The organism is Mizugakiibacter sp., from assembly GCF_039680435.1.
GTDB lineage: Bacteria > Pseudomonadota > Gammaproteobacteria > Xanthomonadales > Rhodanobacteraceae > Mizugakiibacter.
In genome coordinates, this window is the sequence record NZ_JBDKSX010000140.1 from 1 (window position 1) to 55,593 (window position 55,593).

Sequence of the window (55,593 nt, forward strand, 5' to 3'; positions counted from 1 at the left end):
GACCTATTGCGTCGGCGCCGAGGCGGCCTATCACCTGACCGGGCTGTATCCGCCCGACTGGAACGGCAGGAAGTGGGATCGCCCGGTCGTGGTGTGGGCGTCGTCTGAAACTGGCGAGAGCACGCGCGACAACCCGCAGCGCGCCCTGCTTGGGCTGCCAGGCGAGGAAGGCACGGGAGCCGTACCGAAGCGCTGCCTTGGGATGTCTACCGGCCTGTATGGTATGGCGTCTGGTACGGCTGACCTGTACGACTTCATCAGGGTGCGGCACTACACCAACGGCCGCTTCGATGGCTGGTCGCTGCTGCGCTTCAAGTATTACGCGCAGGGCCGCAAGAAGTGGCAGGGCCCGCCCGTCGACTTCGTATGGTTCGACGAAGAGCCGCCGTCCGACATTTACGACGAGGGCTTGGCGCGCACGATCGCCACTGGCGGTATGGCGGCACTGTCATTCACGCCGCTGCTCGGCATGTCAGAGGTGGTCCGGCGCTACCTTGTAGACCCGACGCCTGACCGCGGCGACGTCAACATGACGATCGAGGATGCCGAGCATATCTCGCCAGAGCAGCGGGCACGCGTCATTGCGGCATTCCCGGCGCATGAGCGCGAGGCGCGGGCGAAAGGCATTCCGACGCTGGGTAGCGGGCGCATCTTCCCGGTCGGTGAAGCGCTGATCGAAGAGCCGGCGATTGAGATTCCGAAGCACTGGCCACGATTGGCCGCCCTGGACTTCGGCTGGGATCACCCGACCGCAGCCGTTTGGGGAGCGTGGGACCGCGACACTGATACGGTGCATATCTACGATGCCTATCGGGTGCGCGAGCAGCCCATCGCCGTGCATGCGGCCGCGTTCAAGCTGAAAGGCGAGTGGATCCCGATGGCATGGCCGCATGACGGCCTTCAGCATGAAAAGGGCTCCGGCATCCAGATGGCCGAGCAGTACCGCACCCATGGCGTGAAGATGACCGCGGAGATGGCGCAGTTCCCGCCATCGTCGGACGAGGACACGACCACATCCGTCGTGTCCGTCGAGGCCGGCGTGAGCCTGATGCTGGACATGATGCTGACCGGACGGCTGAAGGTGGCCAAGCACCTCAAGGACTGGTTCGACGAGTTCAGGCTGTACCACCGCAAGGACGGCAAGATCGTCAAGGAATACGACGACCTGCTGAGTGCGACGCGCTACCTGATCATGATGCTGCGTTACGCGGAAACCGAGCCGCAGCCGGTCAACGTAAGAGCAAGGCGGTTTAACTGGAGGGTTGGCTGATGGCCGATACGAACAACACTGGTGTCCAGGAGCTCGCGCTCGCAGAGTGGCAGCAGTACCTCGGCGAGATCCGGGAGCAGCCGCCGTGGCGCCGCGAGGCCGACGTCATCGCCGACTACTACGACGGCAACCAGCTGGACTCCGAGACACTGCGGGCGATGGAAGAGCTCGGGATGGCGCCGATCATTGAGAACCTGATGGCGCCGGCGATCGACTCGGTGCTCGGTATGGAGGCGAAGAACCGGCGCGACTGGCGTGTGACCGGGCAGGGCAACGGCCAGCCGCCCGATGTCGCCGAGGGCATGAACCAGAAGATCAACGAGGCAGAGCGCGAGGCCAAGGCTGACCGCGCATGCTCGGATGCGTTCGCATCGCAGGCCAAGGTCGGCCTCGGCTGCGTCGGCGTCGGACTCAACCACGACCCATTCAAGTACCCGCATCAGGTCGAGGCGGTGCATCGCAACGAGGTGTTTTGGGACTGGAAGGCGAAGCCAGACCTGTCGGACGCGCGCTACTTCATTCGCCAGCGCTGGCACGACCTCGATGTGCTGCAACTGGCGTTCCCGGACAAGGCTGACCTGATCCAGCATTCAGGAACCGGCTGGGCGACGACAGACCTGGAACTGCTGATGGATGGCGGCCAGAGCACGGGGCTGGCGCGCGAGTACTCGACCGAGCAGCAATTTGGCAGCGGGCTCACCGGCAACGGCTACACCATGCTCGAAATGGAGTGGCGCGAGCTTTACCGCAAGCGCCTGTGCCTGTCCGAGGTGTGGTATCGGCGCTGGGTGCGCGGCAAGGTGCTGAAGTCGCCGGACGGCCGGGTGGTCGAGTACGACCCGAAGAACCCGCTGCACGTAGCGGCGGTGCAGTCTGGCATGCTGCGTCCGCAGGACGCCCTGTATTCGAAGGTGCGTCTGTCGTGGTGGATCGGCCCGCACAAGCTGGCCGACATCCCGAACCCGTACAAGCACGGCAAGATCCCGTATGTGCTGTTCTTCGGCAAGCGCGAAGACCTGACCGGCATTCCGTATGGACTCGGCCGGCCGATGAAGCCGCTGCAGGACGAGATCAACGCCCGCAACACCAAGATGCAATGGCTGCTGGTGGCCAAGCGCATCACCATGACCAAGGGCGTGACGGACCCCGACCAGGCGCGCAACGAGGCCAGCCGCCCGGATGCCGTGCATGTGCTCGACCCCGAGAAGCTGCGCAACGGCGGCATGTTCAAGGTCGAATCGGACTTCTCGCTCGAGCAGCAGCAGTACAACGCCCTGGTCGACAAGCGCGAGGCGCTGAAGAACGTCGCCGGCATCTACAAGGCGTTCGAGGGCAACAACAGCAATGCCACGTCGGGGCTGGCGATCAATTCGCTGGTCGAGCAGTCGACGCAGACGCTGGCCGAGATCATGGACAACTTCACCTTCGGCCGCGCCGAGGTGGGCGACATGCTGCTGTCCAACCTGATCCAGGAGATCGGCGAGCAGGAAGTCGAGGTCGAGGTCAAGCGCGACTTCGCGCAGGCCAAGACGGTGGTTATCAACCAGCGCGCCGTGGACGAAGCTGGCAATGAGGTGCTGAACAACGACCTGCAGCGCGCCAGGCTCAAGGTGGCGCTGACCGACGTGCCAAGCACGCAGAGCTACCGCCAGCAGCGCCTGATGATGCTGACCGAGATCACCAAGAGCCTTCCCCCCAACCTGCAGGCGCTGGTCATCGACTTCGTTATCGCCTCGACCGACATCCCCGAGCGCGATGCCATCGTCGAACGCCTGCGCAAGGCGCTCAACCTCGGCGGCGACCAACCGCCGAGGACACCGGAAGAGGCCGCCGCACAGCAACAGGCTAAGGAACAGGCCGCCGCCGCGGATGCGCTGCAGCAACGGGTTGCCGACCTCGAAATCCGCGAGCGCGAGGCCAAGGTCGAGAAGATGCTGGCCGAGGTCGAGAAGCTACTACGCGATGCCCGTAACCCGGTCCAGCGCGAGGTGGCGCTCATCAACGCGGACAGCGCCGCCAATGCCGCGGCGGTCAGCCATGCGGCAGCCGAGAGCCAGGCGATCACCGCGGCCGCGCTCCAGCACCTTGCAGAGGAACGTGCGGAGGAAGAGACGGCAGAGCAATCCGGCGCGACCCAGCCGAGCAGCTCGGCGCCCGCTCCGCAGCAGGGTGGCGGCCTGCCGATGCCGTCCGGCCAGGACGAGGAAGCCGCCGAGCAGGTCGACAATGCGCAGGAGGAAGCGGACGAGCAGACGGTAGCGCCCGCCGTGCCCACCGGCGCGATGCCTGCGCAAAATGTCTTGCAACCCGAACGGGGATCGTGATAAATAGGCAACAGCGCCACAGATGCGCCCGCAGTTTTCGTCAGCCCGAACGATAGAGGGCAAAGCGCAGCCACCCAACCGGGTGGCTTTTTTATTTTGCACTCCTGACGCAGCCCAGCGATAAGGGTTTCCAGTACTGGAAAAGGAGAAGAAGAGCATGTCCGAAGCAGCAGCAACCGAAAAGAAAGACCTGTCCTACTACCTCAACCATCCTGACGAACTCGGAGACTTGCCGAACGAACAGATCGACGCGCTCGCTACACAAGGCGAGAGCAGCGGAGAACCGGACGCGGCAACCGAGAACAAGGGCGATACCGAGAGTGCCGCAACGCCCGGCGACACCGCAGGAACTGAGAAAAAGGACGAGCAATCCGCCAAGCCCGATGACCAGACGCCCGAGGGCATCCTTGCACGAGACGGAAAGCACATCATCCCGTACTCGCGCCTGGAGGCAGCCGAGGCAAAGGCGCGTGACCTGTCGAAGCAGATCGAAGGACTGCAGGCCAAGATCGACGGCAAGCAGGAAGCCGAGTCCAAGACGGGTACCGAGCAGGAAGACGGGCTTCTCAGCGACACCGAGCTCGAAGAACTCGAGCATGATCTCCCGGCGCTGGCCAAGGTCATTCGTGCCCAGCAGTCGCAGATCAGGCAGCTGAACGGGCGGGTTGAATCGCTGAATGAGTCGCACAAGAGCCATGAGGAAGTGCAGGCACGCGACGCGCAAACCGCGTGGAACGAAGCGCTGTCGAAGAACCCGAAGGCCGCCTATCTGGACCAGACCCTGAGCCCGGAAGTCGGACAGAAGTTCGTCAACGCCGCTGCGAGCCTGCACGACAACTGGAGCGAAATGAGCGACGACGATCGTGCTGCCGCAATCGTGCGCCAGTACGAAGCCGTCAACGGCGAGATCAAGGTCAAGCAGGTTGCTACGCAGCAGGACAAGCCCACGGCCAAAGAGCCGGAGAAGAAGCCGGATGTGCCGCTTTCGATGTCCGCCATTCCTGGCGGTTCGGCGCCGCCCGTCGACGAAGCCGCAGCGCTCGCGCAGAAGTCTGGCGTCGAGTTGCTGGCGATGTTCGAAAAGATGACGCCGGACCAGATCGAGGCGCAGCTCAACCGGATCTGACCCTCAACCAAACCGAAACCCGAACCGCCGCAAGGCGGTTTTTTTATTCCCGAAAGGATTGAATCATGTCGCAAACCCGCGTCGCTTCCGGCTCCGATCAGGCAGCCGTTCTCTACGGTGCCGCCCTCTTCGCGCAAGCGCAGAAGAAGGCCGGCACTTTCCGCAGCATGGTGGGACCGAAGCCCACCCAGGCCGAGGCCGAAGGCAAGATCGGCAAGCTCCAGACCGCCCCCGGCATGCCCATCGTCGAGATTTACGATCTCACGACCACGGCTGGCGAAACGGTCAAGATGGACTGCATCGACATCGTGACGGCCAAGCCGATCATGGGCTCCAAGAATGCCGAGGGCAAGGGCTCTCCGCTGTCGTTCTCGACCATGGACCTGTCGCTCAACCAATGGACCTTCCCGGTCAGCGGCGGTGACAACCTGAGCCAGCAGCGCACGCCGCACAACCTGCGCTCGCTGGCCCGCGCTACCGCTGTCGGCCTCGCTGCGCGCTACACCGAGCAGCGCTCGCTGGTGCATCTGGCCGGCGCGCGCGGCCAGGCGAACGGCGCCGATTGGGTGATCCCGCTGCAGTTCGCGTCGGGCTCGAACTCTGGCGGTGATGCCGATTTCGCCGACATCCTGATCAACCCGGTGAAGGCGCCGACCTACAACCGCCACTTCATCGTCAACGGTACCGACATCATCCAGGGCGGCGCGGCCGGCTCGCACGCGCTGAAGTCGATCGACTCGACCGACCTGCTGAAGCTGGGCCACCTGGACCAGCTGCGCAACGTCATCGACAACCTCGACCTGACGCTGCAGCCGGTGCAGATCGCCGACGACCCCGCGGCCGGCGACGAGCCGATGTGGGTGATGCTGGTCCCGGCCAACGTCTACTCGAGCCTGCTGACCGAGGGTTCGCTGCGCGCTTTCCAGCAGAACGCGATCAACCGTGCCGCCTACGGATCGAAGCACCCGCTGTTCCGTGGCGAGGTCGGCATGTGGAACGGCATCCTGGTGAAGAAGATCACCCGCGCCATCCGCTTCCTGCCGAGCGACTACGTGAACGTCATCGACAGCGCTGGTGCGGCAGCCGGCACCGAGACGGCGGTTCAGGTCAACACCGCCCTGACCGCTGGCTACGGCGTCGAGCGCTGCATCCTGCTGGGCGCGCAGGCGCTCGGCCGCGCCTACGGCAAGGACTCGAAGAGCGGCACCCACTACTCGTGGGCTGAGAAGTGGCAGAACTTCGGCCGCGACCCCGAGTTCGCCGTGTTCGGCATCGAGGGCGACGAGAAGGTGCGCTTCAACGTCCCGGACGGCACCGGCGCCAAGGTTCCGACCGACCATGGGGTGATCGTTCTCGACGTCGCCTGCAAGCAGTCCGTTGCCTAAGCCACTGGCTGAACCGCCCGGCCTCGCGCCGGGCCCTACCTGAATTTTCCAGAAGGGAACCGAAATGGGAACCAAAACCACCAGCAGCAAGAAGCAAATCCAGTCGTCCGGCGTCGGCAACTCGGTCGTGTTCCATGACCAGGTTGCCGTTGCGGCGGCCGACGTTGGCGCCGCGGATGTCATCCAGCCCGTCATCGTCGCGGCCGGTACCTACGTTCACAAGGTCCGCACCAAGACGACCGACCTGGACAGCAACGTGACGCCGACGCTGACCGCCAAGATCGGCTTCACGCCGGTCGACGGCAGCGCCGCGCCGTCCGGTGCTGATACGGCCGTGTCGGCTGACGCCGCTTGGGGCCAGGCGGCCGAGGTCAAGTCGTTCGACGTGATTCCGCCGTATCTGGTCGAGAAGGACTCGTACCTCAACATCGTCGTCGGTACCGGATCGGCGACGGCTGCTGCAGGAACTGTCTCCGCGGTGGTCGAGGGTGAGGGCGTCGGCGCGGCCTAAGCCGTGCTCAATGCCGTGGATAGCGGGGTGGCTCAGGCCGCCCCGCCTGTTTCGTAAGGGAAACCATGAACAGCATTGTCGGAGTGCGCTATATCGGCAGCAAGGCACGGCAAACTGACAGCGTGCTCAATACGGGCGCTGTCTGGAAGCCCGGGCAGGTCCACAACTTCCATGAATCGATGGCGAAGCAGCTGCTGCGCCACCATGGATCATACGAAGAGGCGCCTGTATCTGCCGAGGGCGATACCTTTCTTGGCGCCAATCACAAGAGCGCGCGCGAGCCCGTCGCCGTCGTCAACATCAACGCCATGGGAAAGGACGCGCTGGCGCTGTTCGCGCGGCACCAGTTCAACCGAACGGTCGACACTGAAGGCCGCAGCGACGACGACGTGCGCACTGAAGTGCATCGCCTGATGATCACCACCAACATGGACGACGCGGCATCCGAAGCGCTTAACGCCCATCCCGATGGTATCCCGTACCCGCTCATGGTCAGCGCAGCAGAGTACGAGGCGCTGACGGCCGGCCTGATCGTCGCCAAGCTGGTGCCTGCCGAGGTCGCCGATGAGATCCCGGAAGCGATTACCGACGAGAAGCATGCGCAGATGGTCCAGCATGAGGCCGCGCGGCATGAATCCGGCGAAGTAATCCCGACGCTCGAGCAGCTGCTGGAAAGCCTCGAAACCAAGGATGACCTGATGGCATTCGCCGTGCAGGAGAAGATTGACGGCCTGAGCTTCCGCAACTCCGTCGAAACCATGCGCGATCGCATCCGCGAAGCGATCACCTCGCGGGCGTCTGAATGAACCTTACTGAGGTTCGGCCCTACGTGCAGCCGCACGTCCAGGGCTGCCCGACCATCGTTGTCGATCAGGCAATCACCCGTGCTGCCATTGAGTTCTGCCAGAAGACCGGCGTGTGGCGCTACGACCATGTACCGGTCGCGGCAGTCGAGGCGACTACCGCCTACAGCTTCGCGCCGCCTGACGGCGCCAAGGTCGAGCGCGTGCTGGCGGCCTGGCTCGACGGCGTGCCGCTGACGGTGAAGAACGCCACCGACCTCTTGGGCGTCGATGACTGGAAGACCGCGACCGGAACGCCGACGCACCTTGTCGTGCTCAACGACACGCAGTTCCGCCTGTACCCGCTCGGCGCCGGCAGCGTCGACCTGACTGTGACGCTGAAGCCATCGCGTGCAGCCACCACGATCGACGATGCCATCTTCGAGGCGCATGTCGACGCCATCGCCGATGGTGCGATTGGCAAACTCGCTGCGCTTCCTGGAAAGCCGTGGAGCAGCGCCGATCTCGTCACATATCACACGGGTGAGTTCGATAAGGCCATCGACGACGCCACCATCCGCGAATTCCAGCATGCGCCGATGCGCACTGCGAATCCGCCACTCTGAGCAAAGGGGAAAACCATGTATGCAGCGCTGATTAAGGCCAACGTCGATAGCCGCGGCCTGGATTTGTCTGGTGATGTCGTTCCGATGCTGGCAGGGACGACGCACCTGGTCAGCATGAATGACGTCAATTTCTTCAAGAGTCACCCCGATGTTTTCTCGGTTCTTCAGGAGAATGTCACCCCCGTTCTGCTCGATGCGTCAGGCAATGTCACCGCGAACATCAATCTACGCACCGACACCCTGGCGAACCTGCTCGCGCTCGCAAGCGGCGGCGGAACGTCCGAGGTTGGATACGATCCGGCGACACACACACTCGTCTTTTTCAATGGCGTACCGGGAGAGGCGAAAGCGTCTGGTCGAGAAATCGTTATCGCACGAATGATCTGCCCTACGTCAGCGACCGGCCTTGACGGGACTGGCACGCCAGGGACCGCTCCGACTGTCTGGAAGCCGATCACGATTAACAACGCGTCCTCTCTGATTGACGATGGAATTCTCGATGTTGCCAACCCGACCGAGATGGTGTGGCCGGCGAACGCCAACGCCGTCAGGATCAAGCATAGTGGCCGGTTCGCGGCCAACGCTTCGGGCGTGTACAGGATGCTTCGGCTTGAAGGGTACTCAGCCGGCCTCTGGACTTCACTGTTGGCGTGCCCGAATGCGGGCAACTACATGGGTGGGCTTACGACTGCTCAGGCGCAGCCGATCACGTTTATCGGGACGGTCAAACCGGGCGTGTTGCCGTCGAGGATTCGGCTTGTTGCAACGACCGATGCCGGTGCTGTCGTGTCGTACATGGCATCGCTCTCGCCTCTGGACATCGAGTTTCTGGCCCTTTGATGAATATTTTCGGGTCCAACACCCGCGCCTTCCCGCCGGCGCTCAAGCATTTCTTCCGCTGTACGGAACGCAGCGGGTCGGTCATCTATGATGACGCGGGCGGGGTAGAGTGGGATCCGAGCGTCGGCGGATATTCGCTCGCGTTCGATGCGGAGAAATCGCTCGGCACGGTGGCATGCCTGGGCGCGGTCGACTCAGGAAGCAAGCCCGTTGAACTGAAAACGGGGCAGTTTCATACCTTTGCTGGGAACCTGCCGACGATGTTTATGTACGCGGCACGCAAGATCATCGACCCCTACGCCCAACACGACACGAGCGTTCGGGATCTAGGTACCGCAGCAGCGCGCTTCGCCATAGGCGACATCAACAACCTCGGCACGGTGAACGGCACGAAATATGCGTCTCCAGCAGGGATCGGCCTCGCTGGCGCGCCGTTCCATCACGCCCTTGGAAGCCATTCGGCGAACAACGTCAGGATTGACTGCTCGACCTCGTACACGAACACGACGGGAGACATCGCCGAGCCTGACGCTTACCGCAGCTCGAATCTTCCTTGGCTGTGGCCGAAGTTCCTAAGCTACCTGGACTGGAAATTTTCCTACGACGCGTATTACCCCTACCGGGTAAGCCAAGCTCCGATTCTGTTGCCGCACGGCCCTGATGTCCTTGTCGTAGCCGTCCGCGATCCGAGCGTGAGCCTCTACTCGTACGGCGCGTATGACATCGCAGGCGGCGGGCGTCTCCTGTTCGCTGAAGCCGTGACGAACGGCGACACACTGGCCACGCCATTCCAGCCAAATCCCTGCATGCGCATCCACAACCTCGCCCTGTATGGGTATGCCGCCTTCGAGTTCTCGAGTGGGCTCCCGAGCAACTGGCTCACCGCGGCGCAATGGATGGGTCAGCGTTGGATGGCTGGAGAGAGGGTCATTTATCCAAAGTGGGAAGGGCTGGCCTGATCCAGGCTAACCGTCGCACATGAAGCAACGTCTGCCGCCTGATGGCGGCTTTTTAATGGGTAGAACACAGACATGCCGCTGAAACTCAGCAGCCCGATCAGCATCGCGCGCGGGATCCTCAACGATACCGACGCGGGCGGTTATCGCTACTCGGATGCCGACCTGCTGCAGTACGCCAACGACGCGCTCGATGTCATGGTCGGAATAGTTCCGCAGCTGTTCTACCAAGACATCGAGTACACCTGCACGGCGAATCAGGCCGAGCAGGCGTTGTCGTTCGGCACGTACCGGGCACTGGTCGACGTGCTGCGCATCAAGGGCGGCGGGGCGGTGACGCGCGGCGATCGCACGACGCTTGACGATTTCAAACCGGGTTGGCGCTTGGATGCTTCCGGCCCGGCACAGGACTGGATGAAGGTCGACGATGACCCCATCAGGTTCCTGATTCAGCCACCAGCGCCGAATGGCCAGATCCTGATCTGCAAGGTGGTTCCTGTCCCGGCCGAGTACTTGGCAACCGACGACACCGGCCTGCCGAACGACTGCGCGGACATGATCGCCGACTACATCGTGGCGCGTGCCGAGTCGCGCGATGCCGAGCACGTCATTTCGCAGCGCGCGCAGATGTTCGGCCAATCCTTCATCAGCAAGCTGGCCCCGAACAACCAGGGGGGTTAATCCATGGCCTACAAGGCGATAAACAACGGCTACGCAACGCTGGGAGTTGCGCTCGGGAATAACCCGGCGACGGACACCACGCTGCAGGTCGCAACCGGCAAGGGCGACCTGTTCCCTGCGATCGCGGCGCCGGACCATACCTACCTGACGCTGGAGGCATCCGGCGGCGCGATCGAGATCATCAAGGTTACGGCACGCGCGGCAGGCTCGGACAGCATGACGGTGGTGCGGGCGCAGGACGGGACCACGATCAAGTCGTGGGCGATCGGTGACATCGTGGAATGCCGGCCGTGCTCGGCAGCGATTGCCGACCTGCAGGGCGAGATTGCCGATGCCATCTCGGCGCATGATGGCCTGGCCGACCCGCACCCACAGTATGCGCTCGACACCGATCTGACGACCGGGCTTTCCGGAAAGCAGAACGCCGACACGGAGCTATCCGCACTCGCAACGCTTGCATCGGCGGCCGACAAGCTCCCGTACTTCTCAGGCGCCGGCGTGGCTGCACTGACGACGCTGACCGCATTCATGCGAACGCTGCTCGCTGATACGGATCAACAGGCAGCGCTCGCCACGCTCGGTGTGCTGCTCAACGGCGTATTGTCGAAGTCTGCTGCCTATCCGCTTATCGCGGCTGACATGGGCAAGCTCATCGAATGCACTGGCACAGGTGGGTGGGCACTGACCATCGACCCGACGCTCAATCTTGCCAACGGGGTGCATAACTCCAGCAGCGGGACGATTACGCTAACCCCAGCCACCGGAACGATCGATGGAGCGGCGAGCGTCGCCCTTGCTCCGGGTGACTCTTGCTTCGTGAAGTCCGACGGGACGAACCTGCTGACGGTAGGCCTAAGTCGGCGTCCAGGGAGTGCAATGGTCGACGTGAAAACAGCGCATGGACGCAGCAAGAATATCGAATACACAAATCCGTATGACCGCGATTTGGATGTTGTCATCACCCAGGCCGATGGTTCTGGTGGTATTACGTTCTACGTGGATAGCGTACTCGTTGCTGCGGCGGGTTCTGGCTCATCCGGGGCGAACTTCATCGTATCGGTCAGAATCCCGCCAGGTTCTAAGTACAAACTAGGGAATACCGGTGGGGCTATCGGATATTGGTTCGAGCGGTGAAATAGGAGTAATCAACATGCGATTTTTTAAGGACATTTCGAACAACATTAGCGCCTATCCCGCTGATGGTTCTCAAGACCATTTTATCTCGACAGACCTGGTGGAGATTTCCGAATCCGAAGCCATGTCTATTGCCGCTACGTCCAACGTAGCGGTCCCTTCCGTCGTATCCATGCGCCAAGCCCGCCGCGCGCTTTACGACGCCGGGATGCTTTCCAACGTCGAGGCAGCAATCGCAGGTATGAGCGGCGTAGATGGAGACAAGGCCCGCATCGATTGGGCAACGGCAACGACCGTCGAGCGTGGCAACGCGCTGGTAGCATCGCTGGCGGCTGCCCTCGGCCTCACCGGCGCGCAACTCGACGCGCTGTTCACGCAGGCTGCCGCGCTATGAGTTTCATACTGCTCTACCTCGCGCTCGCCTACGGCACATGGATCTGTTACCTAGCCGTGATGAACCTGATGGCGGCGCGATCACTCGGCACGCTGGGCAAGGCTGCCTATGCATTCGGCCTGCCGCTGCTGGTCGTGGGGCTGGCCGCTGATTTCCTGCTCAACATGGCGTCATCCGTGCTGTTCCTTGAGCTTCCGCATGAATTCCTGCTGACTGCACGCTGCGATCGACATATCCACGAAAAAACGGGATGGCGGAGAGCGCTGGCAGTGTGGATCTGCGCCAACCTGCTCGACCCATTCCAACACGGCGGGCATTGCCACTGATGACAGCGCTTCGCGTCACCACCTTCCAGGGCCTTCGCCCGCGCACAAATCCGCGCCTGCTCGGCGATACGCAGGCGCAGGAGGCATCGAACTGCGATATTGGCTCTGGCGTGCTGACGCCAATCAAGCGTCCGCAACTCACCTACACGCCGAACAAGACGCTTCCGGCGCTGGCGGTCTACAAGGCGATCGAAGGCGCGAGCTCGGCTTGGCTCACCTGGCCGTTCGACGTCGACGTGGTGAAGATCCCGCTGCCGGCCGGCGTGCTGGGACGCTGGGCGTGGGCTGGCGACGGCGAGCCGCGCTGGGGCAAGTTCGCCGACATCGTGAACGGGGCGGGGAACAACTACCCGGCGCAGTTCTATGCGCTCGGTATCCCGATACCGACCGGAGCGCCGGCCGTGTCTTCGTCGGGCGGCGTGAGCGCTACGACCGAGCTGCGCTACTACGTTTACACCTTCTTCTCGCAGGACGGCGAGGAATCGGGACCGTCGCCTATTTCTGCCGGGGTGTCCGGCAAGATCGACGATACCTGGGTCATCAGCGGCATGGATGCCTTCCCGGTGAGTTCGGATTCTGCCGTTGCCTACTTCAGCACCGATACGCTGGTGGTCAGCGTGGGCGCTGCGTCTGGCACGATCACCGGCGCGACGAATGCCGGGCCCATTGTCATCACCGAGACAGCGCACGGCAGGGTAAACGGCAGCCGGGTGAACATTTCCGGCGTGGGCGGCAACACCGCGGCGAACAACACCTACGCCAACCCGTATTGGGTCATCACCTACATCGACGCGAACACGTATTCGCTCAACGGATCGGCAGGCAACGGCGCCTACACGAGCGGCGGCAGCGTCCGTACCGTAACGCCGCACTGGTTGCGCGCTTCCGATGAGGTGGTACTCTCGAGCACGACCATGGCGGTGGCATCTGTACCGACCGCTTACACCTTCAATGTGACCGGCAACTACTCGGCCGCGACGACCTGGGCGCGCAAGGCACCGTGGAACACGACCGGCATGAAGCGCCGCCTGTACCGCACGGCCGGCACGGCGGCTGGCTTCCAGCTGGTCAACGACAACGTGGGCACCAGCTACAACGACACCCTGCTGGCGTCCGCAATCATGGGCGACGAGCTCATTTCAGAGGGATGGGAGCCGGCGCCGGCCGGGCTGCGCGGCCTGATCGTGACCGCATCCGGCGCGCTGGCCGGTTTCGTCGGAAACACGTTGCGCCTGTCCGAGCCGAGCCAGGGACACGCCTGGCCGAGCAGCTACGCCTACCGGACCAGCCCGCCAATCGTCGGCATCGCCACCATGGGGAGCGCAATCGGCGTCGGCACGACCGGCGTGCCGCACGTCGCCATTGGCTCCGATCCGTCCGCGATGGAGCTTGTGCCGACAAATATCCCGTATCCGTGCCTGTCGAAGCGCAGCATCGTGAGCGACGGCACCGGCATGCTGTTCGCGTCGAACGTGGGGCTAGTTCGCCTCGACCAGTCGGGGCAGACGTCCGTGTTCAGCGAGGAATGGTATGACCCGACCACTTGGGGCGCACTCTCGCCGAGCACGATGGTGTGCGCCATCGGCCCCCGCAAGCTGTACGTCATCTACACCGTTTCCGGGCGTGCCGGCATGCTGGCGTGGGACATGGTGCTCGGCGAACTGGTCGAGAACGCCATTGAGGCCGACGACCTCTACATCGACGAGGCGACCGGCGATGCCTATGTCTCCGACGCGAGCGGCATCAGTGCGCTGATCGGAGGCGCCTATGCCTCGCAACTGGTGTGGCGCAGCAAGGAGTTCGTGTTGCCGAAGCCGATCAACTTCGGGGCGGCCAAGGTGCGCTTCTCGGCCACGATCGACGCGGCGACCCTGGCCTCCATCCTGTCCAACATTTCCAGTCTTACCGCTTACAACGCCAACATCGTCTCGACCGGGCTTATCAAGGGCGGCTTCAACTGGTCAGGATTCAATACCCGGCGCTGGAACGGGTCACTGCTCAAGGCCGTTCCTGACGTGCCGCCGTCGAACACCGTCACCTTTACGCTGTTCACCGATGGGGTGCAGCGTTTCTCCAAGACCGTCAGCAGCGAGACGCCTTTCCGCCTGCCATCGGGCTACCTGTCGGCGCGCGTTTCCGTGCAGGTTGCCTCGGCCTGTGAGATCAACGGCATCGAGATCGCAGAAACCATGCAGGAGCTTGAAACCGTATGAGCGTGCAGAAGCCGTCCCTGCCGGACACGCCGAAGGATGGGCAGGCGCGCTACGAGTTCGACAGCCGGGTGCGGGAAACGCTGCTCGTCCTCACCGGGCGCAAGAGCGGCGCAATTAAGCCGCTCTCGGCGACCGCCAGCAATGCCGACATCATCTCGAAAATAAATGAGTTGATCGCGCGCCTGATGTAGTACCATGCAAGGGCGGGCAAGTTGCGCCCATACAAAACAGCGGTTCCCATCCGGGAGCCGCTTTTTTTTCGCCCATGAAAATCCTCATCACCGACCAGAAAGAGGCGTTCGGCGCCTGGGTGGCTGAGAAGGTCGAAATGCGTGCGCCGTGGGGCGGCTTCTACGCGATGGGCGTGGTCGACACCGAGAAGAAGGCAATCGTGGCCGGCGTCGTCATCAACCAGTTCAACGGCTCGAATGCGCTGGCGCACATCGCCATCGAGCGCGGCGCCGGTCGGCAGATCATCAAGATGCTCGAGTCGGTCGCCGACTATGCCTTCAACCAGTGCAACCTGAAACGGCTGACCGGGATGGTGCCGGCAAGCAAGCCGGATGTGCTCGCGTTCGATCTCAACCTCGGATGGCAGCACGAATTCACGATGAAGTGCGGCGCGCCGGACGGCGAAGACATGCACGTTCTGGTGATGTGGCCGGAAAAATGCAAGTGGCTGAAACCGCGTCAAGAAGCGAAAACCAAGGAGCAGGAAGATGAATCTCAGCAGAATCCGTGAGCTGATTCGCGGCGGCTGTGCCGATCCGTATTTCTGGTCCTGCTACCACAAGAAGGACCAGTCCGCGCCGGACTACACCCCGCTCGCCAATGCCTCGGCCGACTCCAACAAGATCATGGCCGAGCTCGGCCAGAAGCAACTCGACTTCGCCAAGCAGCAGTATGAAGACAGCTTGCCGATGTACAAGGATCTGGTTGCCCAGCAACTGCAGATTGGTGATTCGTCGCTTGCCCAGGGCAACGACTACTACGACTACATGGTTTCCCAGCAGCGCCCCGTCGAAGAGGCGCTCAACAAGGAAGCCATGGCGGCCGGCTCGCAGGACCAGCAGGACGCCGCCGCCGCTCAGGCCGTGGCCGACGCGCGCACCGGTTACACAGGCGCGCTCAACACGGCGGCGCGACAGGGCGCGCGCTACGGCTGGGACGCGTCGAAGATCGCCGCCGAAGCCAGCAAGAGCGGGCTCGGCTATGCCTCTGCGACTGCCGGTGCCGCGAATGCGGCGCGCGAGAAGGAGAAGCAGATCGGCTATGCGAAGAAGCTCGACGTGGCCGGCCTGTATCGCGGGCTGCCCGGTGCGTCGCAAGGCGCCTACGGCATGGCGATCAATGCCGGGAATTCTGCTGCTGCCAACAACGCGGCGCCGGGTGCGCAGTATCAGGCGGGCCTGGCGGCCGGGGCAAACACCATCGGGCAGGGCCGCCAGCTGTACCAGAGCGGCCTGCAGGGCGTGCTCAACACCCAGGCCGGGATGGCGAACGCCAACGCCTCGGCAAACGGTCAGGCGATGGCCGGGCTTGGCTCGGCGGCGGGCGCGGGCATCGGCTTGTACGCAGCGGTGGCGATCTGATGCAGGGCGTCTATTCAGATGATGCTGTGGTCGCGCAACTGACCGATGACCTGACCGCGGACGGCGTGCGCCTGTTCAGTTTCTTCCGCATGGACGCCGACGACACCGAGCATGTGCGAGCCCAGCTTGAACAGATGGCGCTGCCGCACAGCGCGCGCGTGCTCGACGTCGGCTGCGGCGTCGGCGAATTCGCCCGCATCGCCGCAACCCTGCGCGACGACCTCGACTTCACCCTTCTGAACGTCAGCCCCGCCCAGCTTGCGCGCTGCCCGGACGGATTCGAGAAGATCACCGCCGACTTCCACAACATCCCGGCACAAGACGGTGCGTTCGACGCCGTTCTGCTCGACTACGCCATCGGCCACGGCGCCTTGCTTTTGCTCATGCAGGAACTGGCGCGCGTCGTGAAGCATGGCGGCATCGTGTTCATGCACGACCTGTTTGCCCGCAACAACGAGGATGCCACCGAGTTCTCCGCCGTGCTCGGCTACGCGGCCTACAGCGTGGCCGAGGTGATGGACGCCGCCGACGCGGCCGGGCTCGTCATGCTCGGTGCCTGGGAGGACCGCTGTTCCGCGCCGCTGCCGGATGACGTGACCCGCCCGGTTCGCCACACGCTCGAGGCCATGCAGCCAATGGCGCTGCGCTTCGTCAAGGCCGGGCGCCCGCTGGCCGCCGCGCTCAACCACCATGAGCGCATCGCGCTGCAGTATTCAGGCGGCAAGGACTCGACCGCCGTGCTGTACCTGCTGCGCCCGTGGTGGGACCGCCTCACCGTCTACTGGACCAATACCGGCGACCCAGTTCCGGAGACGCTGGAGGTGATCGACGAGGTGCGCGCAGAGGTGGCCCACTTCGTCGAGATCACGGGCGACGTCAAGGCATGGCGCGCAGCCAACGGCACGCCGTCCGACATCGTGACCTTCCGCGGGCACGCGATCGGCAACTTTCTCGGCTTCGGCGACCTGCGCCTGTCCAACCGATTCGACTGCTGCTGGGCCAACCTGATGCTGCCGATGGTTCAGCGCATGCAGGCTGACGGCGTGACGCTGATCGTGCGCGGCACCAAGGACGCCGACATGCCGGCGCAGCCGGTGAACAGCGGCGACATCCACGACGGTTTCGAGATCCTTTACCCGGTGCAGGACTGGAGCGACGAAGAGGTGTTCGACTTCCTCGCCCAGGAGGGTGCGCCGGTTGCCGACTACTACGCCTTCGGCGCGCCGACCGCGCCGGAATGTCTGGGATGCACGGCATGGTGGGATGACAGGAAGGCGGCATTCATGGCGGCACGGCATCCCGAGCAGTACGCCCAATACCGCGACACACTCAAGCGCATCAAGAGCGGCGCGCTGGCAAGCCTGGCCTGCCTTGAGCGCGAAATCGGAGAAGGAGAGGACCATGGGGGCGCTTAGGGGGTTCGGCAACTTCGCCGGCGGATTTGCTGGTGGCCTGTCCGGCGGATACGCAATGGGCAAGATGATCCGCGGCGACATGAACGACGAAGAGCTGGGCAAAGCATCGGCCGAGTACGCCAAGAAGATGGACGATTCGACCAGCTACACGGCCAAGGGCGACGACGGCAGCAGCACTACCATGAAGGATCAGGCCGCCGCACAGCGCCTGGCCGATTACAACAACGAGATCGCCAACCAGGACGCGCAGACATTCGGCGGCGGCCTGTCCTCCGCGCCGACCACGACAGTCGACAAGAACCAGACCTACACCAAGGCGGATTACTACGGCGACATGTCGAAGAAGGCGATGGCGCTCGGCATGACCGACAAGGCCGACCGCTTCGAGCAGCGTGCCGAATCGATCCAGGCCAATGACCAGCAGGCCAAGGAACGCGACATTAGCATCCAGAAGGGAACGCTGGAGCTCAATGCGGCCAAGGAGGCCGCAGCGTCCAAGCAGCGCGTCGATGCGTTCCTGACGCAGGTGCAGACGGCCCATGACACCGCGATGCAGAACGGCGGCAATCTGACGTGGGACCAGATCGAGCAGATGGGGCGCGACGCCAAGCTCAAGCCTGCCGAGGTGATGACGGCCGCGAGCGCACTCACTGGCATGGACGACGCCGGCACCAAGTACACGGCCGGCATGCGGGTCGCGCAGTTCGACAAGGCGTATCACACGGGCGGGCTCGATGGACTGAGGACGCTTTACCACAGCAACCCGCTGTTCGATGACGGCAACAATCTCGACTTCGCGCCCGCCAAGGATGGCAAGGTCATTCCGACCGTCAACGGCAAGCCGCTGACCGATGGGCCCATGAGCGAGGCCGAGGCGGCGGTTTACCTGCGCAACCGGATCACCGATCCATACGGTGCGGTGAAGTTCAACATGGAAGTGCTGCAGAACCGGGCCAAACTGGCCGCCGCAGATTCCAAACTGAAGGTCGATGCGGCCAACGTCAACCAGAGCAACGCCGCGGCAGCCAATTCGCTGGCGAGCGCAGCGAAGACCCGAGAGGAAGCGGCCGCGCTGAAAACGGGAGGCGGCGCGCTCAAGCCGTCAGACCTTCGCCAGAACGTCAGCGCCGCGGTCAAGCAGGTGCTGCTGGCGACCGGGCTGGCGAAGCAGGATCCGACCGGCAACCTGTTCCTGCAGACGCCGGACGGCAAGACGTCTCCCACATCCGAGCAGGACATCGCCAACCTCGGCGCCGCGGCCGAGAACTACGTGCGTCAGGGCATGGCGCCGTATGCCGCCGCGCAGCAGGTCATCAAGGACCGCTCCGCTGCCAGGGCAGCGGCCACGCCTGCGGCAAACCGCCCCCCGATCGACTCCTTCGGCAAGTAAGGGTAAAGCATGGCATTTGACATCGACGCCGCCCGCAAGGCTGGGTATTCCGACACCGAGATTGCCGACCACTTGGCGCCGTCAAGAGGCTTCGACATCGCGGGCGCGCGCAAGGCGGGATACACGGACGGCGAGATTGCCGGATACCTGTCCGGCGTGGCGCCGAAGCCAACCGCCATGGAGCGGGTCAAGAGCCTCGCCAGCGATGCGGTCGACAACTTGTCCAACGCGCTCAGCACGGACTACAGCGAGAAGCCCGAGCAGGCGAGCCAGCCGGCGCCTACGCTCACGCCGGCCGAACCGACCGCGCAGGACAGCGCCCTCTATTCCAAGGTCAAGCAGGCCAACCCGGGCGCCAGCGATGCGGACATCGCGGCGAAGATGACGGAAGCGGCGCGCAGCGCGGCGCCGAAAGCGGCGGCCAAGCCTGCGCCCGATACCGTCAAACCCTACGACTTCAGCACGCTTTCCAGCGCACCGAAGCCCGCGACGCCTGACATTCCGCTTCCCACCACAGAGAACGTCGTCGATTCGATCAAGGCGCCGGCGCCGGCCGTGGGCCCGACCGTCGAGGCATGGCGCCAGCAGCGCACCGCGGAACTGCGCCAGCAGATCCCACAGGCCGACGACAAGACGATCAGCAACATCGTCGACGGTGAAATCCTTGACGGCAAGGCAGGCAACGTCGGCACGGTCGGCAATTCGAACTTCGACTTCGAAACCCACCAGAAGTACCAGAACGCCGGAACCATCGAGCGCGGCGCCGCCATGGGCGTCAACCAGCTCGAGCAGAGCGCGGCCGGCCTCCACCAGTTCATCGGTGACGCGCTCGGGATGCCCGGATACTCGGAGGCGCTGAAGGAGAAGGGCGACGAGCTCAACCGCGAGGCCACGGCGATCGGCGACCGCTCGCAGTACCTGACCCGGAATTGGGAGGGCGCCGTCTCGTCGATCGTCAGCCAGACGCCCGGGCTTGCCGTTTCCGTCCTGTCTGGTGGGTCGGTTCCGCTGCTGATGATGGGCCTACAGCAATTCGGCAGCGACTACCACGATGGCCGCGCGGCCGGATTGTCGCAGGACGATGCCACCAAGCGCGCAGCGATCAACGGCGTCGCCGAGATCGTCGGCGAGAAGATCGGCATGCCGTCGTTCAGCAAGGTATTCCGCGACGTCACCAAGGGCGCGCCGACCGAGGAACTGGTGAAAGACCTGGCCAAACACATCCTTGCCGAGGTGCCGGGCGAGGAACTGACCACGGCGATCGAGTTCGCCAACGACAAGTTCCCGGGCTGGGGGCAGAACAAGCAGGCCACCCTGCAGGACTATTTGCAGCAGTCGGCCGACACCCTGACGCAGACCGTGATGCAGGCCGGCGCGATGGGCGCCACCGGCGTTGCAGGAAACGCAGCCCGGGCGCGTCAGGAGCAATCTGCAACCGTAGCCGCCGACGTGTCGCGCGACCGCGCGCTGAATGCATGGGATCAGGCATTCAAGAAGCCTGGCGACCAAGGTGCGCAGCCCGCCGCGCCGGCGCCGAGCCGACTCGACCAGATTCGCCAGCAGGTCGCGGATCGCAAGCAGGCGCTGCGCGCCGATCTCGGCATGCCTGCGCATCCGACACCAGCAGCCCCGCTCGGTACCGGCGATGAGCCGGCCGATTCTCTCGACCAGGATCAACTGCTTGCCGACGTCAACGCAGCAGGCGGCGAGCCGGTTCAGGAAGCCGCGACGGCTGAACCGCAGCCCACCCCGGCTGCAATCGACGAGGCCGCCCATGAGGCGGCCACCAGCCCGAAGAATGACCTGCCCGAGCCCACCGAGGCGCAGAAGGAAGCCGGCAACTACCAGAAGGGCCACGTCACCCTGCACGGCCTCGACATCAGCATCGAGAACCCGGCCGGCAGCACCAGGAGCGGCACCGACGAGGACGGCAAGCCGTGGGAGACCACGCTGGCCAACCACTACGGCTACGTGAAGCGCACCACCGGCGCGGACGGTGATCAGGTCGACGTGTTCATCGGCGACAAGCCGGAGAGCCAGAAGGTCTACGTGGTCGACCAGATCAACCCGAAGACCGGCGCCTTCGACGAGCACAAGGCCATGCTCGGGTTCGACGATCCGACGCATGCCTGGCTCGCCTACCATGCCAACTACGACAAGGGCTGGACGGGCGCCAAGAACATCACCGAAATGTCGGTCGACCAGTTCAAGGGCTGGCTGAAGAACGGCGACACCTCGAAGCCTGTTGCGAAGGAGGAACATGCTGCCCCGACTCAACAAGTGGCTGCACAAGAAAGCCCGACGCAAGGCACGCAAGGCGAGGCGGGTGGCCTGTCCATCGGCACCACCCCGAATAACGCCGAGCCCATCAGCGTCCGAAACGGCATCGTCCACATCGGCAAGTACCCGGCCCAGCACTTTGAAACCGGCGAGGATGTCGCCGTCCCGCCCGGAGCCGACCATGCGGCCGTCGCGCAGGCGCTGCGTGATTCCGGCGCGGTAGGGGGGCGGCAGCGCATCTACGGCCTGCCGAAGCAGGAGGCGCAGCCCAAGCCTAGCCGGGCGCAACAGATCAAGCAGCAGGTCAAGGCCAGGGTCGAGACGTCGGACGAAATGGCCGCCCGCACGCGGCGCCAGTTCATCGCCGCGATCAAGGCCATGGGCGGGATCAACGTCACTGAGGCCAAGGACGTGTCCGGCGAGCCGGCGCACATCGCCAACCGCATGGCGCCCGGGCTGTTCCGCAAGCAAGGCAACGCGCTCGACCTGGTGGCGCGGCGCCTGCATGAACTCGGCTATCTGTCGGATGCGCACTACAATGACGTCGACGGCGGGGTGCAGGCCGTGCGCGACATGGTGGGGCAGGCGCTGTCCGGCGAGCCGGTGATGACGACCGAAGAGGCAGACCGCTACGCCGAACTGAGCGCCAGGGAGCAGCAGCAGGCAGAAGGCATGCCGGCGCCGGATGATGCGCTGGCCGACATGATCGTGGCCGAGGTCGACGATGCCGACCTGCCGGACCTTGACGCACCCGCAGCCATGAGCGAAGCCGACGCCATGCGGGCGATGGGCTTTACCGAGGACGAGATCAATGAAGCAACCGCAACGCAGGGCCAACATCGTGAAGCGCCTGAAGGATCTTCCGCCGGAGCGCCGCAAGAAGGTGCTGCAACTGGCGCTCACGCGCCTGCAGATGCGGGCTTTGCGCTTGAAGGCCAAACACCGGAGCAGCTGACCCGCGCCGAGCAGATCGCCAAGGAGGCTGCCGCCGCCAAGGCCAAGAAGGAAGCTGACGCCGACGCCAAGGCAAAGGCCGATTCCGAGCGCGACAGCTTCAGCCTAACCGGCAGCGACCGCGCGGCCGACGCTAACCCCGGGCAGGGCGACATCTTTAGCCAGCCGGCGAGCAAGACCATCCCCCAATCTGAGAGCACCGCCCCCGAGCACGCCGCTGTCGGCGTCGACGACCGCGAGCTTGGACAGATCGTCAAGGAGTTCAACAGCGCCCAGCGCGCGACGGTCGAGGACGGCGAGAAGATCACGCACGTCTTCGACGCGCCGGCCAAGGGTGAGATCGTTCGCCTGAACGACAAGGTGAAGGTCTACCACAAGGAACACGGCTGGATGACGGTCGACGAGGCCCGCGCCAAGATCGCCGAATGGAAAGATCATGCCGCCAAGCAGGGAGCCGGCCGCAACTCCTACGAAAACGGCAATTCCCAGCGCGTCGTGCTGTCGCTGTTCGACCTGACCGGAAAGTGGTCGAAGCCATGGGAGGAAGCCGGCTATCAGGTCTACCGCTTCGACATCCAGAACAATGAAATGAACGAGGTGGGCGGGGAAACCGTCAACATCGGCGACATCAACAACTTCTCGACCGAGCTTTTCAACGACGTCTACGGCTCGTTCGATGGCATGGACATTTACGCCATCCTGGCCGCCTGCCCATGCACCGACTTTGCCGTGAGCGGCGCCCGCCACTTCGCCGCCAAGGATGCAGACGGCCGCACCGTTGCCAGCGTCAAGCTGGTCCACCAGACCCTCGCCACCATCGAGCACTTCAAGCCCGCCGTGTGGGCGATCGAAAACCCGGTCGGCCGCATCGAGGAATTGGGCGGCCTGCCGCCGTGGCGCCTATCGTTCGACCCCAACCACCTGGGCGACCCGTACACCAAGAAGACCCTGCTGTGGGGCCGCTTCAATGCGGACCTGCCGATTGCCCCGGTCGAGCCGACCGAGGGATCGAAGATGCACAGCCAGTACGGCGGCAAGAGCCTGGCGACCAAGAACGCCCGCAGCGCGACCCCGGAAGGCTTCGCCTATGGCTTCTTCATGGCCAACAACGCCGTCGACCATCCGGCCATGGCGATCGCCAACAAGTACGACCGGCTGGACCGCAGCCTGATCGAGCGCGCCGTGAAGGCCGGCGTCACCGAGCAGCAGATTGATAACGCGGTCGAGGACTTCTATTACCAGGATCTCGACGACGAGGCGGCGAGCGAGGCCATTCGCGCGCTGATCCCCGCAGAATCAAACCGCGGCAAACTCGCGCAGGCCATGAACGACCTGGCCGATACCCGCGCCAAGATCGAGCAGCAAGGCCGGGTAGTGGACGATCGCCTTCTGGAGCGCGAGCGCCGGCAGAAGGCCATCGTCAAGGAACTGGAGGCCGAGCAGAAGCCGGCCGTTTCCGCCAACACCATCGTCACTGAAGACGCCGCCGCAGCCGCGCGCGCCCTGCTGAAGAGGAAGTTAGGCGGCCAGCTGAACAGCGGCATCGATCCAGAAGTCATGCAGGCCGGTATCACGCTGGCCATCTACCATGTCGAGCGCGGCGCGCGCACCTTCTCGGCCTACACCAGGGCCATGCTCGAAGACCTTGGAGACGCGGTGAAGCCGTACCTCAAAAGCTGGTACGTGGCCGTCAAGTTTGACCCGCGTGCGTCCGGATTCTCGGCTGAAATGGACGGCATGGCCGACGTCGAAAAGGCTGACATCGAGAAAGAGAGCGCCGGCGAGCTCGAGGTCAAAAAACCAGACGCCACAGCCACCTTCATCGACGACCGCTGGGCCACTGCCTCGCCGGATGAACGCAAGGCCATGATCGAGCGCGCCGGCCGTGCTGACATCGCCGACATCTACAAGGATGTGGCGTGGAAAGACCTGTCCGACAACATGCGCGCCAGCCTCGCGCATGCCATGAACGAGTCAGCCAGGCCTGCTGAGAAGAAGCCTATCACGCCGCAGGTTGCGCCGGTCGATCTCACGAAAAGCGGGCATTGGCATTCCGGAAACAAGGCATTCAAGGAAGGGCAGCCGCGCGTTTTGCCGTCCTATTTCACCAACGTCACCAGCTCCAACGCAAAAGATTGGTATCGCGGTTGGGACGCAGCGAATGCCGAAGCCCCTGTTGAATCCGTTGCGCCTGCCGCCGAGTACACCCAGGTCGAGAAGGTCGTCGGCGACAAGCTGGAAACCAATCTTCCGGAGGTCGAGCACGTCACCGGAAAGGGCAAGACGCTGGCCGGCGTGGTCTCCAATACGCTGACCAAGGACCAGGCCGCCGCGGTCGACAAGTTCACCTTCAAGAAGGATGGCGGCTACTTCATTCGCATGAAGCATGTGGTGCGCCCTGGCGCTGCGGAGCCAAGCCGGGTGGGCGCCATCGCCAGTGAGGTGAAGTCCGCCAGAACCGAGGTGAAGCCAGGCGACACGCTGCGCTACAACGGCGACCGCGAAACCTGGCTCGGCGGGCGCATCTTGGTCAAGCCTGGCGAGCTTGTGCAGGTCGTCGGCTATGGCGCCGACAAGTACCACTACAACCTGAGCAACGGCTGGCAGATCGAGCACGCAGCCGTCCGTGGTGGGAATTGGGCGCTTGTCGAACCGAGTGCTACACTGAATTCCGAGGTAAACCATGATGCCGAACACGCACGAATTCCTGAACAAGCACGTCCTGAAGCCGGAGACGGTGAAGCAGATCGAGGCGCTGGGCGAGGTGGCGAGCCAGGTGGCCGACCGCTGGGCAGCGGGATGGCCGAAGCAGACACGCGCGCTGGAGAAGTCGGGGGAACTGCTGGACGCGGTGAAGCGGCAGGCGGAACTGGAACGGCGGGCAGTGGAGTACGAGCAGGCGAATCCGTGGGTGGGCGGGATCGAGAGCCGGCAACTGATGGGAACGGACCTGAATCAACCTCCCCCCGCGCCAAGCCGGTAGCGCTTCCTTCCGAACCGAAGGCCGATTTCACGGTCGACGACGAAACCGCCGACGCAATTGAGGAAGGCGGTCAGAAAACCAAGGCACGCAACAACATCGCCGCGATCAAGCTGGTCAAGAAGCTGGCTGCCGAGGACCGCCGCGCGACCATCGACGAGCAGAAGGTGCTCGCCAAGTACGTCGGCTGGGGCGGCATCAAGCAGCTTTTCGACGAGGACAAGGGCGACTGGTCGGCGCTGCGCGACGAGCTCAAGAACCTGCTGACCGCTGACGAGTACGCCGCCGCGCGCCGCTCGATCCTCGACGCGCACTACACCAGCCTCGACGTCACAGCCGGCATGTGGGCGGCAGCGCGCCATCTTGGATTCAACGGCGGGCGGGTGCTGGAACCGTCCGTGGGCGTCGGCAACTTCTTCGGCGCCATGCCGCATGACCTGCGCGCCAATTCCGGCCTCTACGGCGTGGAACTGGACAACATCACCGGCCAGATCGCCAAGTACCTGTACCCGAACGCGACGATTGCCACCCCGGCCGGCTTCCAGGACGTCGAACTGCCGTCCAACAGCTTCGACTTCGCCACCGGAAACCCGCCTTTCGGCGAGCAATCGCTGTTTGACCCGTCGCACCCTGAGTTCAGGAGCTTCTCGATCCACCAGTTTTTCTTTGCCAAGGCGCTCGACAAGGTGCGGCCTGGCGGCATCCTGCAGATGGTGGTGTCGCGCTACCTGATGGACAGCCGCGACGCGGCCGGCTTCGCGGCGCGCGAGTACCTCGCCAAGCACGCCCGCCTGTTGGGCGCGATCCGCCTGCCGTACAACGCTTTCCTCGGAAACGCCAATACCGAGGTCGTGACCGACATCATCGCGCTGCAGAAGCTGGAGGATGGCGAGATCGGCAATCCCGAGGCGTGGACCGACATGGCCGACGTCGAGACGGTCCACCCGAAGACCGGCGAGAAGTTCAGCTTCCCGATCAATCGCTATTTCGTCGACCATCCCGAAATGGTGGCCGGCACGCACGCGCCGACCGGCAAGATGCGCCAGGCCAACCAGTACAACGTCGAGCCCCCTTCTGAGCCCCTTGCCATGGCCCTTGGGAAGGCGGTTACCAACCTGCCGCGCGACGTCTACCAGGCGGCAACCAAGCCGCTTGCCGAACTGGCGACGGCCGATGCCGTGGTGCCGGAGGGAACCAAGGTCTACGGCTACTACCTGGACAATGGGGCGGTCATGCAGCGCCTGCCGGATGCGGTCGGCAACCGCCAGGCGCGCGCGGTCGAGTTCAAGGACAGCATGGCGCCGAAGCGCGCGGCGCGCATGATCGAGATCCGCGACACGCTGCGCAGCCTGATGCGGGCAGAACTGTCTGAGGATTCAACCGACGCCGAGATTGCCGGGCTGCGCGCCGAGCTCAACCGCCAATACGACGCCTTCCAGAAGCAGTACGGCTACATCAACCAGCCGGCCAACCGCCGCGCGCTGGCCGATGATCCCGACCTGCCGCTGCTGGAATCTCTGGAACCCAAGTTCGACCCTGGCCTGGGAACCGAGGCGGCCAAGAAGCGCGGCGAGCCGGCGCGCAAGCCCAGCGCCGAGAAGGCCGACATCTTCAAGAAGCGCGTGCTGCAGCCGATGCACGAGGTCAAATCCGTCACCAGCGGAAAGGACGCCCTGGTGGTATCGCTCAACGAGCGCGGCCGGATCGACCCCGAACACATGGCCGAAATCTACGGCACGCCGTGGGAGGACATCCGGCGCGAGCTCGGCGACCTGATCTACCTGAACCCGAACGGCGATTGGGAGACGGCCGACGCCTACCTGTCCGGCAACGTCAAGGCCAAGTTGAAGCAGGCGCAGGCCGCCGCGGCGAAAGACCCGCAGTTTGCCGCCAACGTGACCGCGCTCGAAGCGGTGCAGCCGCCCGACGTGCCGGCGCTGAAGATTTCCGTGCGGCTGGGCTCGCCGTGGGTGCCGCCCGAGGACATGGCGCGCTTCGCCGGTGAACTGTTCGGCGCGAAGAACCCCAGCATTCGCTACGTCAAGCAGGTTGCCAAGTGGTCCGTGAGCGTTCCCAGCGGCGACGAGACGGCCCGCCGTGCGACCTGGGGAACCAATCGGGTGCCGGCCGAGGACATCCTCGAGCACATCCTCAACAACAAGCCCATCGTGGTGAAGGACAACCGCGGCGATTCGCGCAACCCGGATTGGGTGGTCAACGAGCCCGCGACCGAGGCCGCGCGCGCCAAGGCGCAGGATATGGCGACCAGGTTCCGCGAGTGGATTTGGCAGGATCCCGAGCGGCGCGGCCGGCTGGAGCGCATCTACAACGACAACTACAACACCGACGTGCGCCGCAAGTACGACGGTTCCCACCTGACGCTGCCCGGATCTAACCCCGCCATCAAACTGCGCCCGCACCAGAAGGCAGCAGTATGGCGGGCGATCCAGGACCGCACCATCCTGCTCGATCACGTGGTCGGCGCCGGCAAGACCTTCGAGAAAGCGGCGATCGCCATGGAGTTGCGCCGCCTGGGAATCGCGCGCAAGCCGATGTTCATGGTGCCGAATTCGCTGGTACGCCAGTGGCGTGACGAGTTCTACAAGCTCTACCCCAATGCCAACGTGCTGGCAGCGACCGAGGCGGATTTCACCAAGGCCAACCGCCGCCGCTTCATGGCGAAGATCGCCACCGGCGATTGGGATGCCGTGATCGTGGCGCATTCGTCGTTCAAGAAGATCGGCATGCCGGCCGACACCGAGAAGGCCATCCTCTCCGAGCAACTGAACGACATCGCCGACGCCATTGAGGAAATGAAGCGCGAGCGCGGCGACCGCAACGTGATGCGCGACATGGAGCGCATGAAGGAGAAGATTGCCGAGCGCCTGAAAGGGCTGGCGGCCAAGGGCGGCAAGAAGGACGACACCGTGACTTTCGACGAGCTCGGCACCGACGCCGTGCTGCTGGACGAGGCGCACCTGTTCAAAAACCTGTTCTACACCTCCGGCATGCGCAACGTGGCGGGACTCGGCAACCCGTCCGGGTCGGGCCGCGCCTTCGACCTGTTCGTGAAGCTGCGCTATCTGGACCAGCGCTACGCCGGCAAGGCGCCGGTCGTGTTCGCCACCGGTACGCCGGTTTCCAACAGCCTGGTGGAAATGTTCACCATGCAGCGCTATCTGGCGTGGAACAAGCTGAAGGATGCCGGCCTGCACCTGCTCGACGCCTGGGCCGGGGTGTATGGCGACGTGCAGAACGTCTACGAGGTCCACCCGTCCGGCACCGGCTACCGGCTGTCGACCCGCTTCGCCAAGTTCGTCAACCTACCGAGCCTGATGGACCTGTACCGCAGCTTCGCCGACGTGGTGACGATGGACGACCTCAAGGCGCAGGCCAAGGAAGCCGGCACCGTGTTCCCAGTCCCGAAGATCAAGGGCGGCCGTCCGCAGAACGTCGTCGCCGACCGCTCCGACCTGCAAAGCCGGTTCTTCGGCGTGCCGGAGTTCGTGCGCAGCCACGAGGCGGGCGACATCGTGTTCGAGCTTCCGGGCTACCCGCAGGACTACTCGATCAAGCAGGACGACGCCGGCAAGTTCAAGATTGCCGGGCCATCGTCCAATGGCAAGACCTATGAGACGTGGGACGAAGCCAACGAGGACATGACCCGGCTGCTGCAGACGCCCAAGACGCAGTGGAACCAGGGTTCGATCCTGTGGAAGTTCGAGAACCTCAAGCAGCTGAACAAGGACAGCAAGGGCAAGATCAATGCCCTGTCGATCACCAACGAGGCGCGCAAGGCCGGCCTCGACTTCCGCCTGATCGACCCGAACGCGCCCGACTTCGCCGGCAGCAAGGTGAACCAGGCCGTCACCAACGCGCTGCGCATCCACAAGCAATGGGCGGACGATCGCGGCGCGCAGCTGATTTTCTGCGACCTGTCGGTGCCGCAGTCGGCGCGCGCCGCGGCCGCCAGCAAGGAACGTGAAGCCTTCGTCCGGCGCGAGGATGGCACGCTGGAGAAGGTCAAGGCGACCGTCGCCACCCTGGACGGCGTGGAGCGCGCTTTCCTGGTGGTGAAGCGCGGGGCCAAGGAGAATGCCAGCTTCACGGTCTATGACGGCCAGACCGGCGCCGATCTCGGCATCGAGGAAGGCAGCCGGGCCGAGGCAGTCAAGGCGCTGGCGCATGCCTTCGAAAACGACCTCAACATGGCGGACAAGCTGGAGCAGTTCCAGCCGATCGACGACGCCGAGATCGCCGACTGGAAGGACGCCAACGAGAAGGAGGCGGCCGAGGACGATAGCGAGGCCGACGACTCGATCACCGTCAGCGAACTGGTCGGCCTGTCGGGCGGCGGCAAGTTCTCGGTCTACGACGACATCAAGGCCAAACTGATCGCGGGCGGCGTGCCAGAGAACGAAATCGCCTTCATCCACGACTACGACACCGCGGCCAAGAAGAACGACCTGTTCAAGAAGGTCAACGCTGGCGACATTCGCATCCTGCTGGGATCGACCGAGAAGATGGGCGCCGGCATGAACGTGCAGGAGCGGCTGGTCGGCCTGCATCACCTCGATGCGCCGTGGCGCCCGTCCGACCTTGAGCAGCGCGAGGGCCGCATCGTGCGCCAGGGCAATAGCCTGTACCTGCGCGACCCGGACGGCTTCGAAGTCGAGATCCTGCGCTACGGCACGCGCCAGACCTACGACACCCGCATGTGGCAGATCATCGAGCACAAGGCGGCCGGCGTCGAGCAGCTGCGCAAGGCCAGCGACGACCTGCTGGAGATCGATGACGTCGGCGGCGAGGCCGCCAATGCGGCCGACATGAAGGCGGCAGCGTCCGGCAATCCGCTGATCCTCGAAGAGATCAAGCTGCGCAACGAGGTGAAATCACTGGAAGCGCAGCAGTACGGCCACCTGCAGGCCAAGGTTTCGCTACAGGACCGTGCCGCGCTGTACCGCCGTGCGCCCGAGCGCATGCGCACGCAACTGGCGGAAATCCTGCCGTTCAAGGACGCGGCCGAGGCCAATCCGGTCAAACCGTTTGCCTACACCACGCCGTCCGGCAAGACGGTCGACGACCCGAAGGGCGCAACGACGCCGGTATCCGAGGCGTTTGTCCTGGCGGCCAAGGGCCATTCCGGCGACCGGGTGAAGGCTGGCCAGTACCGCGGCATGGGCATCGAGTTCTACCGCGTGCTCGGTGCCGTGGCGGTCAACCTGACCAAGGACGGGCAATCGCTGTGGGTGGCGAGCTACGAAATGGAGGACAAGTTTTCCCCGTCCGGCCTGTTCACCCGCCTCGACAACGCCGTGTCGCGGCTGGACGAGCGCGAGCGCGACATCCGTGCCGAAGCCGACCGGAGGCTGGCCGAGATTCCAAAACTGGAAGCCGAGGTCGACAAGCCTTTCGCCAAGGAGGCCGAGCTCAAGGCCGCTCGCCAGAAGCACCGCGAAACCGTGCAGAAGCTGGCTAAGGCAGGGGGCGGCGTCGAACTGTCGCCGGAAATGAAGGCCGAGCTCAAGCTGGCGCTGGTGCAGCGCATGATCGAGTGGCGCAACCAGAAAGCCGGAGATGCGCTATTCGGGTTCTCGGAATCCGCTGGGGGCTTTACCCCCATCCTTCAGCGCGAACTCGATCACGTCATCAACCGGGTCGCCTCCCGCTGGGAACGTCCGAAGGGTTTTGAGGGTGGGCGCATCACCGCTGTCGACACCCCGGCCGGGCTCCCGGTGACGATTCTTCGCGCGGCCGCGGCGCAGAACATTCCGCAGGAGGAAATCAAGGGCGTTCTTCACCATGGGCATGTCTACCTCGTCCGCGAGAATTTGAAGGATGCAACCGACGCCGAAATGACGATTTTCCATGAGGCTTACGGCCATCTTGGCGCCCGGCTTTACTTCGGCCCCGATGCCATGGCAGTGGAAAAGGCCATGCTGTCGATCTGGAAAAGGGTAGGCGACCTCGACGGGGTGCGCAAGATGGCCGAGCGCTTCGGCGTGCTGCGCGACGTCGAGCCGTACATTCAGGCGCTGGCCAAGGCGGAAACGCTATCGCAGATCCAGAAGCAGAAGATCATCGTCGACGAACTGCTGGCGCACGTCGCCGGGCAAGGTGACTTCACCTTCGCCGAGCAATTGAAGGCATACGCCGGCGCGCTGCGCGTGGCGCTGCGCAATGCCGCCAAGGCGATTGGGCTTGACCGTGTGGCCGCGGCGCTGGGCAAGTACACGGACGGCGAATTGCTGTGGAACCTGAAGGGCATGCGCGATGCCATCGTGAGCGGCAAGACCGGCAAGGGCGAGGGCACACTGTTTGCGCGTGTGGGGCCGCCCGCGGCTCCGCCGAACCGGCCCACGCAACCCAAACAGACCCCGCCGCCCGGCGGGGTTTCTGCTTCTGTGCCCGACGAAACCCGCTTCCGCAAGGCGCAGCGCATCTACCAGGACCAGTTCAACCGGTTCACGGTTATTCAGGAATGGCTGCGCGACAACGGTGTGAAGCTGGGAAACAAGCATGACGTCTACCGCGCCGAGGAACGCATGTACGGCAAGATCGCCGGCCAGATCGAGGACTTCCGTGCCCAGCGCCTGCAGCCGCTGATCGTGAAAATCCACAAGTCCGGCTTCAACATGGGGCAGGTCGGCGAGTACCTGGTCGCCAACCACGCGGCCGAGCGCAACGCGCAGATCGCCAAAATCAACCCGGATGCGGTAGACGAGCACGGCAACCCGAATGGCTCCGGCATGACCGATGCCGAGGCGCAGGCTGTGCTGAACCGGTACGCCTCGCTGCCCGACGCTGCCGCGTTCGAGAAGCTGGCCGAGGAATTCCGCTCGATCACCGACGACACCAAGCGCATCCTGCTCGACGCCGGCATCATCAGCAAGGAAATGGCCGACGCCTGGGACGCGGCCTACCAGCACTATGTCCCGCTGCGCGGCGGCCCGGCCGAGCCCGGCATGGGGCAGGCGACCGGCAAGGGGCTATCGGTCAACGGGCGCGGCGAGCGGCTCCGGGCGATGGGCCACAAGGCGCGCGACGAGTGGGTGGTCGAGAACATCATCCATGCGCATGAGCGCGCCATCTACCTGGCCGAGAAGAACCGCGTCGGCCAGCACCTCGTCTCGCTGGCCGCCGCGGCTCCGGACCAGCGCCTGTGGACGATCGACAAGCCGGTGAAGCGCAAGGTGCTGCGCCCGGGTCAGGCGACCTACATCGTCAACCACCAGGGCGCAATGGTCGGCGCCTTCGATACCCGCAAGGAGGCGGACCTGTTCATCACCTCGATGGTGACGAGCGCCAACAAGACGCCGAGCGACTTCACCGTGACGAAGACGGTGGGCGACCCGCAGGTGGCCTACATGGCATCCGGCAGCATGGCGGACAACGAGGTGCAGATTTACGTCAAGGGCAACACGGTCAGGATCCAGCTGAATGACCCGCTGCTGGCGCGCGCCTACAAGAAGATGGGGCAGACCCACCTGGTCGGGGTGCTCGAGCTCGGACGCCAGGTCAACGCCTTCCTGTCGAAGGCGTACACCGGCATCAACCCGGAATTCATCGTTTCGAACGTGCAGCGCGACCTGATTTCAGGGCTGATGAACGTGACCGGCGAAGAGGGCGCCAGCATCGCGGCCAAGACCATCAAGAACTGGCTGCCCAGCCTGCGCGACATGCTGCGCTACTCGATGAAGGGCGAGGCAAGCCCGTGGGTGGCAGCTTACCGCGAGGACGGCGGCAACACCGGCGCGGCCTACCTGTCCGACCTCGAGCGCATCAGCAAGGACGTGCAGACCGCGTTTGATGAAGCGGTGGGCGCGCGCCAGCTGTTTGCAGAGAACAAGCCGGGCAAGGCGACGCGCGTGGCGCTGAAGAAGTCGCTGCATCTGGTGACGGCGTGGATCGAGCACATGAATGCCGCGGCCGAGAACGGCATGCGGGTGGCGCTGTACCGCTCGATGGTCGAGGCCGGCAAGGGCCGCGCCGCCGCCGCTGCCGCCGCCAAGAACTCGACTGTGAACTTCAACCGCAAGGGCGAGATCGGCTCCCAGCTTTCTGCGCTGTACCTGTTCGCCAACCCGTCGATTCAGGGCGCCGCGAGCATGGGGCACGCGCTGTTCAAGGGCAAGCACAAGGGACAGGCGTGGGTGATGATGGGCGCGCTGGCCGGGCTCGCCTACATGCTGGCGCTCGGCTACGGCGACGACGACGAGTGGGACGAGGTGCCGCAGTACGAGAAGGACCACAACCTGCTGATTCGCATCGGTGACAAGGTGGTGAAGATCGCCGTGCCCTACGGCCAGGGCGTCGCCTTCGCGCTGGGGAACGCGATCTACGACCTGCAGCGCGGCAAGGATCCGGTCGAAGAGTCCTATCACATGGCGAGCTCGCTGCTGGAGAACCTGGCGCCGCTCAATCCGCTGGGCGACAAGCCGGACCTGAAGTTTGCGCTGACCGAACTGATCCCGTTTGAACCCCTGCGCATCTTCGGCCGCGTGGCGAACAACACGACGGGCTTCCAGGGCCAGATCATGCCCGAATCGAAGTTCGACGAGGCCCGGCCGGACTTCCTGAAGGAATACCGCAACACCCACGGCACGGTCTACGACCAGATCACCCGCGGCATGAGCAAGGCGACGGGCGGCACGGCCACCCAGGCTGGTGCCGTCGACGTCTCGCCGGAGACGCTCAAGTTTCTGTGGGAGTCGGCGACGGGCGGCACGGGCCGCTTCTTCATCGACAGCGTTCAGGCGGCGAGGATGGCGGCCGAGGGGATCCTCCCGGAGGTGAAGGAAATCCCGATCGCGCGCAAGTTCGTGCGCGACGCGAACCGGCCTGCCGACGCGCGCACCCGCTTTTGGGACTCCATCAACCGGGCTGAAACCGTACTGCAGGACTATCACCGCGCGGTGAAAGGCAAGGACTACGCCGCGGTGGGGCACTTCGAAGGCATGGAGTTGGGCGGCCTCTCCAAGGTAGTCGCCTCCTACAAGGATGTCTCGATTCAGGCGCGTGACGCCGTGGCCGCGATCAATGCGATGGACAACAAGACCGCCGCCGAGAAGCGGCTGATGACCTTCGAGGTCGAGAAGCGCGAGCGCGAGCTCTATCGCGCCATGGTGAAAGACCTGAACCGCCGCATCGGGGAGAAATGACGATGGCCAACCTCTATCAGGGAATCCTCGACGAGGCCGCGGCCAAGCGGCGCCGGCTGATGGAGAAGGGCTGGGAACCATCGGCAAGGCTGGTCGAGAAGGTTGAGGCGTACAAGCGGAAACAGCAGGACAGGGAGGCCGAGGAAGCGATCGAGGCCAGGAAGAAGCGCGGTTCTTTGGGGTAATGGAGAGAGGGAAGAATGGAGAAGACGACTCAGGCTGTGGCATACGGTTCTGCTGCCGGTTCTGTGCTGGCCGGGCTGACGCTGAATGATTGGGGGGTGATCATCGGCATCGTCGTGGCGGTGATGACGATGCTGTGCAACATCTTCATCACGATCTACTTCAAGCAGCAGAGCCTGAAGCTCTACAAGGCCCGCCTGCAGGCTGAGCTGGCCGGAATAAAGGGAGAGGATGACCATGAGTCTTGAGACGCGGCAATTCAATTTCCTGTCCGTCCTGACGGCGATCGTTGTCGTCGGCTACGTCGTGGCAAGCGGGTGGGCCTTCGTGCAGCACGCCGCGACCTGGCAGGAATTCTCCGGCGCGGTAGGGCCCATCGCCGGCACGCTGCTTGGATACTGGCTGCGCGGGCGCGGGGTGCAGCCGTGATCCGCCAGCGCCTCCCAATCGCCGCACTGGTCCTGTCCGCCAGCGTGCTTGTTGGCATCGCAACGAAGGAGGGCTACGTCGAGACGGCCGCGCCGCCGGTGAAGGGCGACGTTCCAACCAACGGCTTCGGCTCGACCGGCGCGGACATCAAGCTCGGCGACAAGACCGACCCGGTGCGGGCGCTGATCCGTCTACAGCGCGACGCCGACGAGTACGCCAAGGCAGTGAAGCGCTGCGCGCCGGTGCCGATGTATCAGTACGAGTTCGATGCCTACGTCAGCCTCGCCTACAACATCGGCCCGCACGCCTTCTGCACGTCGACCCTGGCGCAGCGCCTGACCCTGATGGACTACCCGGGTGCATGCGCGCAAATCCTGCGCTGGGATCGCTTCAAGGGGCGCCAGCTGCCCGGCCTGACCAAGCGCCGGCAGGCCGAGTACCGCCTCTGCATGGGAGAGCAAGCATGAAATGGATCCGCGCGAACCGGGTTTCCCTGATCCTGTTCGCCATGCTGCTGATCGGCGCCGCGTCGGCGTGGTCGCTGTGGCCGCGCGAGAAGCCGGCCGTGGGCGTCAGCGCGCCGCTTCCCCCGGCGAAGGAGGCGAAGGGCGAGGCGAAGGTGCCGCTGCAGATCAGGACCGTCTACGTCTATCGGGACAGGGTGAAGCGAAAGCTCGACCTGCCGGCGCCGGTCATGGCCGACCCGAACAAGCAGGTGATCACCACCGGAAAGCTCGATGCCGAGGAAAGGCCGTACACGATGACGGCAGTGCTCGACACGCAGACCGGCGAGAGCCAGATATATGCTCGCCCCGACCCGCTGCCGTGGCTGGCGCCGGGGAAGCGCGGCGCGGTCGGGATTGCCTACGGCGTCAGCGACAAGGGGCCGGATGCACGGCTGTACGGATACCGTGACCTGTTGCAGGTGAAGGCGCTGCACGCCGGCGCCCGCGGCGACCTCGACCAGCACGGCCGATGGTTCGCGGGCGGATATGTGGAATGGCGTTTCTGAGGTGAGCGTCTGGCCTGGGCTGCGTGTCCGACACCGGGACACGTACCCATGGCCATGCCTGCGCTGCCGGAATTTCGGATTTCACGTTGCGCGCGAAGGGGGGAACGTCGAGATCCGCGACGAGTGCAACCACCCCCGCCACAACTACCTGCTGCTGGCCTCGCTCGATGCGCGTGACTGCGATGACTTCGAGCCACGGGTCCACCCCGCGGCGCAACGGTGACGCCCCAATTTTGGGACCAATTTTGGGACCAATTGGGGTAATATGGGGTAAACGTGGGGCTCGCGCTTCAGTATTTATGCCCCTTGGCGCCCCGGTGTATCCCTGTCAAATTGGTTCGAGTCCAATCGCGCCTACCAACACAAAGCCCGAAAGTTCTTTGATTTATAAAGGATTTCCGGGCTTTTTCTTTTTCTGCAGAATTCGTTGGGACGAATTTGGGACCAATTCATAGCCTGGCGCCCACCCGCGGCAGACTCTTCCTCAGCCCTTCCAGTATCTTCGACCAGCCTATTCGCGCCTTCCACGGCTTCCCATCGACGTGGACGCGGTAGCAGTCACACATGCGTCCAAATCCTATTTCGTACAACAAGACCTACGAGGACATCGCTCACGCCGTACTGTTTTGCAATTTCTGCCTTTGTAAATTCACCAGATGCGTGCAGTTGACGGATTCTTATGGCATCGCATTCTTTAAGTTTTGATCGGCCATTGGCAGTTCCGCGATGATCTCCATCACGTCCTTTGCGTACCCTATCAGCGATATTTTCAAGTTGGGTGCCTAAGAATAGATGATCCGGATTCGCACATGCTGGGTTGTCGCATTTGTGGCATACGGCCATTCCTTCAGGTATTTGGCCGACTGCCAACTCATACGCTAGGCGATGCGCGCTTATCTTTCTTCCCTGGAATATCAATCTCCCGTACCCATCAGATGATCTGCAACCGCAGAACTCAAGGCAACCGTTCTCTGCTTTTTTGAGCCTGCTCCAGAAGTCTTGTTCAGTTGATCTCGTTGGCATTTTCTGTCCTGTTTGTGATAACGATGCGACGGCGCAACTCGGGCAGCGATGGCGGGTAATCCGGAGCTGGCCGCTCCATGCGTGCGCGGTCCTTTCCGGCGCGCATCAAGGCGAGCGTTTCTTTGCTACGGCGGGTTTTTCTGTAGGCCATACCTTGCAAGCTCCGTCTAATACTTGTTGGGCGTCATCAAAACGGTATCTCACAGTCCTGCCGCATCTCAATCCGCAGCATGTCATCCACGCGGCGGGCGCATACGCTTTCGAGTACCACGAATGTTTCGCCAGGGTGCAGCCTCGCCAATCGTTCGGCCTCAGTCGTTGCGCTGGCCTCGCTTTGGTGCCTGTGCGTCGGGTTCCTGTTGTCAGGGTTCCACACAAACCAAAACGGTGCGTAAGTCAATTTGTTGCTCATCTGTTCTCTCCTTCGGGCATCACGCCCAACAATTCATTCAACTTCGCTACGGGCTTCGCCCTCCGCCGGACGCGGCGAAGCCGCGCCGGTTAATTCAGTCGCGTTGGGCACCAGCAACTCACCCAGCCTCGTGTTGCCGTCACCGCCGTAGGGGATGCACTCGCCGTCCCATCCGTGGGAGAGGTCTTCTACCTTTACGACCGCGCCGTCCACTTCAATGCGCGGGTTCCAGTCGTCGCTGAAAATCTCGCGTTTGTAGCTGTCGGCTACCTGGTGGGCGTGCGCTGCGTCTTCGGCCATCACCACGCCGTAGGTGGTTATTTCAACCATGTAGGGTTTCATCCGTTCTCTCCTAGTAGATGCGCCGGTAGCCCAATCCGGCATTCGAGATCGACCGGCGCTAAAGCGCCGTCGCCTCAATTTCAAGCGTTGGGCGTCACTTCTCTCTAGCCTTGTCCATCAGGCCACAAAGAACGTCAGCCTGCGAGGCCTCAACCGCGTTTCCGTTGTGATCGCAGGATCGGCATGGCTCGTCCGTGTCGTCCCCGTGACGGTGCCTGCAAACGCAACACGGGAATGCCAACTGAAAACCACCTTCTGGTTCGTCGGCTTCGAATTTATCTCTGTGCGCAACATACAGTTCAAGTCCCATTATGGTTCCTTGCAAAAATTGCGTTTTGTCAACCTGCCGAACATTGCAATTCAGCGGTTTTGTCAACCTGCCCAACAAGTTGGTCAAGCCGATCCACTACAGCGGCTTTGCCGCTTCCGTGGTCGGCTTACCGCTGGCGTTAGGCCTTACCTGTCTGGTCCATCATCACCGTTCTGGCCAGCGCCTCGCACGTCGGGCAAGTGTCGCGCTCGGGCGTTTCCGCTTGGGCCTTCAGTTCTGCAATCGCCGTCAATGTCTGGTCGAGGTCGCCGCATCCGTCATCGCCAATGCCGAGCGCCTCGTCGATCTTCGCCAATGCTCGTACCGATTGCTCAAACATGCTCTTGTAGTCAGTCATTTCCGCTCTCCTAAATTCATAGATCGTGTCTTTTGTATACAGAGGGATTAAAGTCCCTTTGTCGTATGAGTCATCAGGTGGTATGTCTTTGCTGAATCCGTCCCAATTACGATTCACTCGGTAATGCCACCAGTCCGGCGTGATCGGCGTGTCTGTGCCTAACTCTGCGGTCAAGGCCGACCCGCCGCAAGCGGCTTCGGTTTGGTTTTTCTGGTCAGTCAATTCTGTCTCCTTTGTTCGGTTCGTTGGCGGCGGTCGGCTTACCGCAAGCGTTGAATTGGAACCAGGCCAAGCAGCGCATCAAGCGCGATCGGGGCGCACTTGGCATCGTTCCTCTGGTTGCCGTTGAGCCTTGGGCGCAGGCAGTGGATATACAGCGATTCCAGCCTGTCGAGCACATCAACAGCGCAAGGCACGAACGCATAACGGTCAAACCTCTTGTCGGTGTGCTGCCCGATCCGAGAGTAAACATTGACGGCCTGCCCGACATAAACAACTTCGTCGCCATCGAGCAAGAAATAAACCCCGCTTGCCTTCTCCCATGGCAGTGCTGCACCTGCGATCTCGTCGGCCCTGAGCAGCGCCTTGTCCGTCACGGCAGCAGAAACAGCATTCATCGTTTCCATGCGCTCCAGGGATGCAAGCCTCTTTTCAAGCGCGGCAATCTTCTCGCGCAAGCCTCCGGCGTATTTCAGCTCGTCCTGTCGCGCCGCCTCTTCTGCCTCAATCCTGGCCCGCCGTGTGGCGTGCCCCTTGGCGGCAATCGCCTTACGCTCTTCGGGGGTCTTATTTTGCATGGGGTTCATTGTTTATCCCGTGCTCTCACGTCGGGATCCTTCTTCCCCATCGCCCGCTCCATCATTTCCCGCGCGCTGCCGGCGTCATTGCCGGGGATCCAGCGGGCGTACTTGTCGAGCAGCATCTTGGTCGAGTGCCCCAGCTGGCTGGCGATGTAGGCGGGCGGCACGCCGATCATCAGCGCGGCCGTGGCGAACGTGTGCCGCGTGTTGTAGGCGCGGCGCCAGCGGATCCCGAGGCGCTTGAGGCTGGGCTTCCAGTAGTGGTCGCGCTGGCTGCGCTCGTCGTGCCAGGGCCGGCCCGTCACCGGGTTCTGGAAAATATCGGCCGCGCCGTCGTCGCGCCCCTCGACCTTGAGCATGAAGGTGTGCGTCTTCATGGTCTGCAGCGCCGCCAGCGCCTGCGGCAGCAGATCGACGTCGCGCTCGGTGTGGGTCTTCGAGCCGTCGCGCTCGCCGCCGCGGTAGGTGCGCACGCGCTGCACGCGCACTACCTTGCGCTTCCAGTCGACGTCGCTCCAGCGTAACGCGATGGTTTCCTCTGGCCGCATGCCGGTGAAGAACTGCCACAGGAAATAGGCGTGGACGCGCGCATCGTAGTGCGCCTCGAGGTCGGCCAGGATCATGTCGCGCTCGTCGACCGTCAGCGGGTCGGGCAGCTTCTTCACCACGGTCATGTTGGCGATGCCGTTGGCAGGGTTGTTGACGGCTGCCGGGCCGCGGTATTCCAGCGCGAGGATCCCGCGCAGCGCGATCAGGTAGTTGTTGTGGGTCTTGGCTGACGGCCAGGCATAGCCGCCGATCTTGGCGGCCAGCAGCTTGTGGGTGACGTCCTTGAGCAGGCGTTGCTCGCCGAGCAGCTTCTTCCAGAAGCGCACGGCAGTCGCGTACTGGCCCTTGGTCGCCTCGGCGAGCCGACCCTGCGACTCCAGCCACATATCAGCCAGGTGGCCGAACGTCTCGGGCGACACGTCGTCGCGCGCGTGGGGGGAGTCGGGGAAGAATTCCGAGAAGGTGAAAGCGTCCTGGGCGATGCGCCGATGGACCTCGGCCGCGATGCGGTGCGCGTATTTGACGTTCGCCGGGGTCGGCTTCAGCGATTGGCCGTTCAGCGTCAGGCGCTCGCGGTAGATCGTCCCGCGAAACGTGAACTTGATACGGATGCTGGCGGCGCGGATTTCCACGCCGCTCCCTTGACGCCCCATCAGCCTTGGCCCCTAACCCACCTGTAATAGCCATCCAGATCGACGTAGATACCGCCGTCCCTGCGGTGGTATTCCTTTCCCTCGATCCACTTTCCATCCTCAATCTTGCGCCGGATGGCCTTCTCGCTCAAGCCGGTGATGATGGACGCCAGCCTGATTGTGACCCCGCGCGCGGGGGCGACGATCGTGATTTGAGCTTGTTCCTGCTGCATCAGCTTTTCTCCCCGCCTCGCAGCTTCTTCCAGATCACGTCGCGCGCGAGGCTTGCGCTTGCGAACGGAACATCGTCGTCCATGTCGTCGAAGCCGTTGGATCCACCGCCGCGCGGGGACGGCTGAGACTGGTTATGTTGATAGCGCTGGCTCGGATATTCGCCGCCCGTGCCTTGCTGCTGGCCACCGCCTTGCGCGCTGCCCAGCATCTGCATGCGCTCGCCGCGGATCTCGGTGGTGTAGCGCTCGATACCGTCCTTGTCGGTGTATTTTCGGGTGCGGATTGATCCCTCGATGTATACCTGGCTGCCCTTCTTCAGGTACTGGCCGCACACCTCGGCGGTGCGCCCGAAGAAGCTGACGCGATGCCATTCAGTGTGTTCGGCCATCTGGCCGGACTTGTCCTTGTACTTTTCGGTAGTGGCGACGGCCAGATTGGCGATCGCCTCGCCGCTCGGCATGTAGCGCATTTCGACGTCGCGGCCGAGGTTGCCCACCAGGATCACGCGGTTAACGGATGCCATGACTATTCTCCTTTCGGCGCCGGCAGCAGATTCGATGCCTGCATGTGCTCCAGCACGGTCTTGTTGTTGGGCAGCAGCAGCTGGCCAAGGAAAGCTCCCTCGAACGTCAGGATGCCCGTCTCGATCGCCGTCACCTGGCCGCGTATCCAATCCCGCAGAATCGAATAGACGGCCGTGCTGGCGATCTCCATGGCCTTGCGCTCGTGCTCGAGGCGGGTGCAGCGCGTCCGGTTCGTGTGCGGGTGCTCCTTCAGCCATGCCGTTGCGTAGCCGCGGATCGACGCCTTGACGCTGACCGGCTGGCCGTGAAACTCGAACTGCACCATGATCTCGGCAGCGCCGTCGTCGACCATGCTGCCGAACTTGGAGCAGCCGAAGCCGCGCAGCAGCTTCTGGATCTCGCCCAGCGCGCGCTCGCCGCTGGTGCTGTTTTCATAGGGCAGGGGCATACATTCCTTTCTTTGCCTCGGCACGCAACATGGCGGCGTGCTGGGGTGATACCGCGATGGTGTCGCCATTGAGAACGAAGGCGACCTCCTTGGTGCCGAAGCGCTCCAGCAGCCAGGCGTTGTGCTTGGCGCGGTATTCATCGGTGCACCACTTGAAATGCGGGTCGATCTGCAGCACTGGGACCGGCTTGATAAGGGGTGACACGACGATCTTCATTCCTGCGAATGTTTCACTCGGCATTCACGCTCTCCCGTTCTTCGATAAGCTGAAACTCAAGCGACATATCCGGCGCGCATTCCGGGTCGCGTGATCTGACCACGGCGGCCATCTTGTCGACGTCAAGTTCACCGCAGAAGCGCGAAACCTGCTCGGCCACGACGCGCGGCCGGCAAATCATGTCCTCGAAGCGCAGGTCTAGGATGTGCTTTACTCCGGCCTCGCGCAGGGTACGGATAGCGAATTTCGCGTCTTCCTTGAAGGCTTGCGCAATGCGGTCACGGTGTTCTCTGTTCATCGGCAGCCCCACCACCTCGCGGAGGAACTTTGCATGCGACTTGGCCTGTTCGATCACATCGCGCCGACACCAGATGGCATGCGTGCTGAAGTGGTGCGGGATCATGTAGCGCTGAGGATCAAGCAGCTTGAGGGCGTGCCCATTGATGCCGGGTAGGCGTGTCGAATCTATCGATCCTGGCCGCACAATGTCGCCCGCCTCAAATGCTGGGTACTCTCCCGTTACAGGCATTCCACCCGCTTCAAGCATCTGCATGACAAGCGACGAACCACAGCGCCCGAAGCCACAAACCAGGGTAATTGTTTCACTCATCATCTTCTCCAAATACCTTGGCTTCGATCTGCGCCAGCACCTTCTCCTGCTTATCTGTCAGCGTCGCGCGCTGGCGGATGCTGGGCAGGAAGCTATGTTTCTCCCACGATGAAAGGTCGCTGCCAACCGCTTCGGCAAGGATGCGATCTACGCGCTGGGCCGGGTTGCCGCTCATAGGGAAGCCTCGATTTCTGCGCGGTGCCGCATGAACTCGGCGTAGTTGCTGGCCATTGCGCTCGTTATGTCCGGGTCGGCTGCATGGCTGTCTATGAACGCACAGGCTGCTTTCCAGGCATCCCGCAGCTTGTCGCGCTGCTGCCGCAAAGCATGATGCGACTTCATGGCGGGCTCGATGTCTTTTGCATACTCTTCGAGCCACTCCGTTTCCATCTGTTCGCACGCATTCACGCAGGCCACGATGCGGCGGGCATTAGCGAGCGCGTCATCCTTGAAGTTCATATTGCATTCGGCCAGCACGTAGGGACCAAATTCGTTATCAACAACAATCTGATGCGGACCGACCGTTTCTTTAACCTCGCCGAAGTCTCGAATATTGGCGAGCCTGCCAAGGCGCCAAGGCTCTTTCGTGTGCTCGCTCATGCCGCCACCCGATACAAAGACGGCGCCATGCCAGGATTGCGCAGGTCGACGTAACACCCCTTCATCACGCCCTTGAACCGGAACCATGCGCCGGGTGGGTGGCCTTCGCCGTCCCATGCCTTGAGTGCATTGCGCGCGTCGTGCTCGTTCTCGAAGAAGTACCGCAACTCGTAGCCCGCCGCGTCGAGGCCGATGACGATGGACGAAAGGAAGGGCGAGTGCGCGATGCCGCATACCTTGCCGCGCACGATCTTCATGTCGGTGTAGCCTAGGTTTTCGAGGAACTGGCGCAGGTTGTTGGCCATCAGTAAGTCTTTCCACCTTCTGCCCGGCGATTCTCGGGCTTATGGTCTGCGCGGCTGGCGTTGAACTGAAGCTTCTCGGCGATCGCTCCACCAATATCAAGCCCATACCCGCCGGCCAGATCAAAGATGCGGATAACCGCGTCGGCAAGTTCGACCTCACGCATTTGGCGATGCGGAAGCTTGTCGTCCATCAGCTTCTTGCGATCGCCCTCCAGCGCTTCGCTGACCTCGGAATGAATCAAGGCCAGTTTGTTGCTGAAGTGCAGCGGGTTGCTCATGCTCGTGTTCGGATCGTCGCTGTTCCACCAGCCTGCAAGCACGGCTGCGCCGTGGCATATTTCAGTCAGCACATTGCCAGCGAACGAGACGTCTTCCTTGTCTGCCCCGGTCTCGTGCCCGAGACTACAGATGTATCGAACTTCATTTCCCATGTCTGCTCCTTTATTCAAAAAACTATCCCGCGCTGAACCCGCCGCGTGACTTCATCCAGCGCGTTCATCGCATCCTGCTGACTGACCGTTGCAAGCTGGGATTCGTAGTGCGTTACCCAGGTCATCAGCGCCTGCAGCCCGGGCCCATCCAGCAGCCACCGTCCCTTGCTGTTGCCGTTCTCGCGCAGCCGAACGATCGCCTTCTGTGCGGCGCCGATGATTGCCGACAGTTCATCGTCGCCGCTGCTTTCAGCCATCACCATCGACGTATTGACGGCCGCGCCGAGGTGGTGGAAGGCGTATTCGTCTGCCTTGCCGGTGCGAACGGCCTCGAGGTGCGTGCGCAGCACGATGCCGAGGCGCAGGGTTTGCGAGTCGTCGAGCGGATGCTGCCGACCCGCCGAGCGGAACGCGGCGAGCGGGTCGACGTGGTGCTTGCCGGAGAAGTGGGCGCCGCGCTTGCGCATCGATCACTCCTTGGCGCTGGACGGGACGCCGAACAGGACCATCAGGCCCGTTTCCTCCTTGATCTTGGCGATCTCGCTGGAAACGGCGGTCTTGAACACGCGATCCGGTCTGACGAGCTCATACCAGAAGGACAGCGCGCCGCCGTTCATGCGGAACTTCAGCCGCGCCTCGATGGGGTAGCCATCGGTCGCGCCCTGGAATACGGGAATGCCGATGGTGAAGCGCTTGAAGAACTGCATCTTGCTGGTGGTTTCTTCGTCGGCCTGATCGACGAACTCCAGATTCGTGCCACCGCCCTGCAGGTCGATGACCTTCTTGAAGCGCTTGTCGCTATTCATCTGGAAGGCCAACGCCATGTTGAGCATGTCGGAGCCGGTCGGCATGCCGTCCACGGTCGCAATGTCGCCCAGGTTGTCCTCGATGAAGGCCGCAAAGTCTGCCTGCGGCATGGCCTTGTGGTTGTTGCCTTTCCAGCGCTTCCATTCGAGCGACAGCATCGGCGTCAGCGAGGCACGGAAGTCGCCCCACATCGCGTAGTCATGCTCTGTGCCGTGGTCATTGAGAACGGCCACCAGACCGTAGCGGCCCGCTTCGTAGTCGACATCGGCGTAGATCGCGGACGTATCGGTGATCGCGTGCTTCTTCGTGTAGTCGATGAAGCTGGACGCATCGAGCAGGGTGACGTTGCCGCGCTTGCGGGTGGGGTGCAGCAGCAGCTTCTCGATGTCCTTGACGGCGTAGCCGGCCGGGACGACGACAAACGGGACCGTCCCTTCTTCGTTCTGTTGCGGGACGCGGATCTCGCCCAGCGCGGCGCCGGCATCGAGCGCGGCCTGGACGTCTTGTTTCAGGTTTTCCATGGGTTTCCTTGGCGGGTTTGTGAGTGACGTGGCTTAGGCGGTCGCCTCGACCGGCTTGATCTCGACCTTCTCGACGCCGACCGGGCGCAGGTCCAGCTTCTTCTGGTTGGGATCCTCAGTCAGCAGGTTGCCATCGGGGGTGGGGAACAGCAGCGCCTCGATGGCGGGCTCGGACGGTTTCTTGACGCTGCAGGTGCCGCGCACCGCCATGGCGCCGGCCGTCGCGCGCCGGATGTCGATCTTGAGGGTGACGCTGCCGGCCTTGCCGGTGGCGTCGACGGCGCGCACAACCTCGGCGAGCGCGTCGGACGCCTCGTCGATGAAGACGCCGCCGGCAATGTGGCGCAGGGTGTCGATGATGCTTCTGGACATCGTGATTCCTTTCACTTGATCTTGCTGAACTTGAATTTCCCCTTCACTTGGGCGTGAAGGTGCTTACCGACCGATTCCGCCTTGCACAGATCGGCGTAATGCGCCGGCGTGAAGTCGTGGTAGTCGTAGGTGCCGCCGCTTGCGAACTCGACGCGCAGGGTGTTGGTGACGGGGCAGTGCCCGTGCGCTTTCACCTGGCTGGATTTGCACGGCTGCATGGTGGGATTGGGTTTATGGTTCATGGTCAATTCTCCTGGGGTTTTCCTGCCAGTCCGCAATAGCCTTCGCGGCGCGCATCTGCATTTGCCTGTGGCTCGACCCATCCGGCTGGATCCATGTCGGGCGGGCAGAATTTCCACGTCTCGCATCCTTTCGGACGCGGGCCGGCCTGTTCCTCGGTTTCCGCGTTGGGGTTCCCTGCCTGCCGGAATCGCAGGCCGCCGTTTTCCGGGCCGGTGATGCGTTGCCAGCGCCACATCGCGCACTGGCTGGCGATGCAGCGGCCGAACTCGTTGCGGGTTGTCGAGTGCTTGTAGTTCTCGCCTTCACCGATAGGGCTGAATCGCACCATCGGGCACCACAGATTGCGTGATTCGGTTCCGGTGTTCATGCTGCAGCCTCGAACTTCCCGGACGCGATCGCAGCGGCCTTGAACTTCTCCCAAGACTTGATTTGTCCGCGCAGCACCTTCTTGTGCTCCGGCGGCAACGTTACGCAAGTCATGTACCAGTCGAGGATGGCGTCCTCGTCTTGAACGGGTGGGGTACTGGCAGCGGGTGCCTGGGGCGTTGCCGTGGCCACCGGCTCCGCGTGCGTCGCTTCCGCTGTCTTCCCCCGTTGATCTTCCGCGCCGCGTGCAGTTTGCGCGGCCTGAGCCTTGGCCTGCGCGTCGGCATGAGCGGCCTCGCGCGCGATGCGTTCGGCTTCCTCCTGCCGGATGCGCTCGCGCTCGGCCTCGATGCGCTGGCGCTCCTGCTCCTGCCGCTGGAACAGCAGCGCGGCGAAGTCTTCCGGCGCCTTGTTGCAGACCGCGGCGAAGTCGGGGAACAGGTGCATGCAATCCGTGGCCTGCTTGGCATTGGCCTCGATGCGGTCGGCGACCGCGTCGGCCTCCAGGCGCTTGGCGGCAAGCTCGGCGTGGATCGCGTCCTGCATGCTCGACAGCAGGCGCTTGCCCTTGATCTTGCCGGCCCAATCGCCGACGAGGCGCGGGACAAACTGGCCGCCCAAGCGCGCGTCCAGCTTGGCAAGGTGCTCGTTGAGCGTGGCCTGCGCCTCCAGCATCATCGCGTTCTTGCGGCGCTTCTCTTCCGCCTCGACGGCCTTTTCGATGGCCAGCGCGTCGGTGTTGAGCACGGCCACCAGAGCGTCGATGTCGCGCGCCATTTCGCCGATCGTGATGGTCTGCGACAGCATGTCCTCACGGCGCTCCTTCAGCTTGATAGCTGCCTCGCGTAGGTTGGCGGCGATCGCCTTGCCGTCCGCGAATTCCTGGTCGGTGGTCGGCTTCTTGTAGGCGGCGATGCTGCCCAGGTAGGCCGTCACCTCGGCCTTGAACTCGGGCATGTTGGTGTTGGTGATGCCGCCGTGTGCCTGAATGAACAGGGTGGGGAGCGCCTTCACCGGGTTAGCGACGACCGGCGCGGGCGGCTCGACGTGCTGATAGTTGGCGAGATCCTCGTCAAACAGTTTCCAGCCTGCTTCCAGCTTCTCACGGTCGCCGTCCCCGAGCTCCTTCCAGACATAGACGGTGTTTTCCTCAGTGCCGTCCGTGACCATGTAGAGCACGCGCTCGGCGCCGACGCACAGCTGCTGCACCACCTGCCAGTAGTCCTCTTCCGGCACGCGGCCCTCGCGCACGGCGGCGGCCTTGTCCTCGTTCCACGACTTGCATTCCCACGCCGTCGTTTCCAGCATCGTCAGGCCGTCGTAGCTGGCCAGCAGATTGCCGGCGTCATCGACGGCCGTGGCCGGGTAGAGCGTCTCGCCGATGATCTTCTCGGCGATCGGGCGGGCGGCGGCCTCGATCTTGTGGCCGTTATCCAGCAGGTTCTTCTGCACCCACTCGCTGAACTCCTTTTTCGTGCCGGTAGCCTTCATGCGCAGCAGTTCGGCGCGCGAAGTCTTCTTCGCGGCGCCCATCATGGCGCTGGCCTCGGACGCGGTGTGGTAGCGCGCGCGCTCGGCCTCCCATTCCGGGCTGCCCTGGGCGAGATCGAGGATCCTCATTGCGCACCGCCTTCCTGGCCGGGAACCAGCGCCTTGATGCGGGCGATCTGGTCATCGTCCAGCGTGTTGCGCGTCTTCAGCGTGGCGATGATGGCGTCAGGTGTCTTCTTGCCTGCCTTGATGGCCTTCTCCCATGCCGGGAACTCAGCTGCGAACTTGTCGGCATCGAATGGCGGCAAAGCCTGCTCGGCTGCCGGCTTCTGCTCGCCTTCGCCTTCCTGCTCGAACCATTCGGCCGCGGTCGACATGCCGTCGCGCAGGCTGACGTAGATTTTCCGCAGGCTGACCACCTGTGCCGGCTGGATGGCATCAATGCGGCGCTGGATGCGCTTCTCGATGTGCTCCTTGGTGACGCCGAACTCGGTGAACATTTCGACCATCTTGGCCATCGCCTCGGGGCTGCAATCGGCCGTGGTCTTGAGCGTGACGTCGGCCTGCTTCATCGCGGCCTCGGTGACGTCGCCCGGAATGATCGACAGCAGGCAGGCACGCACGCGGCGCTGTGCCATGTTGGCGACGAGCTCGTAGATGTCGCGTTCCTCGGTGATCGCGTAGCCGCCGCGCTTGGTGTCGCGCCAGTGCGGGACGATGAACTGCAGCGGCTTGCGGGTGAGGGTTTCGGTGTCCCAGGCGTAGGCTTCGACCTCGGAATAAGCCTTGCCGTCAGGGCCGATGCCGCGCGACAACTCGCGGAAACCGAATTCGATGTTGCCCCACTGCTGGGCGATCGCTTCTGCGGCGCGGATAGACGGTCCCGACACGTCGGAGCCTCCTTTGGCGTACTGGTATTGGGAAACGGCGGCGAGGGTGGGGCGCGAAAAAGCGTTCACCACGCGGTCCATCGCCACGACCTGATCGCGCGGGAAGCGCTTGGCCATCATCACCGAGGCTTGGACTTCTGCAATCGCGCGCTGCTCATTGCCGCGCGCTGCGGCACCACCGACCTGTGGGACTGCTGCCGCTGGGCTGGTCATCATGTTCATGGATTGCTCCTACTTGGCGATCCGGAAACGCCGGATCTCGTTGCGACGGCTGCGCGCGAGGCGCAGCGAAGTGAATACGCCGTAGCCGCGGCGCCGGTAATGGAAGAAGAGGCGGGTCATTTGAACTCCTTGCCGTTGATCTGGCAGGCGCCGCCGTCTTCGCACACGGCGATGTCGTGCTCGCATGTTGCGCACGGCATGGCGTGGGTGATGACACGTTCATTCCCAGCTTGATCGACGCGCAGGCTGATTTTTCCCTGGCTGACGATGACGCCGTGCTGCCGCGGATTGGCCGCCAGAAAATCGCCGGCAATGAGCCGGGCGGCCCGGATGTCGTTGATGTAGCGCTCGCTCATAACAGGAACCCTCTGCTTTGCATAAAATCAACCGGGTGCTTGGCGTACTTCTGGTTGTTGCACGACTGTCGCAGCAGTTGCATGTTCGTGTCGGCGTTTACGCCTCCCAACGCCAGCGGCATGATGTGGTCTAGGTGGTAGTCATCACCGAGCGGAAGGCCGCAGCAGGCGCATTTCCCGCGCTGTAGCTTGAATAGACGCTCAGAAAGACCTTTGGACAGCTTTCCGCCAACTTCGCGTTTGCTTGCACGACGGTTATGCTCGTAGATGCGGCGCTTATCAGCATTCGCTTCCCACCACTTGGCGGCTGCCGACTTTAGCTTTACCGAATTGGCCGCGCGGTATTTTGCGATGCTCACCCCTCGCTTCTTGGGATTTTCAGCCTGCCACTTTGCGTTGGCGGACCTTAGCTTCTCGCGGTTTGCCACGTAATAGGCGGCTGCGCACGCCTTGCAAGAGCTTTGCATCCCGTCGCGGGCCTTGGCGTCCTTGCTGAATTCCGCAATTGGCTTGGTCTCTCCGCACTTTTTGCATTTCTTCATATAGCGCTCCGTTGCCATTTCATATGGTTGGTGCGGCACTCTGGCCGTCGTCACGCCGGTTTCTGGTCCCGCGTTGACCCCGCCGCGCGCATCCGTCCTGTCGACCGGGCGCGCGGCGCCATGCTGGAACCATCGGGATTCACCCTCGCGGGCTGGTTCCACCCGTTGCTGCGCGGGGCACCTGCAGCTTGGCTAGGAGAAACGCGCCTCCCGAAGACACTGGAAAGACGGTCGGCGCGTTCGGCCCCTCATGCCCCTGGCGGGCTTTGTGGTGGTGGCAGGGATTGATACCTGCTGATCGGATGGCACTAAACCGTTGAGCGCCGCGGTGTCTCTTGTTGCCCGCATGTGCCATCTATGGCTGACCGCTACGTGTTCCCGTCATCACCATGCGCTCGCGTGTCCTTCCACGCCGCACCACTACAAAACCCGCCATTTACTTCAGGGCAGTGGTTGGCTGGTCTGATCCGCGTTCCTGCGTGTCCATAGAAGACCGTTGCGCCAGATCAGGGCCATTCCCGACTCGCGGGTTTTGCTGCCCGTTCAATTCAATTACTTCACGAATAACGATAATCGAACGAATGGAAATATGCAAGTCGAAAACGAATTAACGCGAACAAAAAAGAATGGCGCTCCATTCGGATGCGCCATTAGGAGGGTTTATTTAGTCAGGTCGCGGCCTTCGCCGGATTCTATGGGGTCGCGCGAAAGGATGTCGCTGCTGCCGTGGCAAACCAGCTGGGCGACGTGGTAGGTGTCATTCGTATAGATCAGGCAGGGGCTGTCGGCTGCGCCCCATGCGGGGGATTCGACGAGCCGCAGCCGTTCGGTGTCGGACAGTTTGACGTCCTGGGTGACGTGAGGCGGCACGGGCGCCAGCGGATCCGGCGCATGCTGCGCGACGGGCTGCTGTTGCCTCGCGCCACACCCCGATAGGGCGATCGCCGCAATCAAGAGGGCAGGAAGAATGCGCATGGGTTCTCCTATATGTCGAGCTCGACCTTGACCGCTACGCCGATGATGCGGGTGTTCTCGTCGGCGAGCAGGATGGGGTAGCGATCGTTGTCCGGCTTGAGATAGCGCTGGCCGCCCTCGATCACCAGGCGCCGGATGATGGCATCGGGGTATCCCTGCGTGCAGGCCACGACGATGCGCCCGTTTGTGGGTTCCTCTTCTGGCTCGATGATGACAACGGCGTTGCGCGGGATCGTCGGCTCCATGCTGTCGCTGTTGAATATGACGGCGCAGGTCATCATGCCAACCTTGGCAGTTGTCTTGCGCCATTCCGTTGAACTCAGGATTCTAATTTTCGTGTCTCCCTCGAGCAGGGCACATATCTCTGACAGCGGAATCAACGGGATTCTTCCGAAGACGTCGGGCCCAGGCAGAACCTCTCCCGAAACTTTGCTGCCAAGGGCGCGCTCCAGTTTCTGAATGGTGGTTAGCCGCGGATTCGCTGTTTCGCCGGTCAATATCTTGTAAATCGTCGGCTGCGGCACGCCAGAAAGCCGGGCCAGCTCGCACTGTCCCATGTTGTCACGGCGCTCCATTGCCGCGATCAGCCATTTGCTAATTTCTTTCATTTTCGAATTATTGTCCAGTTTTTAATTCGGCAGCGGTTGACCGTGTTAATTCAAATGCGGTAGAGTGAATGAATGGAAAACCAAACCGCAATCGAATCGGCTCACGCCAGGAAGATCGAAGACCTGATCAAGAAGGGTTGGACTCAGGGTTTGATTTCCGACGTTACCGCTATCCCCCAAAGCACGCTCTCGAAGATTGCGCGCGGTGTCCATCCTGATCCGCGCGCTTCCCACGCCGATGCGATCGACAAACTTCACCGCCGCGTCATGCGCGGGGACTCCAAGCGCAGCGCCAAATGATGGCACATCTCTGCTTTCTAGTTGCTGACGCACGTTCACCTTGGGACCGGCATGGCCGGCCTGTTCGCGCCCGGCCTGTTGCGGGCGTCTTTTTACAAACGAATCGATGAAAGGAAGCGTCATGGAGCCATCATCGAAGAGCCCCGCTGAAAGAGCAAGAAAGTCCGTAGCGCTCGTCTTGCAGCGGATGAAAGACCCGGGCAGCGGAACGGCTGTTGCGACCTCCATGGGCGTGTCGGAGTCGACGGTGAGCCGCATCAAGAATGAGCGTCTTGAGGAAGTGATGATCTTCCTCGCCCACCTTGGACTCAAGGTCGTGCCGGCCGAATACAAGTGCGTCGACCGCTCCACCTATGAATTCCTGACCACCACCCACCAGCGCATCATGCAGACGCAGCCGCAGCTGGTGTGGGGCGACGAAGACGAGTGACGGCCTGCCTATGTCCATCCTGCGCATCCGAACCGTCGCCGACCTACCTGCCCACCTACAGGCTCGAGTGCGAGGCGCGCTTGCTGCTGACGTGGCCGCTGGCGCAGCGCCAGGCGTACCTGAAACACCCGAACGTGCAGGGACGGCGCGAAGCGCTGCAGGCGGAAATTACTCGGCTTTTTCGCAAGTCGGATTCGTGATGCTGCCTTACCCCGTGAGCGCGAACCGCTACTGGAGGATCACCCCGCGCGGGCTGAAGCCTTCGCCCGAGGCGACCAAGTACAAGGCGCGCGTTGGCATGCTGTGGCTCCAGTCAGGCGCCGCGCACCGCATCGAAGGTAAGGTCGACGTGACGATCAACCTGCACCCGCGGCGCAACAAGGACGGCAGTGCCAGCGAGACGCGCCTGGATCTCGACAACGCCATCAAGGTCACGCTCGACGCGCTGAACGGGCTGGCGTGGGGCGACGACAAGCAGGTTTTCCGCATCAACGCCGAGATCGGCCTGCCGGTGGACGGCGGAGCGCTCGCGGTTCGCGTGGGGGCGCTATGAGCATCGGACTGATGATCGCACTGGTGTACTGGCTGGCCGCGATGGTGGCCTGGGGAATGCTGAAGGACGAGAAAGCCGGGTGGTTCGAATGATGACCGCGATGGCAGAAACCAGCCTCGACGCCTACCGCTCGTTCTCGACGGTCGAGCTGCAGGCCAAGGAACGCGACGTCATGGACGAGTTCTGGAAGACGCCGGGGCTCACCGTCACGCGCGAGCAGCTTGCGGCGCGGCTCGGATGGAAGGAGGCCGCGGTGTGCGGTCGCGCCAACAGCCTGGTGACCAAGGGCGTGCTCGAAGAGATTGAGGGCGGCAAGACCACCAGCGGGCGATCGGCCAAGCTGTTGCGGGTTCCGGTTAAGGGACAGCAGGAGCTCTTTGCGTGAGTTCATGGCTCGCCCGGTTCCTGATTGAAACGGACTGCATGATGGCGCATTACGGATTTTTGCCGTTCGAGCGGGCGCGCGTTCGTGAATCTCTGGTTAGGGCCATGCGGCCATGAACTACTACGAGCGCCACCTCGGAGACTTCGCCAAGGACACGGCCCACCTTTTCTCAATGACGGCAACCGGGGCACCGGGCCTGCGCATTCCCAGCCGCGCAGGCACGCCGTCACCATTTCATGGTTGGGATGGAAGGTTGGGAATGAAACGAAAGGCCATATCGAAGCGCCTCAGATTCGAGGTTTTCAAGCGCGATTCATTCGTGTGCCAATACTGCGGAGCGCATCCGCCTGGCGTGATGCTGCACGTCGATCATATCCATCCCGTCGCGGATGGTGGCGGAAACGAGATCGATAACCTGATCACGTCATGCGAGGCCTGCAATCTTGGGAAGGGTGCTGTAAGCCTGACATCTATTCCCATGTCGCTCGCAGAAAAAGCTGCGCGCGTTGCCGAGCAGGAGGCGCAGATTCTTGGCTATCAGGCCGTACTTGAGGCAAAACTCGACCGTGTTGATGAAGAGCTGTGGCGCGTTGCTGAGGTCATCGAACCGGGAAGCGGCGAGAAAGGCATGCTGCGAGATTGGACGTCAAGCATCAAGAAATTCAACGAGGCACTTGGGGTTCATTCCGTCATTGAGTGCGCTGAAATCGCAAGGACCAAATACCCGTACGGCGGGAAGCGCACCTTCCTGTATTTCTGCGGGATTTGCTGGAACCGCATCAGAAGCGAGTCAGCGGATGCCTAACCGGATCGTCCGCGAATCCATCCTGGCCAGCGAGGCGGTATGTTCGCTGGGTTGGCCTGAAGAAGTGTTTTATCGACGGCTCATGAGCATTGTCGATGACTACGGCAGGTGCGAGGCAAATGCACAGCTGCTGCGTGCTCGTTGTTACCCACTCCAAACCGACCAAGTACGTGTGGCGGACATTACCCGATGGATGGCTGCGTGCCAGAAGTCCGGATTGATCCTTCTCTACGAGATTGCCGGTAAGGGCTATCTGGAAGTCCAGAAGTTCGGGCAACAGCAACGAAGCGCAAGCAAGTGCCCGCCGCCTCCTGTCGAATGCAGCGGATTGCTATCAGTTGATAGCAATTGCAATCAAGCGCTACCAGTTGCGCAGGTAGGCGTAGGCGTAGGCGTATCCGAAGTCGTAAATCAATCCCAAGCGAGCGCTATCTACGAACCTGCCGCTGTCATACCCGCCACCGAAGTCTGCGCGCGCCTGATTCGTGATGGATTCAACCCAACCGCGCTGAACCCACAGAACCCGAAGCTGCTGGCCCTGCTCGATGCTGGCCTGACGGTAGACGAGATCGCCAGCGTCGGTCCCGAGGCCGTGCAGAAGGGCAAGGGGTTCGCCTGGCTGCTGGCCACAGCAGAGGGCAGGCGGCGCGACGCCGCGGCGACCAAGACGTTGCCACCTAGAGCAGAGAAACCATGGTTCATGTCCAGTTCCGGCATCGAGGCCAAGGCGGTCGAGCACGGCATCGAGCGGAAGCGTGACGAGACGTTCCCGGCCTTCAAGGCGCGGGTCTACCAAGCGGCGGGCGTCACCGACGAAATGGTGCGTCGCGCCAAGATCGACGCGGGGGCGCCGGCATGATGTTCCTGAAGTGCGGACTCCTGTTCCTGCCAACCAGCAGCCGACCGACCGTTGAGGGCGATTACCTGCTCTACAACCAGTGCGACGGCTACCACATCGCCGAGGCGCGCAAAGACGACGACGGCGAGATTGAATTCTACTTTTTCGGGTCAGGAATGCCTGTATCGCGGGAGTCCTACTGCGCCTGGGCGATGCTACCTGACACCCAAGACATGTTCCCGCTCTTTGCCCGCAAGCCGGGGGAGGGTGCCGGCGCATGAAGTTCCCGACGCGCATCATCGACATCAAGGGCGACCAGCAGCGTGACACGATCTGCACCCTGGCACGCAACGTCCCCAACGGCGTGCAGGTGGTTTTCCGGGAGCCGGTCAAGGTCCGAAAGCTCGACCAGAACGCGCTGATGTGGGTGGGCCCGCTGAAGGACATCGCCGAGCAGGTGTGGCTGGATGGCAGGCAGTTCTCCGCTGAGGTGTGGCACGAGCATTTCAAGCGCCTGTACCTGCCGGAAGAGGGCGACCCGGATCTGGCCGAACTGGTGAAAGACCATGAAACGTGGCGCAAGTGGGACGTCACCCCGTCCGGCGATCGCGTTTGTGTGGGCAGCACAACGCGGCTCACGGTCAAGGGTTTCAGCGTGTACCTCGAGCAGGTCTACGCATTCGGCGCCCAGCAGGGCGTGATGTTCAGGGCGTCGGCATGAGCATCGGCGGACATCACAGCGCTGCCGCGCTCAAGGACGAATGGCTGACGCCGCCCGGGATCATCGCGGCGCTCGGTCCCTTCGACCTTGAGCCGTGCTCGCCGATTCTCCGACCGTGGGACACGGCATACAGCCACTACACGATCGAGGACAACGGCCTCGCAAAGCCGTGGTTTGGGCGCGTCTGGTGCAACCCGCCCTATGGGCTCCATGCGGCGCAGTGGCTGGAGCGCTGCGCCGCCCATGGAAACGCGATCGCCCTGGTGTTCGCGCGCACCGAGACGCGCATGTTCTTCGATCACGTCTGGCCGAAAGCCTACGGGATCCTCTTCATCGAGGGGCGGCTGCACTTCCACCACGTCAACGGCCAGCGCGCAGCCGCAAACAGCGGCGGCCCCTCGGTGCTGAT

60 protein-coding genes (1 of these 60 only partly in view) are annotated in these 55,593 nt (G+C 63.2%); 33 read left to right on the forward strand and 27 right to left on the reverse strand.

Annotated features, from left to right (window positions below; genetic code table 11):
* The 25 genes from ABFC67_RS14515 to ABFC67_RS14635 all read left to right on the forward strand — a co-directional run.
* Window positions 1–1,270, forward strand: a 1,270-nt coding sequence (locus tag ABFC67_RS14515; protein ID WP_346738745.1) for a terminase family protein, incomplete at its 5' end; no start/stop codon positions are given.
* Window positions 1,270–3,594 carry a hypothetical protein gene (locus tag ABFC67_RS14520; protein WP_346738746.1) on the forward strand — a complete coding sequence of 775 codons (2,325 nt, stop codon included), beginning with the start codon at window positions 1,270–1,272 and terminating at the stop codon, window positions 3,592–3,594. The genes ABFC67_RS14515 and ABFC67_RS14520, both read left to right, overlap by 1 nt.
* Window positions 3,595–3,751: 157 nt before the next feature.
* Window positions 3,752–4,720 carry a hypothetical protein gene (locus ABFC67_RS14525; RefSeq protein ID WP_346738747.1) on the forward strand — a complete coding sequence of 323 codons (969 nt, stop codon included), beginning with the start codon at window positions 3,752–3,754 and terminating at the stop codon, window positions 4,718–4,720.
* Window positions 4,721–4,785: 65 nt separating this feature from the next.
* A complete protein-coding gene (locus ABFC67_RS14530) occupies window positions 4,786–6,105 on the forward strand; it encodes a DUF4043 family protein (RefSeq protein WP_346738748.1) in 1,320 nt (439 codons plus the stop codon).
* A 64-nt stretch (window positions 6,106–6,169) separates the two neighbouring features.
* The gene (locus tag ABFC67_RS14535; RefSeq protein WP_346738749.1) at window positions 6,170–6,616 is read left to right on the forward strand and encodes a hypothetical protein; all 447 of its coding nucleotides are present in this window, start codon (window positions 6,170–6,172) and stop codon (window positions 6,614–6,616) included.
* A gap of 65 nt (window positions 6,617–6,681) precedes the next feature.
* Window positions 6,682–7,422 carry a hypothetical protein gene (locus ABFC67_RS14540; protein WP_346738750.1) on the forward strand — a complete coding sequence of 247 codons (741 nt, stop codon included), beginning with the start codon at window positions 6,682–6,684 and terminating at the stop codon, window positions 7,420–7,422.
* Window positions 7,423–7,445: 23 nt separating this feature from the next.
* Window positions 7,446–8,024 (forward strand): hypothetical protein, encoded by a 579-nt coding sequence (locus ABFC67_RS14545; protein WP_346738751.1) that lies wholly within the window; start codon window positions 7,446–7,448, stop codon window positions 8,022–8,024.
* Between the two features lie 15 nt (window positions 8,025–8,039).
* Window positions 8,040–8,864: a hypothetical protein gene (locus ABFC67_RS14550; RefSeq protein ID WP_346738752.1), complete on the forward strand. Its 825-nt coding sequence runs from the start codon at window positions 8,040–8,042 to the stop codon at window positions 8,862–8,864.
* On the forward strand, window positions 8,864–9,823 hold the full coding sequence (locus tag ABFC67_RS14555; RefSeq protein WP_346738753.1) for a hypothetical protein: 960 nt from the start codon (window positions 8,864–8,866) through the stop codon (window positions 9,821–9,823). Before ABFC67_RS14550 ends, ABFC67_RS14555 begins: the two co-directional genes overlap by 1 nt.
* Before the next feature lie 72 nt (window positions 9,824–9,895).
* Window positions 9,896–10,501 (forward strand): DUF6682 family protein, encoded by a 606-nt coding sequence (locus ABFC67_RS14560; RefSeq protein WP_346738754.1) that lies wholly within the window; start codon window positions 9,896–9,898, stop codon window positions 10,499–10,501.
* A gap of 3 nt (window positions 10,502–10,504) precedes the next feature.
* Complete coding sequence (locus ABFC67_RS14565) at window positions 10,505–11,635, forward strand: hypothetical protein (protein WP_346738755.1); 1,131 nt, start codon at window positions 10,505–10,507, stop codon at window positions 11,633–11,635.
* Window positions 11,636–11,651: 16 nt separating this feature from the next.
* Window positions 11,652–12,029 carry a hypothetical protein gene (locus ABFC67_RS14570; RefSeq protein ID WP_346738756.1) on the forward strand — a complete coding sequence of 126 codons (378 nt, stop codon included), beginning with the start codon at window positions 11,652–11,654 and terminating at the stop codon, window positions 12,027–12,029.
* Window positions 12,026–12,355: a hypothetical protein gene (locus ABFC67_RS14575; protein WP_346738757.1), complete on the forward strand. Its 330-nt coding sequence runs from the start codon at window positions 12,026–12,028 to the stop codon at window positions 12,353–12,355. The genes ABFC67_RS14570 and ABFC67_RS14575 overlap by 4 nt, the downstream gene beginning before the upstream one ends.
* Window positions 12,355–14,568 (forward strand): hypothetical protein, encoded by a 2,214-nt coding sequence (locus tag ABFC67_RS14580; protein ID WP_346738758.1) that lies wholly within the window; start codon window positions 12,355–12,357, stop codon window positions 14,566–14,568. The genes ABFC67_RS14575 and ABFC67_RS14580 overlap by 1 nt, the downstream gene beginning before the upstream one ends.
* Entirely contained in the window at window positions 14,565–14,759 is a 195-nt protein-coding gene (locus ABFC67_RS14585) for a hypothetical protein (protein WP_346738759.1), read from the forward strand. The genes ABFC67_RS14580 and ABFC67_RS14585 overlap by 4 nt, the downstream gene beginning before the upstream one ends.
* Window positions 14,760–14,833: 74 nt before the next feature.
* Window positions 14,834–15,310 carry a hypothetical protein gene (locus ABFC67_RS14590; RefSeq protein WP_346738760.1) on the forward strand — a complete coding sequence of 159 codons (477 nt, stop codon included), beginning with the start codon at window positions 14,834–14,836 and terminating at the stop codon, window positions 15,308–15,310.
* Window positions 15,288–16,160 carry a hypothetical protein gene (locus tag ABFC67_RS14595; RefSeq protein ID WP_346738761.1) on the forward strand — a complete coding sequence of 291 codons (873 nt, stop codon included), beginning with the start codon at window positions 15,288–15,290 and terminating at the stop codon, window positions 16,158–16,160. Before ABFC67_RS14590 ends, ABFC67_RS14595 begins: the two co-directional genes overlap by 23 nt.
* Window positions 16,160–17,575 (forward strand): methyltransferase domain-containing protein, encoded by a 1,416-nt coding sequence (locus tag ABFC67_RS14600; protein ID WP_346738762.1) that lies wholly within the window; start codon window positions 16,160–16,162, stop codon window positions 17,573–17,575. Before ABFC67_RS14595 ends, ABFC67_RS14600 begins: the two co-directional genes overlap by 1 nt.
* Window positions 17,562–18,965: a hypothetical protein gene (locus tag ABFC67_RS14605; protein ID WP_346738763.1), complete on the forward strand. Its 1,404-nt coding sequence runs from the start codon at window positions 17,562–17,564 to the stop codon at window positions 18,963–18,965. Before ABFC67_RS14600 ends, ABFC67_RS14605 begins: the two co-directional genes overlap by 14 nt.
* A gap of 9 nt (window positions 18,966–18,974) precedes the next feature.
* On the forward strand, window positions 18,975–34,340 hold the full coding sequence (locus tag ABFC67_RS14610) for an LPD38 domain-containing protein (protein WP_346738764.1): 15,366 nt from the start codon (window positions 18,975–18,977) through the stop codon (window positions 34,338–34,340).
* Window positions 34,341–34,342: 2 nt separating this feature from the next.
* Complete coding sequence (locus ABFC67_RS14615) at window positions 34,343–34,525, forward strand: hypothetical protein (RefSeq protein WP_346738765.1); 183 nt, start codon at window positions 34,343–34,345, stop codon at window positions 34,523–34,525.
* Window positions 34,526–34,540: 15 nt separating this feature from the next.
* Entirely contained in the window at window positions 34,541–34,771 is a 231-nt protein-coding gene (locus ABFC67_RS14620; RefSeq protein WP_346738766.1) for a phage holin, read from the forward strand.
* A complete protein-coding gene (locus ABFC67_RS14625; RefSeq protein WP_346738767.1) occupies window positions 34,761–34,952 on the forward strand; it encodes a hypothetical protein in 192 nt (63 codons plus the stop codon). The genes ABFC67_RS14620 and ABFC67_RS14625 overlap by 11 nt, the downstream gene beginning before the upstream one ends.
* Complete coding sequence (locus tag ABFC67_RS14630; protein ID WP_346738768.1) at window positions 34,949–35,419, forward strand: lysozyme; 471 nt, start codon at window positions 34,949–34,951, stop codon at window positions 35,417–35,419. The genes ABFC67_RS14625 and ABFC67_RS14630 overlap by 4 nt, the downstream gene beginning before the upstream one ends.
* On the forward strand, window positions 35,416–35,964 hold the full coding sequence (locus ABFC67_RS14635) for a hypothetical protein (RefSeq protein ID WP_346738769.1): 549 nt from the start codon (window positions 35,416–35,418) through the stop codon (window positions 35,962–35,964). The genes ABFC67_RS14630 and ABFC67_RS14635 overlap by 4 nt, the downstream gene beginning before the upstream one ends.
* Before the next feature lie 1,003 nt (window positions 35,965–36,967).
* Here the strand turns inward: ABFC67_RS14635 and ABFC67_RS14640 are convergent.
* The 27 genes from ABFC67_RS14640 to ABFC67_RS14770 form a co-directional block, all read right to left on the reverse strand.
* Complete coding sequence (locus tag ABFC67_RS14640) at window positions 36,968–37,138, reverse strand: hypothetical protein (protein ID WP_346738770.1); 171 nt, start codon at window positions 37,136–37,138, stop codon at window positions 36,968–36,970.
* Window positions 37,139–37,174: 36 nt separating this feature from the next.
* Window positions 37,175–37,399 (reverse strand): hypothetical protein, encoded by a 225-nt coding sequence (locus ABFC67_RS14645; protein ID WP_346738771.1) that lies wholly within the window; start codon window positions 37,397–37,399, stop codon window positions 37,175–37,177.
* A 33-nt stretch (window positions 37,400–37,432) separates the two neighbouring features.
* Window positions 37,433–37,741 carry a hypothetical protein gene (locus ABFC67_RS14650; RefSeq protein ID WP_346738772.1) on the reverse strand — a complete coding sequence of 103 codons (309 nt, stop codon included), beginning with the start codon at window positions 37,739–37,741 and terminating at the stop codon, window positions 37,433–37,435.
* Between the two features lie 449 nt (window positions 37,742–38,190).
* A complete protein-coding gene (locus tag ABFC67_RS14655; protein WP_346738773.1) occupies window positions 38,191–38,631 on the reverse strand; it encodes a hypothetical protein in 441 nt (146 codons plus the stop codon).
* 38 nt (window positions 38,632–38,669) lie between these two features.
* Complete coding sequence (locus ABFC67_RS14660) at window positions 38,670–39,206, reverse strand: GIY-YIG nuclease family protein (RefSeq protein WP_346738774.1); 537 nt, start codon at window positions 39,204–39,206, stop codon at window positions 38,670–38,672.
* 5 nt (window positions 39,207–39,211) lie between these two features.
* Entirely contained in the window at window positions 39,212–40,390 is a 1,179-nt protein-coding gene (locus tag ABFC67_RS14665; protein ID WP_346738775.1) for a tyrosine-type recombinase/integrase, read from the reverse strand.
* A 20-nt stretch (window positions 40,391–40,410) separates the two neighbouring features.
* A complete protein-coding gene (locus tag ABFC67_RS14670) occupies window positions 40,411–40,623 on the reverse strand; it encodes a hypothetical protein (RefSeq protein ID WP_346738776.1) in 213 nt (70 codons plus the stop codon).
* Window positions 40,623–41,147, reverse strand: coding sequence for a single-stranded DNA-binding protein (ssb, locus tag ABFC67_RS14675; RefSeq protein WP_346738777.1), 525 nt, complete (start codon window positions 41,145–41,147; stop codon window positions 40,623–40,625). Before ssb ends, ABFC67_RS14670 begins: the two co-directional genes overlap by 1 nt.
* 2 nt (window positions 41,148–41,149) lie before the next feature.
* Complete coding sequence (locus ABFC67_RS14680; RefSeq protein ID WP_346738778.1) at window positions 41,150–41,596, reverse strand: hypothetical protein; 447 nt, start codon at window positions 41,594–41,596, stop codon at window positions 41,150–41,152.
* A complete protein-coding gene (locus ABFC67_RS14685; protein WP_346738779.1) occupies window positions 41,580–41,813 on the reverse strand; it encodes a hypothetical protein in 234 nt (77 codons plus the stop codon). Before ABFC67_RS14685 ends, ABFC67_RS14680 begins: the two co-directional genes overlap by 17 nt.
* Before the next feature lie 13 nt (window positions 41,814–41,826).
* Window positions 41,827–42,423 carry a hypothetical protein gene (locus ABFC67_RS14690; protein ID WP_346738780.1) on the reverse strand — a complete coding sequence of 199 codons (597 nt, stop codon included), beginning with the start codon at window positions 42,421–42,423 and terminating at the stop codon, window positions 41,827–41,829.
* Window positions 42,416–42,598, reverse strand: a complete 183-nt coding sequence (locus tag ABFC67_RS14695; RefSeq protein WP_346738781.1) for a hypothetical protein — start codon at window positions 42,596–42,598, stop codon at window positions 42,416–42,418. The genes ABFC67_RS14690 and ABFC67_RS14695 overlap by 8 nt, the downstream gene beginning before the upstream one ends.
* Window positions 42,595–43,023 (reverse strand): hypothetical protein, encoded by a 429-nt coding sequence (locus ABFC67_RS14700; RefSeq protein ID WP_346738782.1) that lies wholly within the window; start codon window positions 43,021–43,023, stop codon window positions 42,595–42,597. The genes ABFC67_RS14695 and ABFC67_RS14700 overlap by 4 nt, the downstream gene beginning before the upstream one ends.
* Entirely contained in the window at window positions 43,020–43,328 is a 309-nt protein-coding gene (locus tag ABFC67_RS14705; protein ID WP_346738783.1) for a hypothetical protein, read from the reverse strand. The genes ABFC67_RS14700 and ABFC67_RS14705 overlap by 4 nt, the downstream gene beginning before the upstream one ends.
* Window positions 43,328–43,759: a hypothetical protein gene (locus ABFC67_RS14710; protein ID WP_346738784.1), complete on the reverse strand. Its 432-nt coding sequence runs from the start codon at window positions 43,757–43,759 to the stop codon at window positions 43,328–43,330. The genes ABFC67_RS14705 and ABFC67_RS14710 overlap by 1 nt, the downstream gene beginning before the upstream one ends.
* A 14-nt stretch (window positions 43,760–43,773) precedes the next feature.
* A complete protein-coding gene (locus ABFC67_RS14715) occupies window positions 43,774–44,226 on the reverse strand; it encodes a hypothetical protein (protein ID WP_346738785.1) in 453 nt (150 codons plus the stop codon).
* Window positions 44,227–44,229: 3 nt separating this feature from the next.
* The gene (locus tag ABFC67_RS14720; protein WP_346738786.1) at window positions 44,230–45,087 is read right to left on the reverse strand and encodes a DUF2303 family protein; all 858 of its coding nucleotides are present in this window, start codon (window positions 45,085–45,087) and stop codon (window positions 44,230–44,232) included.
* Window positions 45,088–45,120: 33 nt separating this feature from the next.
* Window positions 45,121–45,459, reverse strand: a complete 339-nt coding sequence (locus ABFC67_RS14725) for a hypothetical protein (RefSeq protein WP_346738787.1) — start codon at window positions 45,457–45,459, stop codon at window positions 45,121–45,123.
* Window positions 45,460–45,470: 11 nt separating this feature from the next.
* Window positions 45,471–45,701 carry a KTSC domain-containing protein gene (locus ABFC67_RS14730; RefSeq protein WP_346738788.1) on the reverse strand — a complete coding sequence of 77 codons (231 nt, stop codon included), beginning with the start codon at window positions 45,699–45,701 and terminating at the stop codon, window positions 45,471–45,473.
* 2 nt (window positions 45,702–45,703) lie between these two features.
* Window positions 45,704–46,069 carry a hypothetical protein gene (locus ABFC67_RS14735; protein WP_346738789.1) on the reverse strand — a complete coding sequence of 122 codons (366 nt, stop codon included), beginning with the start codon at window positions 46,067–46,069 and terminating at the stop codon, window positions 45,704–45,706.
* Window positions 46,066–47,688, reverse strand: a complete 1,623-nt coding sequence (locus ABFC67_RS14740) for a YqaJ viral recombinase family protein (RefSeq protein WP_346738790.1) — start codon at window positions 47,686–47,688, stop codon at window positions 46,066–46,068. The genes ABFC67_RS14735 and ABFC67_RS14740 overlap by 4 nt, the downstream gene beginning before the upstream one ends.
* Window positions 47,685–48,671, reverse strand: coding sequence for a hypothetical protein (locus tag ABFC67_RS14745; RefSeq protein WP_346738791.1), 987 nt, complete (start codon window positions 48,669–48,671; stop codon window positions 47,685–47,687). The genes ABFC67_RS14740 and ABFC67_RS14745 overlap by 4 nt, the downstream gene beginning before the upstream one ends.
* Before the next feature lie 116 nt (window positions 48,672–48,787).
* Window positions 48,788–49,027, reverse strand: a complete 240-nt coding sequence (locus tag ABFC67_RS14750; protein WP_346738792.1) for a hypothetical protein — start codon at window positions 49,025–49,027, stop codon at window positions 48,788–48,790.
* Window positions 49,024–49,731: an HNH endonuclease gene (locus ABFC67_RS14755; protein ID WP_346738793.1), complete on the reverse strand. Its 708-nt coding sequence runs from the start codon at window positions 49,729–49,731 to the stop codon at window positions 49,024–49,026. The genes ABFC67_RS14750 and ABFC67_RS14755 overlap by 4 nt, the downstream gene beginning before the upstream one ends.
* A gap of 498 nt (window positions 49,732–50,229) precedes the next feature.
* The gene (locus ABFC67_RS14760; RefSeq protein ID WP_346738794.1) at window positions 50,230–50,544 is read right to left on the reverse strand and encodes a hypothetical protein; all 315 of its coding nucleotides are present in this window, start codon (window positions 50,542–50,544) and stop codon (window positions 50,230–50,232) included.
* An 8-nt stretch (window positions 50,545–50,552) separates the two neighbouring features.
* Entirely contained in the window at window positions 50,553–51,152 is a 600-nt protein-coding gene (locus tag ABFC67_RS14765) for an XRE family transcriptional regulator (RefSeq protein ID WP_346738795.1), read from the reverse strand.
* A 45-nt stretch (window positions 51,153–51,197) separates the two neighbouring features.
* Complete coding sequence (locus tag ABFC67_RS14770; RefSeq protein ID WP_346738796.1) at window positions 51,198–51,710, reverse strand: hypothetical protein; 513 nt, start codon at window positions 51,708–51,710, stop codon at window positions 51,198–51,200.
* A gap of 25 nt (window positions 51,711–51,735) precedes the next feature.
* On the opposite strand from ABFC67_RS14770, the gene ABFC67_RS14775 reads away from it, so the two are divergent.
* From ABFC67_RS14775 to ABFC67_RS14810, 8 genes are all read left to right on the forward strand, one after another.
* Window positions 51,736–51,882 carry a hypothetical protein gene (locus tag ABFC67_RS14775; protein WP_346738797.1) on the forward strand — a complete coding sequence of 49 codons (147 nt, stop codon included), beginning with the start codon at window positions 51,736–51,738 and terminating at the stop codon, window positions 51,880–51,882.
* 199 nt (window positions 51,883–52,081) lie between these two features.
* Entirely contained in the window at window positions 52,082–52,435 is a 354-nt protein-coding gene (locus ABFC67_RS14780) for a RusA family crossover junction endodeoxyribonuclease (protein ID WP_346738798.1), read from the forward strand.
* A 100-nt stretch (window positions 52,436–52,535) separates the two neighbouring features.
* Window positions 52,536–52,820 (forward strand): hypothetical protein, encoded by a 285-nt coding sequence (locus tag ABFC67_RS14785; protein ID WP_346738799.1) that lies wholly within the window; start codon window positions 52,536–52,538, stop codon window positions 52,818–52,820.
* Between the two features lie 112 nt (window positions 52,821–52,932).
* Window positions 52,933–53,625 (forward strand): HNH endonuclease, encoded by a 693-nt coding sequence (locus ABFC67_RS14790; RefSeq protein ID WP_346738800.1) that lies wholly within the window; start codon window positions 52,933–52,935, stop codon window positions 53,623–53,625.
* A complete protein-coding gene (locus ABFC67_RS14795; RefSeq protein WP_346738801.1) occupies window positions 53,618–54,484 on the forward strand; it encodes a hypothetical protein in 867 nt (288 codons plus the stop codon). Before ABFC67_RS14790 ends, ABFC67_RS14795 begins: the two co-directional genes overlap by 8 nt.
* Window positions 54,481–54,744, forward strand: a complete 264-nt coding sequence (locus tag ABFC67_RS14800; RefSeq protein ID WP_346738802.1) for a hypothetical protein — start codon at window positions 54,481–54,483, stop codon at window positions 54,742–54,744. The genes ABFC67_RS14795 and ABFC67_RS14800 overlap by 4 nt, the downstream gene beginning before the upstream one ends.
* Window positions 54,741–55,184, forward strand: a complete 444-nt coding sequence (locus ABFC67_RS14805) for a recombination protein NinB (protein WP_346738803.1) — start codon at window positions 54,741–54,743, stop codon at window positions 55,182–55,184. The genes ABFC67_RS14800 and ABFC67_RS14805 overlap by 4 nt, the downstream gene beginning before the upstream one ends.
* Window positions 55,181–55,593, forward strand: the 5' portion of a protein-coding gene (locus ABFC67_RS14810) for a DNA N-6-adenine-methyltransferase (RefSeq protein ID WP_346738804.1). Its footprint extends 70 nt past the window's final position; 413 of the gene's 483 nt are visible here — the first part of the coding sequence; the start codon lies at window positions 55,181–55,183; the stop codon falls past the right edge of the window. Before ABFC67_RS14805 ends, ABFC67_RS14810 begins: the two co-directional genes overlap by 4 nt.

Bases quoted from the DNA above. Each gene is read 5' to 3' on its own strand.
- ABFC67_RS14520 (WP_346738746.1), top strand. From the start codon at position 1,270: ATGGCCGATACGAACAACACTGGTGTCCAGGAGCTCGCGCTCGCAGAG.
- ABFC67_RS14525 (WP_346738747.1), top strand. From the start codon at position 3,752: ATGTCCGAAGCAGCAGCAACCGAAAAGAAAGACCTGTCCTACTACCTC.
- ABFC67_RS14530 (WP_346738748.1), top strand. From the start codon at position 4,786: ATGTCGCAAACCCGCGTCGCTTCCGGCTCCGATCAGGCAGCCGTTCTC.
- ABFC67_RS14535 (WP_346738749.1), top strand. From the start codon at position 6,170: ATGGGAACCAAAACCACCAGCAGCAAGAAGCAAATCCAGTCGTCCGGC.
- ABFC67_RS14540 (WP_346738750.1), top strand. From the start codon at position 6,682: ATGAACAGCATTGTCGGAGTGCGCTATATCGGCAGCAAGGCACGGCAA.
- ABFC67_RS14550 (WP_346738752.1), top strand. From the start codon at position 8,040: ATGTATGCAGCGCTGATTAAGGCCAACGTCGATAGCCGCGGCCTGGAT.
- ABFC67_RS14555 (WP_346738753.1), top strand. From the start codon at position 8,864: ATGAATATTTTCGGGTCCAACACCCGCGCCTTCCCGCCGGCGCTCAAG.
- ABFC67_RS14560 (WP_346738754.1), top strand. From the start codon at position 9,896: ATGCCGCTGAAACTCAGCAGCCCGATCAGCATCGCGCGCGGGATCCTC.
- ABFC67_RS14565 (WP_346738755.1), top strand. From the start codon at position 10,505: ATGGCCTACAAGGCGATAAACAACGGCTACGCAACGCTGGGAGTTGCG.
- ABFC67_RS14570 (WP_346738756.1), top strand. From the start codon at position 11,652: ATGCGATTTTTTAAGGACATTTCGAACAACATTAGCGCCTATCCCGCT.
- ABFC67_RS14575 (WP_346738757.1), top strand. From the start codon at position 12,026: ATGAGTTTCATACTGCTCTACCTCGCGCTCGCCTACGGCACATGGATC.
- ABFC67_RS14580 (WP_346738758.1), top strand. From the start codon at position 12,355: ATGACAGCGCTTCGCGTCACCACCTTCCAGGGCCTTCGCCCGCGCACA.
- ABFC67_RS14585 (WP_346738759.1), top strand. From the start codon at position 14,565: ATGAGCGTGCAGAAGCCGTCCCTGCCGGACACGCCGAAGGATGGGCAG.
- ABFC67_RS14590 (WP_346738760.1), top strand. From the start codon at position 14,834: ATGAAAATCCTCATCACCGACCAGAAAGAGGCGTTCGGCGCCTGGGTG.
- ABFC67_RS14595 (WP_346738761.1), top strand. From the start codon at position 15,288: ATGAATCTCAGCAGAATCCGTGAGCTGATTCGCGGCGGCTGTGCCGAT.
- ABFC67_RS14600 (WP_346738762.1), top strand. From the start codon at position 16,160: ATGCAGGGCGTCTATTCAGATGATGCTGTGGTCGCGCAACTGACCGAT.
- ABFC67_RS14605 (WP_346738763.1), top strand. From the start codon at position 17,562: ATGGGGGCGCTTAGGGGGTTCGGCAACTTCGCCGGCGGATTTGCTGGT.
- ABFC67_RS14610 (WP_346738764.1), top strand. From the start codon at position 18,975: ATGGCATTTGACATCGACGCCGCCCGCAAGGCTGGGTATTCCGACACC.
- ABFC67_RS14615 (WP_346738765.1), top strand. From the start codon at position 34,343: ATGGCCAACCTCTATCAGGGAATCCTCGACGAGGCCGCGGCCAAGCGG.
- ABFC67_RS14620 (WP_346738766.1), top strand. From the start codon at position 34,541: ATGGAGAAGACGACTCAGGCTGTGGCATACGGTTCTGCTGCCGGTTCT.
- ABFC67_RS14625 (WP_346738767.1), top strand. From the start codon at position 34,761: ATGAGTCTTGAGACGCGGCAATTCAATTTCCTGTCCGTCCTGACGGCG.
- ABFC67_RS14635 (WP_346738769.1), top strand. From the start codon at position 35,416: ATGAAATGGATCCGCGCGAACCGGGTTTCCCTGATCCTGTTCGCCATG.
- ABFC67_RS14640 (WP_346738770.1), bottom strand. From the start codon at position 37,138: ATGGCCTACAGAAAAACCCGCCGTAGCAAAGAAACGCTCGCCTTGATG.
- ABFC67_RS14645 (WP_346738771.1), bottom strand. From the start codon at position 37,399: ATGAGCAACAAATTGACTTACGCACCGTTTTGGTTTGTGTGGAACCCT.
- ABFC67_RS14650 (WP_346738772.1), bottom strand. From the start codon at position 37,741: ATGAAACCCTACATGGTTGAAATAACCACCTACGGCGTGGTGATGGCC.
- ABFC67_RS14660 (WP_346738774.1), bottom strand. From the start codon at position 39,206: ATGCAAAATAAGACCCCCGAAGAGCGTAAGGCGATTGCCGCCAAGGGG.
- ABFC67_RS14670 (WP_346738776.1), bottom strand. From the start codon at position 40,623: ATGCAGCAGGAACAAGCTCAAATCACGATCGTCGCCCCCGCGCGCGGG.
- ssb (WP_346738777.1), bottom strand. From the start codon at position 41,147: ATGGCATCCGTTAACCGCGTGATCCTGGTGGGCAACCTCGGCCGCGAC.
- ABFC67_RS14680 (WP_346738778.1), bottom strand. From the start codon at position 41,596: ATGCCCCTGCCCTATGAAAACAGCACCAGCGGCGAGCGCGCGCTGGGC.
- ABFC67_RS14685 (WP_346738779.1), bottom strand. From the start codon at position 41,813: ATGAAGATCGTCGTGTCACCCCTTATCAAGCCGGTCCCAGTGCTGCAG.
- ABFC67_RS14690 (WP_346738780.1), bottom strand. From the start codon at position 42,423: ATGAGTGAAACAATTACCCTGGTTTGTGGCTTCGGGCGCTGTGGTTCG.
- ABFC67_RS14695 (WP_346738781.1), bottom strand. From the start codon at position 42,598: ATGAGCGGCAACCCGGCCCAGCGCGTAGATCGCATCCTTGCCGAAGCG.
- ABFC67_RS14700 (WP_346738782.1), bottom strand. From the start codon at position 43,023: ATGAGCGAGCACACGAAAGAGCCTTGGCGCCTTGGCAGGCTCGCCAAT.
- ABFC67_RS14705 (WP_346738783.1), bottom strand. From the start codon at position 43,328: ATGGCCAACAACCTGCGCCAGTTCCTCGAAAACCTAGGCTACACCGAC.
- ABFC67_RS14710 (WP_346738784.1), bottom strand. From the start codon at position 43,759: ATGGGAAATGAAGTTCGATACATCTGTAGTCTCGGGCACGAGACCGGG.
- ABFC67_RS14715 (WP_346738785.1), bottom strand. From the start codon at position 44,226: ATGCGCAAGCGCGGCGCCCACTTCTCCGGCAAGCACCACGTCGACCCG.
- ABFC67_RS14720 (WP_346738786.1), bottom strand. From the start codon at position 45,087: ATGGAAAACCTGAAACAAGACGTCCAGGCCGCGCTCGATGCCGGCGCC.
- ABFC67_RS14725 (WP_346738787.1), bottom strand. From the start codon at position 45,459: ATGTCCAGAAGCATCATCGACACCCTGCGCCACATTGCCGGCGGCGTC.
- ABFC67_RS14730 (WP_346738788.1), bottom strand. From the start codon at position 45,701: ATGAACCATAAACCCAATCCCACCATGCAGCCGTGCAAATCCAGCCAG.
- ABFC67_RS14735 (WP_346738789.1), bottom strand. From the start codon at position 46,069: ATGAACACCGGAACCGAATCACGCAATCTGTGGTGCCCGATGGTGCGA.
- ABFC67_RS14740 (WP_346738790.1), bottom strand. From the start codon at position 47,688: ATGAGGATCCTCGATCTCGCCCAGGGCAGCCCGGAATGGGAGGCCGAG.
- ABFC67_RS14745 (WP_346738791.1), bottom strand. From the start codon at position 48,671: ATGAACATGATGACCAGCCCAGCGGCAGCAGTCCCACAGGTCGGTGGT.
- ABFC67_RS14750 (WP_346738792.1), bottom strand. From the start codon at position 49,027: ATGAGCGAGCGCTACATCAACGACATCCGGGCCGCCCGGCTCATTGCC.
- ABFC67_RS14760 (WP_346738794.1), bottom strand. From the start codon at position 50,544: ATGCGCATTCTTCCTGCCCTCTTGATTGCGGCGATCGCCCTATCGGGG.
- ABFC67_RS14765 (WP_346738795.1), bottom strand. From the start codon at position 51,152: ATGAAAGAAATTAGCAAATGGCTGATCGCGGCAATGGAGCGCCGTGAC.
- ABFC67_RS14770 (WP_346738796.1), bottom strand. From the start codon at position 51,710: ATGCGGCTCACCGTCGACTCCGACACGCCCATGGAGGTCGCAACAGCC.
- ABFC67_RS14775 (WP_346738797.1), top strand. From the start codon at position 51,736: ATGATCTTCCTCGCCCACCTTGGACTCAAGGTCGTGCCGGCCGAATAC.
- ABFC67_RS14780 (WP_346738798.1), top strand. From the start codon at position 52,082: ATGCTGCCTTACCCCGTGAGCGCGAACCGCTACTGGAGGATCACCCCG.
- ABFC67_RS14785 (WP_346738799.1), top strand. From the start codon at position 52,536: ATGGCAGAAACCAGCCTCGACGCCTACCGCTCGTTCTCGACGGTCGAG.
- ABFC67_RS14790 (WP_346738800.1), top strand. From the start codon at position 52,933: ATGAACTACTACGAGCGCCACCTCGGAGACTTCGCCAAGGACACGGCC.
- ABFC67_RS14795 (WP_346738801.1), top strand. From the start codon at position 53,618: ATGCCTAACCGGATCGTCCGCGAATCCATCCTGGCCAGCGAGGCGGTA.
- ABFC67_RS14800 (WP_346738802.1), top strand. From the start codon at position 54,481: ATGATGTTCCTGAAGTGCGGACTCCTGTTCCTGCCAACCAGCAGCCGA.
- ABFC67_RS14805 (WP_346738803.1), top strand. From the start codon at position 54,741: ATGAAGTTCCCGACGCGCATCATCGACATCAAGGGCGACCAGCAGCGT.